This window comes from Streptomyces sp. F001 (genome assembly GCF_004187715.1).
Taxonomy (GTDB): domain Bacteria; phylum Actinomycetota; class Actinomycetes; order Streptomycetales; family Streptomycetaceae; genus Streptomyces; species Streptomyces flavusporus.
In genome coordinates, this window is record NZ_QZWF01000001.1 from 1,480,056 (window position 1) to 1,536,592 (window position 56,537).

General features: G+C 71.1%; 43 protein-coding genes and 9 pseudogenes (2 of these 52 cut by a window edge). 21 read left to right on the top strand and 31 right to left on the bottom strand.

What is annotated here, in order from left to right; genetic code table 11:
* Positions 1-14 carry the end of a helix-turn-helix domain-containing protein gene (locus StrepF001_RS06845; RefSeq protein ID WP_129797342.1) on the top strand. 775 nt of this gene lie to the left of the window's left edge, so only the last 14 of its 789 coding nucleotides appear in the window; the start codon falls outside the window, past its left edge; it ends in the stop codon at positions 12-14.
* A gap of 10 nt (positions 15-24) precedes the next feature.
* Here the strand turns inward: StrepF001_RS06845 and pyk are convergent, their stop codons facing one another.
* Together pyk and StrepF001_RS06855 are read right to left on the bottom strand one after the other, a co-directional pair.
* Positions 25-1,455: a pyruvate kinase gene (gene pyk / locus StrepF001_RS06850; protein WP_129797343.1), complete on the bottom strand. Its 1,431-nt coding sequence runs from the start codon at positions 1,453-1,455 to the stop codon at positions 25-27.
* 181 nt (positions 1,456-1,636) lie between these two features.
* Positions 1,637-2,349: pseudogene (locus StrepF001_RS06855) on the bottom strand (SIMPL domain-containing protein).
* Positions 2,350-2,512: 163 nt separating this feature from the next.
* On the opposite strand from StrepF001_RS06855, the gene StrepF001_RS06860 reads away from it, so the two are divergent.
* A complete protein-coding gene (locus StrepF001_RS06860) occupies positions 2,513-4,318 on the top strand; it encodes a 5'-nucleotidase C-terminal domain-containing protein (RefSeq protein ID WP_129797344.1) in 1,806 nt (601 codons plus the stop codon).
* Positions 4,319-4,336: 18 nt separating this feature from the next.
* Here the strand turns inward: StrepF001_RS06860 and StrepF001_RS06865 are convergent.
* The 5 genes and pseudogenes from StrepF001_RS06865 to StrepF001_RS06885 form a co-directional block, all read right to left on the bottom strand.
* Positions 4,337-5,707, bottom strand: a pseudogene (locus StrepF001_RS06865) (SidA/IucD/PvdA family monooxygenase).
* A 52-nt stretch (positions 5,708-5,759) separates the two neighbouring features.
* Positions 5,760-7,115: pseudogene (locus StrepF001_RS06870) on the bottom strand (aminotransferase class V-fold PLP-dependent enzyme).
* Positions 7,116-7,529: 414 nt separating this feature from the next.
* Positions 7,530-10,016 carry an aminopeptidase N gene (pepN, locus tag StrepF001_RS06875; protein ID WP_165396164.1) on the bottom strand — a complete coding sequence of 829 codons (2,487 nt, stop codon included), beginning with the start codon at positions 10,014-10,016 and terminating at the stop codon, positions 7,530-7,532.
* A 217-nt stretch (positions 10,017-10,233) separates the two neighbouring features.
* On the bottom strand, positions 10,234-10,584 hold the full coding sequence (locus tag StrepF001_RS06880; RefSeq protein ID WP_129797346.1) for a chorismate mutase: 351 nt from the start codon (positions 10,582-10,584) through the stop codon (positions 10,234-10,236).
* A gap of 183 nt (positions 10,585-10,767) precedes the next feature.
* On the bottom strand, positions 10,768-11,562 hold the full coding sequence (locus StrepF001_RS06885; protein WP_240797294.1) for a serine protease: 795 nt from the start codon (positions 11,560-11,562) through the stop codon (positions 10,768-10,770).
* A 164-nt stretch (positions 11,563-11,726) separates the two neighbouring features.
* Between StrepF001_RS06885 and StrepF001_RS06890 the strand changes: the two genes are divergently transcribed.
* Positions 11,727-12,623, top strand: a complete 897-nt coding sequence (locus StrepF001_RS06890; protein WP_129797347.1) for a hypothetical protein — start codon at positions 11,727-11,729, stop codon at positions 12,621-12,623.
* A gap of 31 nt (positions 12,624-12,654) precedes the next feature.
* Here the strand turns inward: StrepF001_RS06890 and StrepF001_RS06895 are convergent.
* A pseudogene (locus StrepF001_RS06895) lies at positions 12,655-13,565 on the bottom strand (SDR family oxidoreductase).
* A gap of 1 nt (position 13,566) precedes the next feature.
* Positions 13,567-14,301 carry an SDR family oxidoreductase gene (locus tag StrepF001_RS06900; RefSeq protein ID WP_129797535.1) on the bottom strand — a complete coding sequence of 245 codons (735 nt, stop codon included), beginning with the start codon at positions 14,299-14,301 and terminating at the stop codon, positions 13,567-13,569.
* Between the two features lie 127 nt (positions 14,302-14,428).
* On the opposite strand from StrepF001_RS06900, the gene StrepF001_RS06905 reads away from it, so the two are divergent.
* From StrepF001_RS06905 to StrepF001_RS06920, 4 genes are read left to right on the top strand one after another with little or no spacing between them, the layout of a single operon-like run.
* On the top strand, positions 14,429-15,175 hold the full coding sequence (locus tag StrepF001_RS06905) for an enoyl-CoA hydratase family protein (protein WP_129797348.1): 747 nt from the start codon (positions 14,429-14,431) through the stop codon (positions 15,173-15,175).
* The gene (locus StrepF001_RS06910) at positions 15,172-16,020 is read left to right on the top strand and encodes a CoA-transferase (protein ID WP_129797349.1); all 849 of its coding nucleotides are present in this window, start codon (positions 15,172-15,174) and stop codon (positions 16,018-16,020) included. Before StrepF001_RS06905 ends, StrepF001_RS06910 begins: the two co-directional genes overlap by 4 nt.
* Positions 16,017-16,760 (top strand): CoA-transferase, encoded by a 744-nt coding sequence (locus StrepF001_RS06915; RefSeq protein ID WP_129797350.1) that lies wholly within the window; start codon positions 16,017-16,019, stop codon positions 16,758-16,760. The genes StrepF001_RS06910 and StrepF001_RS06915 overlap by 4 nt, the downstream gene beginning before the upstream one ends.
* A complete protein-coding gene (locus tag StrepF001_RS06920) occupies positions 16,760-17,818 on the top strand; it encodes a nitronate monooxygenase (protein ID WP_129797351.1) in 1,059 nt (352 codons plus the stop codon). The genes StrepF001_RS06915 and StrepF001_RS06920 overlap by 1 nt, the downstream gene beginning before the upstream one ends.
* On the opposite strand, the gene StrepF001_RS06925 is transcribed toward StrepF001_RS06920, so the two are convergent.
* From StrepF001_RS06925 to StrepF001_RS06935, 3 genes are read right to left on the bottom strand one after another with little or no spacing between them, the layout of a single operon-like run.
* On the bottom strand, positions 17,802-18,959 hold the full coding sequence (locus StrepF001_RS06925; protein WP_129797352.1) for an acetyl-CoA C-acetyltransferase: 1,158 nt from the start codon (positions 18,957-18,959) through the stop codon (positions 17,802-17,804). The two genes, StrepF001_RS06920 and StrepF001_RS06925, sit on opposite strands and share 17 nt — an antisense overlap.
* A gap of 24 nt (positions 18,960-18,983) precedes the next feature.
* Positions 18,984-19,598, bottom strand: coding sequence for a TetR/AcrR family transcriptional regulator (locus StrepF001_RS06930; protein WP_129797353.1), 615 nt, complete (start codon positions 19,596-19,598; stop codon positions 18,984-18,986).
* Between the two features lie 27 nt (positions 19,599-19,625).
* Complete coding sequence (locus StrepF001_RS06935) at positions 19,626-20,411, bottom strand: SDR family oxidoreductase (RefSeq protein WP_129797354.1); 786 nt, start codon at positions 20,409-20,411, stop codon at positions 19,626-19,628.
* A gap of 50 nt (positions 20,412-20,461) precedes the next feature.
* Between StrepF001_RS06935 and StrepF001_RS06940 the strand changes: the two genes are divergently transcribed.
* The 4 genes and pseudogenes from StrepF001_RS06940 to StrepF001_RS06955 form a co-directional block, all read left to right on the top strand.
* Positions 20,462-21,649, top strand: coding sequence for an acyl-CoA dehydrogenase family protein (locus StrepF001_RS06940; protein ID WP_129797355.1), 1,188 nt, complete (start codon positions 20,462-20,464; stop codon positions 21,647-21,649).
* Complete coding sequence (locus tag StrepF001_RS06945) at positions 21,646-22,650, top strand: acyl-CoA dehydrogenase family protein (RefSeq protein WP_129797356.1); 1,005 nt, start codon at positions 21,646-21,648, stop codon at positions 22,648-22,650. Before StrepF001_RS06940 ends, StrepF001_RS06945 begins: the two co-directional genes overlap by 4 nt.
* A gap of 326 nt (positions 22,651-22,976) precedes the next feature.
* On the top strand, positions 22,977-23,861 hold the full coding sequence (locus StrepF001_RS06950) for a TIGR04222 domain-containing membrane protein (RefSeq protein WP_129797357.1): 885 nt from the start codon (positions 22,977-22,979) through the stop codon (positions 23,859-23,861).
* Between the two features lie 10 nt (positions 23,862-23,871).
* Positions 23,872-24,916 (top strand): annotated as a pseudogene (locus tag StrepF001_RS06955) (DUF692 domain-containing protein); the annotation flags it as partial.
* Positions 24,917-25,145: 229 nt separating this feature from the next.
* Here StrepF001_RS06955 and StrepF001_RS06960 read toward each other — a convergent pair.
* Positions 25,146-25,442 (bottom strand): annotated as a pseudogene (locus tag StrepF001_RS06960) (alpha/beta hydrolase); the annotation flags it as partial.
* Between StrepF001_RS06960 and StrepF001_RS06965 the strand changes: the two are divergent.
* Positions 25,434-26,207 (top strand): annotated as a pseudogene (locus tag StrepF001_RS06965) (acyl-CoA dehydrogenase family protein); the annotation flags it as partial. The pseudogenes StrepF001_RS06960 and StrepF001_RS06965 sit on opposite strands and share 9 nt — an antisense overlap.
* Here the strand turns inward: StrepF001_RS06965 and StrepF001_RS06970 are convergent.
* Positions 26,179-27,819 (bottom strand): cytochrome bc complex cytochrome b subunit, encoded by a 1,641-nt coding sequence (locus StrepF001_RS06970; protein WP_129797358.1) that lies wholly within the window; start codon positions 27,817-27,819, stop codon positions 26,179-26,181. The pseudogene StrepF001_RS06965 and the gene StrepF001_RS06970 overlap by 29 nt on opposite strands.
* A 77-nt stretch (positions 27,820-27,896) precedes the next feature.
* Positions 27,897-28,619 (bottom strand): VWA domain-containing protein, encoded by a 723-nt coding sequence (locus tag StrepF001_RS06975; RefSeq protein WP_129797359.1) that lies wholly within the window; start codon positions 28,617-28,619, stop codon positions 27,897-27,899.
* A 144-nt stretch (positions 28,620-28,763) separates the two neighbouring features.
* Between StrepF001_RS06975 and StrepF001_RS06980 the strand changes: the two genes are divergently transcribed.
* Entirely contained in the window at positions 28,764-29,669 is a 906-nt protein-coding gene (locus tag StrepF001_RS06980; protein WP_129797360.1) for a rhomboid family intramembrane serine protease, read from the top strand.
* A gap of 114 nt (positions 29,670-29,783) precedes the next feature.
* On the opposite strand, the gene StrepF001_RS06985 is transcribed toward StrepF001_RS06980, so the two are convergent.
* From StrepF001_RS06985 to StrepF001_RS06995, 3 genes are all read right to left on the bottom strand, one after another.
* Entirely contained in the window at positions 29,784-31,247 is a 1,464-nt protein-coding gene (locus StrepF001_RS06985) for a glutamate synthase subunit beta (protein WP_129797361.1), read from the bottom strand.
* Positions 31,240-35,835, bottom strand: a complete 4,596-nt coding sequence (gene gltB / locus StrepF001_RS06990; RefSeq protein ID WP_206306784.1) for a glutamate synthase large subunit — start codon at positions 35,833-35,835, stop codon at positions 31,240-31,242. The genes StrepF001_RS06985 and gltB overlap by 8 nt, the downstream gene beginning before the upstream one ends.
* 407 nt (positions 35,836-36,242) lie before the next feature.
* Positions 36,243-36,974, bottom strand: coding sequence for a VIT1/CCC1 transporter family protein (locus StrepF001_RS06995; protein WP_129797362.1), 732 nt, complete (start codon positions 36,972-36,974; stop codon positions 36,243-36,245).
* Positions 36,975-37,204: 230 nt separating this feature from the next.
* On the opposite strand from StrepF001_RS06995, the gene StrepF001_RS07000 reads away from it, so the two are divergent.
* From StrepF001_RS07000 to StrepF001_RS07025, 7 genes and pseudogenes are all read left to right on the top strand, one after another.
* The gene (locus StrepF001_RS07000; RefSeq protein WP_240797295.1) at positions 37,205-38,401 is read left to right on the top strand and encodes an ADP-ribosylglycohydrolase family protein; all 1,197 of its coding nucleotides are present in this window, start codon (positions 37,205-37,207) and stop codon (positions 38,399-38,401) included.
* A pseudogene (locus StrepF001_RS07005) lies at positions 38,355-39,468 on the top strand (ADP-ribosylglycohydrolase family protein). The gene StrepF001_RS07000 and the pseudogene StrepF001_RS07005 overlap by 47 nt, the downstream one beginning before the upstream one ends.
* 8 nt (positions 39,469-39,476) lie before the next feature.
* Positions 39,477-40,661, top strand: a complete 1,185-nt coding sequence (locus StrepF001_RS07010) for an ADP-ribosylglycohydrolase family protein (RefSeq protein ID WP_129797363.1) — start codon at positions 39,477-39,479, stop codon at positions 40,659-40,661.
* Positions 40,649-40,933 (top strand): annotated as a pseudogene (locus StrepF001_RS47315) (ADP-ribosylglycohydrolase family protein); the annotation flags it as partial. The gene StrepF001_RS07010 and the pseudogene StrepF001_RS47315, both read left to right, overlap by 13 nt.
* A gap of 131 nt (positions 40,934-41,064) precedes the next feature.
* Entirely contained in the window at positions 41,065-42,171 is a 1,107-nt protein-coding gene (locus StrepF001_RS07015; RefSeq protein WP_240797316.1) for an ADP-ribosylglycohydrolase family protein, read from the top strand.
* 4 nt (positions 42,172-42,175) lie between these two features.
* Positions 42,176-43,366, top strand: a complete 1,191-nt coding sequence (locus StrepF001_RS07020; protein ID WP_129797364.1) for a CoA transferase — start codon at positions 42,176-42,178, stop codon at positions 43,364-43,366.
* The gene (locus StrepF001_RS07025; RefSeq protein ID WP_129797365.1) at positions 43,363-44,181 is read left to right on the top strand and encodes a CoA ester lyase; all 819 of its coding nucleotides are present in this window, start codon (positions 43,363-43,365) and stop codon (positions 44,179-44,181) included. Before StrepF001_RS07020 ends, StrepF001_RS07025 begins: the two co-directional genes overlap by 4 nt.
* 79 nt (positions 44,182-44,260) lie before the next feature.
* Here the strand turns inward: StrepF001_RS07025 and lgt are convergent, their stop codons facing one another.
* The 10 genes from lgt to hisI form a co-directional block, all read right to left on the bottom strand.
* Positions 44,261-45,178, bottom strand: a complete 918-nt coding sequence (gene lgt / locus StrepF001_RS07030) for a prolipoprotein diacylglyceryl transferase (RefSeq protein WP_129797366.1) — start codon at positions 45,176-45,178, stop codon at positions 44,261-44,263.
* Between the two features lie 82 nt (positions 45,179-45,260).
* Complete coding sequence (locus tag StrepF001_RS07035; RefSeq protein ID WP_165396166.1) at positions 45,261-46,037, bottom strand: thioredoxin domain-containing protein; 777 nt, start codon at positions 46,035-46,037, stop codon at positions 45,261-45,263.
* Between the two features lie 86 nt (positions 46,038-46,123).
* Positions 46,124-46,951: a tryptophan synthase subunit alpha gene (gene trpA / locus StrepF001_RS07040; protein WP_129797368.1), complete on the bottom strand. Its 828-nt coding sequence runs from the start codon at positions 46,949-46,951 to the stop codon at positions 46,124-46,126.
* Positions 46,948-48,234: a tryptophan synthase subunit beta gene (gene trpB, locus StrepF001_RS07045; protein WP_129797369.1), complete on the bottom strand. Its 1,287-nt coding sequence runs from the start codon at positions 48,232-48,234 to the stop codon at positions 46,948-46,950. Before trpB ends, trpA begins: the two co-directional genes overlap by 4 nt.
* Positions 48,235-48,539: 305 nt before the next feature.
* Positions 48,540-49,349 carry an indole-3-glycerol phosphate synthase TrpC gene (gene trpC / locus StrepF001_RS07055; protein WP_129797371.1) on the bottom strand — a complete coding sequence of 270 codons (810 nt, stop codon included), beginning with the start codon at positions 49,347-49,349 and terminating at the stop codon, positions 48,540-48,542.
* 187 nt (positions 49,350-49,536) lie between these two features.
* Positions 49,537-49,980, bottom strand: a complete 444-nt coding sequence (locus StrepF001_RS07060; RefSeq protein ID WP_129797372.1) for a DUF2752 domain-containing protein — start codon at positions 49,978-49,980, stop codon at positions 49,537-49,539.
* 95 nt (positions 49,981-50,075) lie between these two features.
* Entirely contained in the window at positions 50,076-50,360 is a 285-nt protein-coding gene (locus StrepF001_RS07065; RefSeq protein WP_129797373.1) for an HGxxPAAW family protein, read from the bottom strand.
* A 143-nt stretch (positions 50,361-50,503) separates the two neighbouring features.
* On the bottom strand, positions 50,504-51,145 hold the full coding sequence (locus StrepF001_RS07070; RefSeq protein WP_129797374.1) for a TIGR02234 family membrane protein: 642 nt from the start codon (positions 51,143-51,145) through the stop codon (positions 50,504-50,506).
* 45 nt (positions 51,146-51,190) lie between these two features.
* On the bottom strand, positions 51,191-52,708 hold the full coding sequence (locus StrepF001_RS07075) for an anthranilate synthase component I (RefSeq protein ID WP_129797375.1): 1,518 nt from the start codon (positions 52,706-52,708) through the stop codon (positions 51,191-51,193).
* A gap of 11 nt (positions 52,709-52,719) precedes the next feature.
* Positions 52,720-53,124, bottom strand: coding sequence for a phosphoribosyl-AMP cyclohydrolase (gene hisI, locus StrepF001_RS07080; RefSeq protein ID WP_129797376.1), 405 nt, complete (start codon positions 53,122-53,124; stop codon positions 52,720-52,722).
* An 81-nt stretch (positions 53,125-53,205) separates the two neighbouring features.
* On the opposite strand from hisI, the gene StrepF001_RS07085 reads away from it, so the two are divergent.
* Positions 53,206-53,841, top strand: coding sequence for a TIGR03085 family metal-binding protein (locus tag StrepF001_RS07085; protein ID WP_129797377.1), 636 nt, complete (start codon positions 53,206-53,208; stop codon positions 53,839-53,841).
* A 10-nt stretch (positions 53,842-53,851) separates the two neighbouring features.
* Here the strand turns inward: StrepF001_RS07085 and StrepF001_RS07090 are convergent, their stop codons facing one another.
* From StrepF001_RS07090 to hisF, 3 genes are all read right to left on the bottom strand, one after another.
* Positions 53,852-55,141, bottom strand: a complete 1,290-nt coding sequence (locus StrepF001_RS07090; RefSeq protein ID WP_129797378.1) for an MFS transporter — start codon at positions 55,139-55,141, stop codon at positions 53,852-53,854.
* A gap of 14 nt (positions 55,142-55,155) precedes the next feature.
* Positions 55,156-55,743, bottom strand: coding sequence for a helix-turn-helix domain-containing protein (locus tag StrepF001_RS07095; protein WP_129797379.1), 588 nt, complete (start codon positions 55,741-55,743; stop codon positions 55,156-55,158).
* Positions 55,744-55,851: 108 nt separating this feature from the next.
* On the bottom strand, positions 55,852-56,537 hold the 3' portion of the coding sequence (gene hisF, locus StrepF001_RS07100; RefSeq protein WP_129797380.1) for an imidazole glycerol phosphate synthase subunit HisF. Its footprint extends 70 nt past the window's final position; only the last 686 of its 756 coding nucleotides appear in the window; its start codon lies beyond the right edge, outside the window; its stop codon occupies positions 55,852-55,854.

Consider the following 56,537-nt stretch of genomic DNA (forward strand, 5'->3'; position numbering starts at 1 on the left):
GCCCCAAACGCTGAAAACCGCTTCCTACCTGGTGCTCTCCCCAATGTGATGCACCCGCACCAGGTTCGTCGTCCCCGGCATCCCAGGCGGCGAGCCCGCGGTGATGATCACCGTGTCGCCCTTCTCGCAGCGGCCGTACCTCGTGAGGAGATCGTCGACCTGGGAGACCATCGCGTCGGTGGACTCCACGTGCGGCCCCAGGAACGTCTCCACGCCCCACGTCGCGCTGAGCTGGGAGCGTGTCGCCGGCTCCGGGGTGAAGGCCAGCAGTGGGATCGGCGAGCGGTAGCGGGAGAGGCGGCGGGCTGTGTCGCCGGACTGGGTGAAGGCGACCAGGAACTTGGCGCCGAGGAAGTCGCCCATTTCCGCGGCCGCGCGGGCGACGGCGCCGCCCTGGGTGCGGGGTTTGTTGCGTTCGGTCAGGGGCGGGAGGCCCTTGGCGAGGATGTCCTCCTCCGCCGCCTCGACGATCTTTGCCATCGTCCTGACTGTCTCCACGGGGTACTTGCCGACGCTTGTCTCGCCGGAGAGCATCACGGCGTCCGTGCCGTCGATGACGGCGTTGGCGACGTCGCTGGCCTCGGCGCGGGTCGGGCGGGAGTTTTCGATCATCGAGTCGAGCATCTGGGTGGCGACGATGACCGGCTTGGCGTTGCGTTTGGCGAGCTTGATCGCGCGCTTCTGGACGATGGGGACCTGTTCCAGGGGCATTTCGACGCCCAGGTCTCCGCGGGCCACCATGATGCCGTCGAACGCCGCCACGATGTCGTCGATGTTGTCGACGGCCTGTGGTTTCTCGATCTTGGCGATGACGGGGAGGCGGCGGCCTTCTTCGTCCATGATGCGGTGGACGTCCTTGATGTCGCGTCCGCTGCGGACGAAGGAGAGGGCGATGATGTCGAAGCCGGTGCGCAGGGCCCAGCGGAGGTCGGCTTCGTCCTTGTCGGAGAGGGCGGGGACGGAGACGGCGACGCCGGGGAGGTTGAGGCCTTTGTTGTCGGAGATGACGCCGCCTTCGATGACGGTCGTGTGGACGCGGGGGCCGTCGACCTTGGTGACTTCGAGGCATACCTTGCCGTCGTCGACGAGGATGCGTTCGCCGGTGGTGACGTCGCTCGCGAGTCCGGCGTAGGTGGTGCCGCAGGTTTCGCGGTCGCCGGGGGTGCCTTCTTCGACGGTGATGGTGAAGGTGTCGCCGCGTTCAAGGAGTACGGGGCCTTCGGTGAAGCGGCCGAGTCGGATCTTCGGGCCTTGAAGGTCGGCGAGGAGTCCGACGCTGCGGCCGGTTTCGTCGGAGGCCTTGCGTACGCGTTGGTAGCGCTCCTCGTGCTCGGCGTAGCCGCCGTGGCTGAGGTTGAATCGGGCGACGTCCATTCCGGCGTCGACCAGTGCCTTGATCTGGTCGTATGAGTCGGTGGCGGGGCCCAGTGTGCAGACGATCTTTGCTCGGCGCATGGTTTGAGCCTAGGCCTTACCGGCGGGTAGAGAATTGGTCGGGCGTGACTACTCAACAACCGTTGGGTGAAGCGGTGTTGACAACTGTTGAATTGTGCGGATGGCTGCTCTGATGAGCAATAGGACTCCTGTCACGCATTTGGAGTCGTGCATTCGCTCTGTCGGGTTTTTGAATGTGTGGTCAAAGGCGGGGTGGTGCCATGGTGAATCGGGCGTTGACCTGGGCGTGGACGTGTTGTCGTTGGGGTTCGAGGTCGAGGGGTGCGGCGGTGGTGTCCTCGGTGGAGGCTGCGTAGGCGGCTGAGCGCATGCGGCTTCCGGGTGCTTGGGGGTAGGCGGGGGGTTCTCGGCGCCGATGTCGGAGTTCGACGAGGGCGGCGAGGGTGGTGCCGAGGGCGTCGGCGTATTCGCGGGCGCGTTGGACGGCTTCGTGGACGGCTTGTTGGCGGGCTTGGCGTGGGCGGGTGAGTCGGGGCGTAGGGTCCACCAGGGGCCGTCGACGCGGGTGAGGTCGAGGTCGGCCAGTCGGGTGGTGAGTTCGCCGAGGGCGGTGAAGTCGGTGAGTTCGGCGGTGATGTGGACGCGGCCGTGGTAGGTGCGGATGCGTTCGGCGCGGCCGTGTTTGGTGAGTTCGGGGGTGATGGAGAAGGCGCCGGTTTCGAGGTGTTCGACGGCGTCGCCGTAGGTTTTGATGAGGTCGAGGGCGGTGGTGTTGCGGCGGGTGAGGTCGTCGAGGGCGGTTCGGCGGTCGCGGCCGCGGGCGGTGACGGTGATGCCGATGCGGGCGATTTCGGGGTCGACTTCGAGGTGGGCTTGGCCGCGGACGGCGATGCGGGGGGCGTCGGGGGTGCCGTAGGGGAGGGCGGGTGGCTGGGGTTCGTGGGCGGTGGTCATATGGCCCACTGTGTCAGTTCGGTGTGCTGTCACTGGTTTGGTTGAGGGGTTGGGTCATCGGATCGAAACCTGGTGGGTCTGTTGCGGCCGGTCATGTCCGGGTCAGAATCTACGCGCGTTATCTACGCGCGTCGTCGAAGTCCGTGTGGCTGGAGGAGAGCACATGCCGTTGAACCGCCGGAAGTTTCTGAAGAAGTCCGCCGTGACCGGGGCGGGGGTGGCGCTGGCCGGTGCGGCGGCGGCTCCGGCGGCTCAGGCCGCGGAGGTGAGGAAGGGCCCGAGGCCGGCGAAGCGGTACTCGCTGACGGTGATGGGCACGACGGACCTGCACGGGCACATCTTCAACTGGGACTATTTCAAGAACGCGGAGTACACGGACGCCAAGGGCAACGCGCAGGGTCTGGCCCGTATCTCGACGCTGGTCGAGCAGGTCCGTGCGGAGAAGGGCCGCCGCAACACGCTGCTGCTGGATGCGGGCGACACGATTCAGGGCACCCCGTTGACGTACTACTACGCGAAGGTCGACCCGATCACGGCCGAGGGCGGGCCGGTGCACCCGATGGCGCAGGCGATGAACGAGATCGGGTACGACGCGGTGGCGCTGGGCAACCACGAGTTCAACTACGGCATCGAGACGCTGCGGAAGTTCGAGGAGCAGTGCGACTTCCCGCTGCTGGGTGCGAACGCGCTGGACGCGAAGACGCTGAAGCCCGCGTTCCCGCCGTACTTCTTCAAGAAGTTCCATGTGAAGGGCGCCCCGCCGGTCAAGGTCGCGGTTCTCGGTCTGACGAATCCCGGTATCGCGATCTGGGACAAGGCGTATGTGCAGGGGAAGATGACGTTCCCCGGTCTGGAGGAGCAGGCGGCGAAGTGGGTGCCCAGGCTGCGTTCGATGGGTGCGGACGTGGTGGTGGTGTCGGCGCACTCCGGGTCGTCCGGCACTTCCTCGTACGGTGACCAGCTGCCGTATATCGAGAACTCGGCGGCGCTGGTGGCGCAGCAGGTGCCGGGGATCGACGCGATTCTGGTGGGTCATGCGCACACGGAGATTGCCGAGTTGAAGGTGACGAACGAGAAGACCGGTAGGACGGTGGTGCTGTCGGAGCCGTTGGCCTATGCGGAGCGGTTGTCGCTGTTCGACTTCGAGTTGGTTTTCGCGAAGGGCCGGTGGACGGTGGAGTCGGTCGCGGCGACGGTGCGCGACTCGAGGACGGTCGCCGACGACCCGAAGATCACCAAGCTGCTGCAGGACGAGCACGACGTCGTCGTGGCGTATGTCAACCAGGTCGTCGGCACTGCGACGGAGACCCTGACGACCGTCGAGGCGCGTTACAAGGACGCTCCGATCATCGATCTGATCACCAAGGTGCAGGAGGACGTGGTCAGGGCGGCGCTGGTGGGCACGGAGTACGCGTCGTTGCCGGTGATCTCGCAGGCCTCGCCGTTCTCGCGGACCTCGGAGATCCCGGCGGGCGATGTGACCATCCGGGATCTGTCGAGTCTGTACGTGTACGACAACACGCTGGTCGCGAAGCTGATGACGGGCGCGCAGGTCAAGGCGTACCTGGAGTATTCGGCGGAGTATTTCGTGCAGACGGCGGCGGGTGCGGCGGTCGATGTGGAGAAGCTGACCAATGCGGGTGGTCGCCCGGATTACAACTACGACTATGTGTCGGGGTTGTCGTACGAGATCGACATTGCGCAGGCGGCGGGTTCGCGGATCAGGAACCTGACCTACAACGGGGCCGCGCTGGATGACGCGCAGCAGTTCGTGTTCGCGGTGAACAACTACCGGGCGAACGGTGGTGGCGCGTTTCCGCATGTGGCGTCGGCGCAGGAGTTGTGGTCGGAGTCGACGGAGATCCGGACCCGGATCGCGGAGTGGGCGACGGCGAAGGGTGTGCTGGATCCGAAGGATTTCGCGTCGGTGGGCTGGAAGCTGACACGGGAGGGCACGCCCGTCTTCTGACCGTCTGGTCTGGGGTCTTCAGTTCCCGTCCGTGAGGGGTGTGAGCGTCTTCGGGTGGCGCGCGGGCGGGAGCTGGGACTGGTGTGGTTGCAGGCCGAAGGTGGTGAATGCGGTGCGGTGGGGCAGGGGGTAGGGCTCCTTGCCGGTCAGGGAGTTGAGGATGGTGGCGCTGCGCCAGGCGGCGAGGCCGAGGTCGGGGGTGCCGACGCCGTGGGGTGGGGGGCGGCGTTCTGGATGTGGATCGCTCCGGTGATGGCGGGGTCGAGGAGGAGGCGGTATTCGTCGTCGATGCGGGGGCGGTTCTGGCTGTCGCGGCGTAGGTGGGGGTCGAGGCCGGCGAGGAGGCGGGTGAGGGGGCGTTCGCGGTAGCCGGTGGCGAGGACGACGGCGTCGGTGGTGAGCCGGGAGCGGGTGTTCTGCTGGGTGTGTTCCAGGTGGAGTTCGATTGTGCTGGTGGCGATACGGCCGGCGGTGCGGACGTGGACGCCGGGGGTGAGGACGGCGTCGGGCCAGCCGCCGTGCAGGGTGCGGCGGTAGAGCTCGTCGTGGATGGCGGCGATGGTGTGGGTGTCGATGCCTTTGTGGAGTTGCCATTGTGCGGCGATGAGGTTGTCGCGGACGGGTTCGGGCAGGGCGTGGAAGTAGCGGGTGTAGTCGGGGGTGAAGTGTTCCAGGCCGAGCTTGGAGTACTCCATGGGGGCGAAGGCTTCGGTGCGGCCGATCCAGTGCAGTTTTTCGCGGCCGGCGGGGCGGTGGCGCAGTAGGTCGAGGAAGACTTCGGCGCCGGACTGTCCGGAGCCGACGACGGTGATGTGGTCGGCGGTGAGGAGGGTGTCGCGGTGGTCGAGGTAGTCGGCGGCGTGGATGACGGGTACGCCGGGTGTGTCGACGAGGGGGGCGGAGCGGGTCGGGGATGTGGGGTTCGGTGCCGATGCCGAGGACGATGTTCCTGGTGTAGGTGCGGCCGAGGGATGGGGCTTGTGAGTCGGTGTCGAGCTGGGTGAAGTCGACTTCGAAGAGGTCGTGTTCGGGGTTCCAGCGGACGGCGTCGACCTGGTGGCGGAAGTGGAGTCCGGGGAGGTTGTCGGCGACCCAGCGGCAGTAGGCGTCGTATTCGGCGCGTTGGATGTGGAAGTGCTCGGCGAAGTAGAAGGGGAAGAGCCGGTCGCGGGTTTTGAGGTAGTTGAGGAAGGTCCAGGGGCTGGTGGGGTCGGCGAGGGTGACCAGGTCGGCGAGGAACGGTACTTGGATGGTGGCGCCGTCGATGAGCAGGCCGGGGTGCCAGTCGAAGGTGGGGCGTTGTTCGTAGAAGACGGCGTCGAGTTCGGCGAGGGGGTGGGCGAGGGCGGCGAGGGAGAGGTTGAAGGGGCCGATGCCGATGCCGACCAGGTCGCGGGGGGCTTGGGCTGCGTGGGCGGGGTGTGGGGGTTGGTGGGGCGGGTCATCGGGGGGTGTTTCCTTCCACCAGTGTGAGGAGGGCGGCCAGGTCCTGGGGGTGGTGTGGGGGTTGAGGAGGGTGGCTTTGAGCCAGAGGCGGTCGTCCAGCCGGGCTCGGCCGAGGACGGCGCGGCCGTCGGTGAGGAGTTGTCTGCGTACGGCGGCCACGGTGTCGTCGGTGGCGTGGGTGGGCCGGAACAGGACGGTGCTGATGGTGGGCCGGTCGTGGAGTTCGAGGGCGGGGTGGGTGTCGATGAGGTCGGCGAGGGCGTGGGCGTGGGCGCATACCTGGTCGATGAGTGCGCCGAGCCCGCTGCGGCCGAGGGTTCTGAGGGTGACGGCGATCTTGAGGATGTCGGGTCTGCGGGTGGTGCGCAGGGAGCGGCCGAGGAGGTCGGGGAGGCCGGCTTCGGTGTCGTCGTCGGCGTTGAGGTAGTCGGCGCGCTGGTGGAGGGCGGCGAGGTCGCGGGGGTCGGTGACGGTGAGGAGGCCGGCGGCGATGGGCTGCCAGCCGAGTTTGTGCAGGTCGAGGGTGATGGTGTCGGCGGCTTCGAGGCCGGCGAGTTTGGTGCGGTGGCGTTCGCTGAACAGGAGTGCGCCGCCGTATGCGGCGTCGATGTGCAGGCGGGCGCCGTGGGCGCGGCAGTGGGCGGCGATGTCGGGCAGCGGGTCGATGAGTCCGGCGTCGGTGGTGCCGGCGGTGGCTGCGACGAGGAGGGGGCCGCGCAGGTCGGTGAGGGCTTTGTCGAGGTGGCGGGGTCGAGGGTGCCGGTGGGGGCGGGCAGGACGACGGGGTCGGGCAGGCCCAGCAGCCAGGCGGCGCGGCCGAGGGAGTGGTGGGCGTTCGTGGCGTGGACGAGCTGGAGGCGGGGGCCGTGGTCTCGCGGGCGAGCAGCAGGGCGAGGTGGTTGGATTCGGTGCCGCCGGTGGTGACGAGGGCGTCGGCGGCGCCGACTTCGTGGGCGAGCGCCTGTGTGACGAGGGTTTCCAGGGTGGAGGCGGCCGGGGCCTGGTCCCAGGAGTCGAGGGAGGGGTTGAGGGCGCTGGCGGCGAGGTCTGCGGCGGTGGCGACGGCGAGGGGTGGGCAGTGCAGGTGGGCGGCGCACAGGGGGTGCGCCGGGTCGGCGGAGCCTGCGGCGAGGGTGTGTACGAGGACGTGCAGGGCGTCCGGGTGGCCTTCGTCGGGCAGTACGTCGCCCACCGCGGCGCGGACCTGCGCGGCGACGGCGTCCGGGCCGCCGGCGGGCAGTGGCCCGCCGCGCGCTCGGGTGCCGTCCTGGAGGGCGTGGAGCACGGTGTCGAGCAACGGCCGTAGCGCGCCCGGGCCTTCGGGGCCTGAGGCTAGGGGCGGCGTGGGCATGCTTCCAGCTTGTACGTGGATGGGGCTACGCGCCTGAAACGCCCAGGGATCGATACCCGAAAGGGGTACGGGTTGGCGGGCGCGGGCCCGCCAACCCGGTGCCGCGTTGCGCGCCCGCCGCCCGGTGCCGCGTTGCAGGCCTGCCAACCCGGTGCCGCGTTGCGGGCCCGCCAACCCGGTGCCGCGTTGCGGGCCCGCCGCCCGGTGCCGCGTTGCAGGCCTGCCAACCCGGTGCCGCGTTGCGGGCCCGCCACCCTATGCCGCGTTGCGGGAGCGTGCCGGGCCCCGCGTCTGCGGCGTGATCCGCCGGACGGGGCCCTACGCCTGCGGCATGATCCGCTGGACGGGCTCTACGCCTTCCGCGTGATCCGCCGGACGGGCTCTACGCCTTCCGCATGATCTGCCGGACGGGCTCTACGCCTGCCGTACTCGCAAGGCGCGGGCCAGATCGTCCAGTTGGTCGGCCAGCTTGCGGCGTAGGGCCGGGATGGGGTCGGCGTCGCGCAGGCACTCCTCGCCGAGGCGCAGGGTGTCGGTGTCGACGGCGTGGGTGGGGAAGGCCCAGCGGCCGGCGGCATCGGCGATGGCGGGGCCGCGGCGGGCGGCTACGGCGACGGCGTCCTCGTAGTAGCGCGGCACGTACTCCCGTACGAGGTCGGCCTGTTCGGGCTGCCAGAAGCCCTGGGCGGTGGCGGTGAACAGGTAGTTGGACAGGTCGTCCGTGGCGAACATGGCCTCCCAGGCGGTGTGCTTGGCGGCCGGGTCGGGCAGGGCGGCGCGGCAGCGGGCGGCGCCCTCCTGGCCGGTGGCGCTGGGGTCGCGGTCCAGCTCGGCCGCTATGGCCGTCTCGTCGGTGGCGCCGAGGACGGCGAGGCGGGCGAGGACGCGCCAGCGCAGCTCGGGGTCGAGTTCCGGTCCACCGGGGACGGTGCCGTCGGCGAGCCAGGCGGCGATGGTGTCGGGCTGGGCGGCGACGTCGATGAAGTGGCGTACGGCGAGCAGGCGCAGGCCGGGGTTGTCGCCGTCCTCCGTGCGGCGCAGCAGGTCGCGGCAGAGGGAGGAGATGGTGGTCAGGGCGGCGGGGCGGTCCTCGGGGGCGAGGTAGCGGTCGGTGATCTGGGTGGCGGCGAAGCCGAGGACGCCTTGGACGAGGGCGAGGTCGGTCTCGCGCGGGAGGTGGGCGCGGGCGGTGTCCAGGTAGGTGGTGGGCGGGAGTTCGCCGTCGCGGACGGCGTCCCTGAGGGCGTTCCACACCACCGCGCGGGTGAGGGGTTCGGGCAGGCCGGACAGTCCGTCACGCACGGCCCGGAAGGACTCCGGGTCGAAGCGGACCTTCGCGTAGGTGAGGTCGCTGTCGTTGAGCAGCAGCAGCGCGGGGCGCTTGCCGATGGGCCGGCCGTCGGTCTGCGGGATGTCGAGGTCGAGGCGTTCGCGCAGGGTGAGGCGGCCTTCGTCGGTGAGGTCGGGGTCGTAGAGGCCGACAGCGATGCGGTGCGGGCGGCTGCCGGTGCGTTCGACGGTGAGGGTGTAGGTGCCGTTGTCGCCGGTGACGCGTGGGGTGAGGGTGTCGACGCCGGTGGTGCGCAGCCAGGCGTCGGCCCAGGCGTGGACGTCGCGTTCGGTGGCGGCGGCGAGGGAGTCGATGAAGTCGGCGAGGGTGGCGTTGCCGAACCGGTGCCGGGTGAAGTGGGTGTTGATGCCGGCGAGGAAGTCCTTCTCGCCGAGCCAGGCCACCAACTGGCGTAGCGCGGAGGCGCCCTTGGCGTAGGAGATGCCGTCGAAGTTCAAGAGGGCGGAGGCGGTGTCGTTGACGGCTTCGGGGGCGACGGGGTGGGTGGAGGGGCGCTGGTCGGCGTCGTAGCCCCAGCCCTTGCGGACGACGCCGAAGTCGGTCCAGGTGTCGGTGAAGCGGGTGGCTTCGGTGAGGGTCTGGTAGCCCATGTACTCGGCGAAGGACTCGTTGAGCCAGATGTCGTCCCACCACTTGAGGGTGACGAGGTCGCCGAACCACATGTGGGCCATCTCGTGGGCGATGACCATGGCGCGGGTCTGCCGCTCGGTGTCGGTGACGGCGGAGCGGTAGACGAACTCGTCGCGGAAGGTGACCAGTCCGGGGTTCTCCATGGCGCCGGCGTTGAACTCGGGGACGAACGCCTGGTCGTAGGAGTCGAAGGGGTACGGTTCCTCGAACTTCTCGTGGTAGCGGTCGTAGCACGCGCGCGTGACGTCGAGGATTTCGTCGGCGTCGGCGTCCAGGTAGGGCGCGAGGGAGCGGCGGCAGTGGATGCCGAAGGGCAGGCCGCGGTGTTCGGTGCGCACGGAGTGCCAGGGGCCGGCGGCGACGGCGACGAGGTAGGTGGAGATCAGCGGGGTGGGCGCGGCCTTCCATACGCCGTCGGTGTGTTCGGTGATGCCGTTGGCGAGGACGGTCCAGCCGTCGGGTGCCTTCACCGACAGTTCGAAGACGGCCTTGAGGTCGGGCTGGTCGAAGGCGGCGAAGACCCGCTGGACGTCGTCCATGAACAGCTGGGTGTAGACGTAGGTCTCGCCGTCGGTGGGGTCGGTGAAGCGGTGCATGCCCTCGCCGGTGTGCGAGTAGCGCATGGCGGCGTCGACGCGCAGTTCGTGGTCGCCGGGGGTGAGGTTCTTCAGGGGCAGGCGGTTCTCGTCCAGGTTTTCCGGGTCGAGGGGCTGTCCGTCGAGGGTGACCGAGCGCAGCTCGGCGGGCCTGAGCTCGACGAAGGTGTCCGTGACGTCCTGGTCCGCGCGGACGGTGAACCTGATCACGGTACGGGAGTCGAAGGTCTCGTCCCCAGTGGTCAGATCGAGGTCGATCGTGTAGTGGCGGACGTCGAGGAGCTGGGCACGGGTCTGCGCTTCGTCGCGCGTGAGTACGGACATGGAGGACATGCTGCCTGATGGCACTGACAGGGGGACAGGGGCGGAGGGGTATACGGGCCTGCGTGGGGTCCCGCGCCGGTGGCGCAGGCCGGCCGGTGGCCTGGACGACCGGACCGCGCCCGGGCCACTGACGGGGAGTGCTCGTCGGCTGACGAGGAGTGCACGGCGCGCGATGCCCGCGTGGGTCCCTGGCCGTCCTGGGTGAGGTCGGCCGGGGTCAGTCGGGCGGGGACGCGGTGGCGTTCTCGGTGTCCTCGGCGATTCTCTCGTGGTGCCGGATGACCTCGGCGATGATGAAGTTGAGGAATTTCTCAGCAAAACCCGGGTCCAGCTTGGCGCTCTCCGCGAGGGCGCGCAGCCGGGCGATCTGCCGTCCCTCGCGGTCCGGGTCGGCGGGCGGCAGCCGGTGTACGGCCTTGAGGTGTCCGACCTGCTGGGTGCACTTGAAGCGCTCGGCGAGCATGTGGACGACGGCCGCGTCGATGTTGTCGATGCTGTCGCGCAGCCGGGCGAGCTCCTCGCGGACGGCCGGATCGACGTCACCGGTGGTGGTGTTGCTGGTGGTCATGGGCTCCCACCCTACGGGGCGGCGTCGCGAGCCGCGCCGATCACGTTGGGGAAGGCCATGTCCTCATGCCCGCCGGGCACGCCCGGCACGCGTTCCGTCTCACGGAAGCCGAGCCGAGGGGGAAGTCGGTTTTCCGGCGGAGCCGCACCCAGGGCGGGCGGCTCCGCCGTACGGTGGCTCGTCCTACAGCGCGGACGCCGCCCGGGCTATGTCCTTCGCGAAGTGGCTGACCTCGGTGTAGACACCGGGAACGCCGGTGCGGGCGCAGCCGTCACCCCAGCTGACGATGCCGACCTGGATCCACTTGCCCGCGTCGTCCTTGCGGAACATGGGGCCGCCGGAGTCGCCCTGGCAAGTGTCGATGCTGCCGCTCTGGTAGCCGGCACACAGTTCCTCCGCGGACACCAGGCGGTTGCCGTAGTGCCACTTGCACGCGCGGTCGCTGACGAACGGCACGGTGGCCTTCTGGAGCTTGGTCGTGCCGGTCCCCGCGCCCTCCTTCGTGTCGCCCCAGCCGGCGATGGTGAACATGCCGCGGTTGTAGCGGTTGGTGGTGGCGATCTTCAGCGTGGGCTTGTCGATGGGCCGGGCCAGCTTGATCAGCGCCCAGTCCTTGCCCGTGCCGTCGTAGCCCGGTGCCACCTTGACCTTGGTCGACTTGACCTTGATCGCGGCGGAGGAGTTGAGGTCGGCGACACCCGCGGTGACGGTGATGCGCGTGTTGTTGCCGGAGCCCTCCATGCAGTGGGCGGCGGTCAGAACGATGTCCTTCTTGTACAGCGCCCCGCCACAGCCCATGGAGAGGTGGACCATGAAGGGGAACTCGTTCTGTGCGGCGGGCTTTCCGCCGATGACGCGCGTGTCCGCGGCGTGCGCGCTGACCGGCTGGAGGCTGGCGACCGCGAGGGCGACGGCACCGGCTGCCGCGGCTCTCTTCGCCAGGGACAGGCCCGTTCTTCTCGTCGCGATATGGGTCAACGTACTTCCCTTCGTGGTGGATTGGGCGGCTCGCAAGTATGAAGATCGGATGGCGTGCATGACAAGGACAGATCTCACGCCCCGGCGGAGGAACCCGGCCGGCGAAAATCAGCTCTCACCCCCGTAGAGTGGAATCGGGTTCAAGGCGTCTTGGGGGTACGGGCGTGGCGAACGACGGACCGGTCGAGCACGGCTACCCACACCTTCAGACGGTGCGGGCCGCCATCACCGCGCTGTACAGGCGGCTGTCGTACGACACCGTCCAGACGTTCGCGACCAGCGTGGCCCCGGCCGACGTGGCCTTCTGCGACACCGACGACCTGTATCTGGGCGCCCAGCGGGTGGCCCGCGAGCTGGTGCGGCACTACCGGCTGCCGGACGCCCGCCTGATCGTCAGCTTCCGGGAGATGCAGCACGCGGCGAACGTCGAACTCGCCGCGGGCCCCGAGTACTTCGTGGAGTTGAACGACCGCTTCCGCACCCACCGCCGGGACATCGGCGCGGCGCTGGCGCACGAGGTGATGCATGTGTATCTGCACCGCCTGGGCCTGTCCTTCGACGGCACGCGGGACAACGAGATCCTCACGGACACGGCGACGACGTATCTGGGCGCCGGCTGGCTGCTGCTGGACGCGTACCGGGAGGACTCGGCGTCCAGTCAGAAGCTCGGCTATCTGACCCCGGAGGAGTTCGGGTACGTCCTCGCCAAACGCGCCATGGTGTTCGGGGAGGATCCGTCGACGTGGTTCACCAGCCCACAGGCGTACACGGCGTTCGTGGAGGGCAGGTCCCTGGCCCGCCGGGACGAGCAGCAGCCTCCGCTCACGGCGGCGGGCTGGGCGGGCCGCCGGCGCTACGCCCGCGACCGGCGGCACGCCCAGGACCGGCACGCCCTGGTCGCGGCGCCGGGCGCGCCGTACGCCTTCACGCCGGACGCGCGCGGGCCGCTGCGGGTGTCGTTTCCCTGCCCGACGTGTCACCAGCGGATCCGGGTGCCGGTGCGGGGGCGTGTGCGGGCGCGCTGTGCGCTGTGCAGGACTGTGCTGGAGTGCGATACGTAGGTGTGGCGGTGGTCGGATGTTGGTGCCGAGGTCAGTCCACTTGGCTCCCGTACACCGCCCCCGGAGCCTCCGCGGCGTCCAGCAGCCCGCGTACCGCCCCATCTACTTCGGCCACGTCCCACCGCGCCCCTTGTCGGTCTCGGCCCGCCGCCACCCCTCCATCACGGCGATCCGGCCCCCTTCCGCCTCGAAGATCCGCCCGGTGATCCCCGCGCTCGCGGCCGAGCCGAGCCAGACGACGAGCGGGGAGACGTTCTCCGGGGCCATGGCGTCGAATCCGCTGTCCGGCGCCGCCATGGCCGCCGCGAAGGTGCGGTCCGTCATCCGTGTGCGCGCTGCCGGGGCAATCGCGTTGACCTGTACGCCGTACCGCCCGAGCTCTGCCGCCGCGACCAGGGTCAGCCCGACGATCCCGGCCTTCGCGGCGCTGTAGTTTCCCTGTCCGACAGAGCCCAACAGACCTGCTCCGCTGCTGGTGTTGACGATCCGGGCCGCCGGTGTGCGGCCGGCCTTGGCCTCGGCCCGCCAGTGCGCTGCGGCATGTTTCAGCGGCAGGAAGTGGCCCTTGAGGTGGACGCGTACGACGGCGTCCCAGTCGTCCTCCCCGAGGTTGACCAGCATCCGGTCGCGCAGGAAGCCGGCGTTGTTGACGAGCGTGTCGAGCCGGCCGTACGTCCCCAGCGCGAGCTGGATCAGGGATGCCGCGCCGTCGGTCGTGGCGACGTCCCCGCCGTGCGCGACCGCTTCACCACCGCGTGCCCGGATCTCCGCGACCACCCGTGCGGCCGGACTGTCGGCTGCGGGTGCCCCGTCCAGCCCGACCCCGAGGTCGTTGACGACGACGCGTGCGCCCTCGGCGGCGAAAGCGAGCGCGTGGGCCCTGCCGAGCCCTCGCCCGGCCCCGGTGACGACGACGACCCGCCCGTCGCAGATTCGGCTCATCTCACCCCTCCTTGTGGGCGGTCGCGGCATCCAGGAACGCGGGCCGCTCCCCGCCCCCGTGCACGAGCAGGCTCGCCCCGCTGATGTACGAGGCGGCGTCGGAGGCGAGGAACACGGCGGCCGCACCGACGTCGGAGGGTTCCGCGAGCCGTCCGAGCGGAACCGTGCGCGACACCGCCGCGATCCCGTCCTTGCCCCCGTAGTGCAGGTGGGACAGCTCCGTTCGCACCATCCCGGCCACCAGCGTGTTGACCCGCACATCCGGCGCCCACTCGACGGCCATGGAGCGGGCGAGGCTCTCCAGTCCCGCCTTGGCGGCGCCGTATGCGGCCGAGCCGGGGGACGGGCGGCTGCCGCTGACGCTGCCGATCATCACCACACACCCCTTGGCCCGTGCGAGGTGCTCGTACGCGGCGAGCGAGGCGGTCAGCGGGGCGACGAGGTTCAGTTCGACGACGCGGGCATGCCGCTCGGCGTCGACGTCGGTCAGCAGCCGGTACGGAGTGCCGCCCGCGTTGTTGACGAGGACGTCGAGCCGGGGCAGCGCGGCGAAGAAGTCCCGTACGGCCCTCTGGTCGCGCAGGTCGACGGACACGAACCGGCAGCCCTCGAGCGGAGTGCCGGCCGGTCTGCGCGCACAGGTGACGACGTCGGCGCCCGCGTCGACGAAGGCCCGCGCGATCCCGGCGCCGACTCCTCGGGTGCCACCGGTGACGACGACGGTCCGGCCGGCCAGGCTCCGGCGCCGTGAGTTTTCCACAAGGGGTGCTTTGTCCACAGGGGCTCCCACTGCCGAACGGCGGCTGCTAGCTTCAAAGCCTCACACCTAACAAATGTTTGGTGGAAAGGTAGCTGATGTGCTCATGGGTGTCTCCACCTCGTCCCCGGGAAAGGGGATTTCCGTCGTCACGGTCGACCATCCGCCAGTGAACGCCCTGCCGGTGGCCGGCTGGTACGCCCTCGCGGACGCGGTGCGCGCGGCCGGCCGGGACACCGAGGTCCGCTGTGTCGTCCTGGCCGCCGAGGGGCGGGGCTTCAACGCGGGTGTGGACATCAAGGAGATACAGGCGCGGGGCGACAGCGCCCTGCTCGGCGCCAACTCCGGCTGCGCCGAGGCGTTCGCGGCGGTGTACGAGTGCGAGGTTCCCGTCGTGGCGGCGGTGCAGGGCTTCTGCCTGGGCGGCGGCGTCGGCCTGGTGGGGAACGCGGACGCGATCGTGGCGAGCGAGGACGCCGTCTTCGGCCTGCCCGAGCTGGACCGGGGCGCCCTCGGCGCGGCCACGCACCTGGCCCGCCTGGTCCCCCAGCACCTCATGCGCACGCTGTACTACACCTCGCGCACGGTGAGCGCGGCCGAGCTGCAGGCGCACGGCTCGGTGTGGCGGGTGGTGCGACGCGGGGAACTGCGGGCGGCGGCCCTGGAGTTGGCCCGCGAGATCGCTGCCAAGGACGGTCGGCTGCTGCGCCTGGCCAAGGCCGCCATCAACGGTATCGACCCGGTCGACGTGCGCCGCAGCTACCGCTTCGAGCAGGGCTTCACCTTCGAGGCGGGCCTGAGCGGGGTGGCCGACCGCGTCCGCAGCGGCTTCGGAAAGGACGTGCCCGAGTGACCGACAAGACGATGACCGCCGACGAGGCCGTCTCCCGGCTTCGGAGCGGTATGACCCTCGGCATCGGCGGCTGGGGCTCGCGCCGCAAGCCGATGACCCTGGTGAGAGCACTGCTCCGTACCGAGATCACCGATCTCACCGTCGTCTCGTACGGCGGTCCGGACGTCGGCATGCTGGCTGCCGCCGGCCGGATCCGGAAGCTGGTCGCCGCCTTCGCCACCCTCGACTCGATCCCGCTCGAACCGCACTACCGGGCGGCGCGCGAACGCGGGGCGTTCGAGCTGTTGGAGATCGACGAGGCGATGTTCCTGTGGGGGCTGCAGGCCGCCGCGAACAGACTGCCGTTTCTCCCGGTCCGGGCCGGCCTCGGTTCGGACGTGATGCGGGTGAGCCCCGCGCTGCGCACGGTGACGTCCCCCTACGAGGACGGCGAGACGTTGGTGGCCATGCCGGCCCTGCGCCTGGACGCGGCGCTGGTCCATGTGAACCGCGCGGACCGGCGGGGCAACGGGCAGTATCTGGGTCCCGACCCGTACTTCGACGACCTGTTCTGCGCGGCGGCCGAGCAGGCGTACGTCTCCTGCGAGCGGATCGTGGACACGGCCGAGCTGACGAAGGAGGCCGCACCGCAGACACTCCTCGTCCAGCGGCACACAGTGGCCGGCGTCGTCGAGGCCCCGAACGGCGCCCACTTCACCTCCTGTGCACCCGACTACGCCCGGGACGAGGCCTTCCAGAAGCACTACGCCGGCACGCCCTGGCCACAGTTCGCCGAGCGGTTCCTCGGCGGCGACGAGCCCGCCTACCGGTCCGCCGTCCAGGCCTGGCACAAGGAGCGGCCATGAGCGCAGAAGCGTCCGCACCCACCCGTGCCGAGTACTGCGTGATCGGCTGCGCCGAGGCCTGGCGCGGGGCCGGCGAGATCCTGGCGAGCCCCATGGGCCTGATCCCCTCCATCGGCGCCCGGCTCGCCCGCCGCACCTTCGCCCCCGACCTGCTGCTGACCGACGGCGAGGCGACGCTGGTGGACGTCGACGGCACACCTGAGGGCTGGCTGCCGTACCGCCGGCACCTCACCCTGGTCACCGGTGGCCGACGGCACGTGATGATGGGCGCGAGCCAGATCGACCGCTACGGCAACCAGAACATCTCCTGCATCGGCGACTGGACGAAACCCGCCCGGCAACTGCTCGGCGTACGCGGAGCGCCGGTCAACACGCTGAACAATCCGACGAGTTACTGGATCCCCCGTCATTCCCGGCGGGTGTTCGTCGAACGCGTCGACATGGTGTGCGGGGTCGGGTACGACCGCGCCGCCGCGCACCCGGAGACGGCACGCTTCCACCATCTGGCCCGGGTCGTCTCCGACCTCGGCGTCTTCGACTTCGCCACGCCGGACCACACGATGCGGGTGGCGTCACTGCACCCGGGGGTGAGCGTCGAGGAGGTGCGGGAAGCGACGGGCTTCGCGCTGACGGTCCCGCCCGAGGTGCCGCCGACCCGCGCGCCCACGACCGAGGAACTGCGCCTGATCCGTGAGGTGATCGACCCGGCGAACACCCGGGACCGGGAGGTGCGGACCTGATGGAGACGGCGCTCACCAGACTGGTCGGCGTACGGCACCCCGTCGTGCAGACCGCGATGGGCTGGGTGGCGGGCCCCCGCCTGGTCTCGGCGACGGCGAACGCGGGGGCGCTCGGCATCCTGGCATCGGCGACGATGACGCTCGACCAGCTGCGCGAGGCGATACGCGAGGTCGCATCGCGGACGACCGCACCCTTCGGCGTCAATCTGCGGGCCGACGCGGGCGACGCGGCCGACCGGATCCAGATCATGATCGACGAGGGTGTCCGGGTCGCCTCGTTCGCCCTCGCCCCCACCCCCGAACTGATCGGTGCCCTCAAGGAGTCGGGCACGGTGGTCATCCCGTCCGTCGGGGCGCGGCGCCATGCCGAGAAGGTCGCGGGGTGGGGCGCGGACGCGGTGATCGTGCAGGGCGGCGAGGGCGGCGGCCACACCGGCGAGGTGGCGACGACGGTGCTGCTGCCCCAGGTCGTGGACGCCGTGGACATCCCGGTCGTGGCGGCGGGCGGCTTCTTCGACGGGCGGGGCCTGGTCGCGGCGCTGGCGTACGGGGCGGCGGCCGTGGCCATGGGCACGCGGTTCCTGCTGACGTCGGACTCTGCGGTGCCGGACGCGGTGAAGGCGAGGTATCTGGCGGCGACGGTCAGGGACGTCACGGTCACGACGGCGATCGACGGCCTGCCGCACCGCATGCTGCGCACGGAACTGGTCGACGCGCTGGAGAGATCCGGCCGTACGACGACCCTGCTGCGGGCCATACGCAGGGCGGCCGGGTTCCGGAAGCTGTCCGGCCGCACCTGGCGCGGCATGATCCAGGACGGCCTCGCGATGAAGCACGGCAAGGACCTGACCTTCAGCCAGGTCCTGCTGGCCGCCAACACGCCGATGCTGCTGAAGGCGTCGATGGTGGACGGTCGTACGGACGTCGGGGTGATGGCGTCCGGGCAGGTCGCCGGGGTCATCGAGGACCTGCCGTCGTGCGCGGAGCTGGTGGAGCGGGTGATGGCGCAGGCCGAGGAGACGCTGAAGTCCTTGGAGCTGCTCAGATCCTCTCGATGATCGTCACGTTCGCCTGTCCCCCGCCCTCGCACATCGTCTGCAGCCCGAACCGCCCACCCGTGCGCTCCAGTTCGTGCAGCAGCGTCGTCATCAGCTTCGCGCCGGTCGCGCCGAGGGGATGGCCCAGTGCGATGGCACCGCCGTTGACATTGACCTTCCCGGGGTCGGCGCCGGTCTCCTTCAGCCAGGCCAGGACGACCGGCGCGAAGGCCTCGTTGATCTCGACGAGGTCGATGTCGTCGATGGTCAGGCCGGTCTTCTTCAGGGCGTGGGCAGTGGCGGGTATCGGGGCCGTGAGCATGCGGATCGGGTCCTCGCCGCGCACCGAGAGGTGGTGGACGCGGGCGCGCGGCGTCAGCCCGTGCTCGCGCACCGCCCGCTCGGAGGCCAGCAGCAGGGCCGCCGCGCCGTCGGAGACCTGTGAGGAGCAGGCGGCCGTGATCGTGCCGCCGTCGATGACTGGCTTCAGGGCGGCCATCTTCTCCAGGGAGGTGTCCCGCCGTGGCCCTTCGTCGGCGGCGACTTCCCCGTACGGCACGGTCTCCCGCGTGAACCGCCCCTCGTCGATCGCCTGCACCGCCCGCCGGTGCGAGCCGAGCGCGAACTCCTCCTGCTCCGGCCGGCCGATCCCCCACTTCGCGGCGATCATCTCGGCGCCGGCGAACTGGTTCACCGCCCGGTCCCCGTACCGCGCGCGCCATCCCTCGCTCCCGGCGAAGGGCCCCTGGGTGAAGCCCAGCGGCTCGGCGGCCTGCCGGGTCGCGTAGGCGATGGGGATCTGCGACATGTTCTGTACACCCCCGGCGACCACCAGGTCCTGCGTCCCGGACAGTACGCCCTGCGCCGCGAAGTGCACGGCCTGCTGCGAGGACCCGCACTGACGGTCCACGGTCACCCCGGGCACCTCCTCGGGCAGCCCGGCCGCCAGCCAGCAGGTCCGCGCGATATCCCCGGCCTGCGGCCCGACGGTGTCCAGGCATCCGAAGACGACGTCCTCGACGGCGGCCGGATCGACCCCGGCCCGCTGGATCAGCGCCTTGAGCACATGCGCACCCAGGTCGGCCGGGTGGACCCCGCTCAGTCCTCCTCCGCGCCGCCCCACGGGCGTGCGGACCGCTTCGACGATGTAGGCCTCGGCCATGTCAACTCCCTCACGAAAAAAGGGCTATTCACGTACGGCGATCCCGTCCAGCACCATCGACAGGTACTGCCGGGCGATCTCCTCCGGACTGTGCTGCCCGCCGGGCCGGTACCAGGACGCGGCGACCCACACCGTGTCCCGCACGAACCGGTAGGTGAGCCGGACATCGAGGTCGTCCCGGAAGACCCGGTCCGCGACGCCGCGCTCCAGCGTGGTCAGCCACGCCTTCTCGAACTTGCTCTGGGACTCGGCGAGGAAGGCGAACCGCTCCTGCGCCGCCAGCTGCCGGGACTCCTTCTGGTAGATCGCAACGGCGGCGCGGTGCCGGTCGATCTCCTTGAACGACTCGGTGACCAGGGCCTGGAGCGTCTCGCGCGGCCCGAGCCCGGCCTCCAGGACGGCGTCGTAGCCGTCCCAGAGCTCGTCCAGGAAGGTGTGCAGGATCTCCTCCAGCATCGACTCCTTGGAGTCGAAGTGGTAGTAGAGGCTGCCCGCGAGCATGCCCGCCTGGTCGGCGATGGTCCGTACGGTCGTTGCGTTGTAGCCCTGCTCGGCGAAGACCTCTGCGGCGGTGCGCAGGAGTTCGCGGCGGCGCGCCGGCGCGGCGCCGGTCACCTGGGGCTTCCTCTTGGTCGGCACGTGACCCATTGTGGTCTGCACCCGCGCTCAGGGATGCCGGCTGCTGACGGACACGACCTCTCCGGTCATGTACGAGGAGTAGCCGGACGCCAGGAACACGATCACGTTGGCCACCTCCCAGGGTTCGGCGTACCGCCCGAAGGCCTCGCGGGCGGTGAGCTCGGCAAGCAGTTCGGGCGTCGTCACCTTCGCCAGGTGCGGATGCATGGCGAGGCTCGGCGCGACGGCGTTGACCCGCACTCCGTGCGCGGCGGCTTCCAGCGCCGCGCACCGGGTCAGCGCCATCACGCCCGCCTTCGCCGCGGCGTAGTGCGCCTGGCCGGCCTGGGCGCGCCAGCCGACGACGGAGGCGTTGTTGACGATCACTCCGCCGCCGGTCGTGCGCATCGCCCGCAGGGCCGCCCGGGTGCACCGGAAGGTGCCGTTCAGCGTCACGTCCAGCACGCGGGACCACTGCTCGTCGCTCATGTCGACCAGGTCGGCCGTCCCGCCCAGGCCCGCATTGTTGACGACGATGTCCAGCCGCCCGTGCTCCCGTACGGCCGCCGCGAAGAGCGCCCGCACCTGGGCGTCGTCGGTGACGTCACAGGGGACGGCCGCCACCGCGCCCGCGAACTGACGCCCCAGCTCTGCCTCGTACTCCTTCAGCCGCCGCACATGTGCGTCGCTGATCAGCACGCGTGCGCCCTCCTCCAGGAACCGGCGGGCGGTGGCGCCGCCGATCCCCGCCCCGGCCGCCGCGGTGATGACGGCGGTGCGGCCGGCGAGCAGTCCGTGCCCGGGGACGTATGACGGAGCCTCGACGTCTGTCATGGCGCCACGCTAACCTACCAAACACTTGTTAGGGAAGGGAGCGGGGACCCATGGACCTGGACGAGTCGGCCGAGGAGCAGGTGTTCCGCGCACAGGCCCGGCAGTGGCTGCGGGCCCACGTGCCCGCCGAGCCGCCGGCCTCACTGGAGACGGAGGAGGGCTTCGCCGAGCACCGGGCGTGGGAGGCGCGGCTGTACGCGGACCGCTGGTCGGTGGTCTCCTGGCCCAAGGAGTACGGCGGCCGGGGCGTGGACCTCGTCAAGTGGCTGATCTTCGAGGAGGAGTACTACGCGGCGGGCGCTCCGGGCCGGGTCTCGCAGAACGGCATCAGTCTGCTGGCCCCCACCCTCTTCGACCACGGCAGCAGGGAGCAGCAGGCCCGGATTCTGCCGCCGACGGCGAGCGGCGAGGTGATCTGGGCGCAGGCGTGGTCGGAGCCGGAGGCGGGCTCGGACCTGGCGTCCCTGACCTCCCGGGCCGTCCGCACCGACGGTGGCTGGCTGCTGTCGGGACAGAAGACCTGGTCCTCCCGCGCAGCCTTCGCCGACCGCGCCTTCGGCCTGTTCCGCAGCGAGCCGGGCACCCCGAAACCCCACCACGGCCTGACGTACGTGATGTTCGACCTGCACGCCCCCGGCGTCACGGTCCGCCCCATCGCCCGGCTGGACGGCAAGCCCGCCTTCGCCGAACTGTTCCTGGACGATGTCTTCGTCCCGGACGAGGACGTCATCGGCGAGCCGGGGGAGGGCTGGCGGATCGCCATGTCGACGACCGGCAACGAGCGGGGCCTCACGCTGCGCTCCCCCGGCCGCTTCCTGGCCGCCGCCGACCGGCTGGTCCGGCGGTGGCGCGCCACCGCCGGCCCCTCCGACACGGCACTGCGCGACCGGGTGGCGGACGCCGTGCTCGGCGCCCGCGCCTACCACCTCTTCACCTGCGCCAACGCCTCGCGCTTCGCGGCGGGCGAGTCGATCGGCGCCGAGTCGAGCCTGAACAAGGTGTTCTGGTCCGAGTACGACATCGCGCTGCACGAGACGGCGCTGGACCTGCTGGGCCCGGAGGGGGAGGTGTCGGACGGCGACTGGCAGGAGGGGTACGTCTTCTCCCTCGCCGGTCCCATCTATGCGGGCACCAACGAGATCCAGCGGGACATCATCGCCGAGCGGCTGCTCGGCCTGCCGAAGGGACGCCTTCCCCAAGATCCCGGCCTCACGCGAGCAGGAAGGATCCCCGGATGAGGTTCCTCCTCGACGCCGAGCAGGCCGAGTTCGGACGGACACTGGACCGGATGCTGGCCGCGGCCGGCACGCCCGGTGTCGTACGGGCGTGGGCGGCCGGGGACCACGGGCCGGGGCGTGCGCTGTGGTCGCGGATCGCGGAGGCGGGGGTGTTCGCGCTCGCGGTGCCGGAGGCGTACGACGGGGTGGGCCCACTGCCCGTGGAACTGGCCGTGGCTTACGTGGAGTTGGGGCGACACGCGGTACCAGGCCCGGTGGTGGAGACGGCCGCGGCTGCGACACTGCTCGGTGAGCTTCCCTCCGTCGCCAAGGAGTGGCTGCCGCGGATCGCCTCCGGCGAGGCGGTGGTGTCGCTGCGGCTGGACGAGGCCGACGCCTTCTGTGGTCCGTACGCACTGGACGCGGACGCCGCCGACGCGGTGATCACGGTCAGCGGTGACGAGCTCAGGCTCGCTCCCGGTCACGGTCCGCTGCAGGCGTCCGCCGATCCGGCGCGGCGCCTGTTCCGCCCGCTGGACGGCGGCGAACTGCTGGCGAGCGGTCCCGCCGTACGCGAGGCGGCGGCGCAAGCGGCCGACCGGGCGGCGTTCCTCACGGCAGCGCAGTCCCTGGGAGTCGGCCTGGAGCTGCTGCACCGCACCGTCGAATACACCAAGCAGCGCATGCAGTTCGGCACGCCCATCGGTTCGTTCCAGGCGGTCAAGCACCGGCTCGCGGACACCCTGCTCGCCCTGGAGTTCGCGCGCCCGCTGCTGTTCGGCGCCGCGCTGTCGACGGCCCCGGCCGACATCGCCGCCGCCAAGGTCACCGCGGGAGAGGCCGCGTACACCGCCGCGCGCACGGCCCTCCAGCTCCACGGAGCGATCGGCTACACCGAGGAGCTCGACCTCTCCCTGTGGCTCCGCAAGGCGCGCCCGCTGCGTGACGCGTGGGGGACGCCGGGGGCATGCAGGGCCAGGGTGCTGGACGCGCAGGTGCCGGGCTTGCAGCACGCACCCTGAGCGCGATCCGGCCTGCCTCGTCGGTCAGGGCCGGAGCGCTGGTGGAGGCAACTGCCGAACATCGAGCCGTGAACGAAGCGGCCACGGGCGATGAGGAAAGCCGCTCCCGCTTACCCCAGTCCCCCGTGTCGGTCAAGCGACGAGAATCCGTGGCTCGTCGGCCCACGCGTGTCCGGAAATGCTGGTCTCGAAGAAGGTGACATGGCTGCCCGCCTCGGCCCAGGCCAGGGCGGCCTCTGGTCCAGCGAAGGAACGCCCATGGAGAGACGTCTCGCTCCCCCCTCCACCCGCCCATCCGCGCTCGTCGCCCTGGCTCCTCTACCGACATGAACAACGTCGAGCTGTGGCTCCTGGCCATCGGGTACCTTGCTGCCGCCGCAATGATGGCGCAGCTGGTCGTGGACGGACGGCGCGCCCGCCGTCCACGCCTGTCCGCAGTCTCCGCCAACAGAGCCTCCAGGGCCGCGGAGGCTCGTGGCAACGCGCTGCTCCATGCGGCCTTCCTCGCAGGCGGGCCGCGTCGGGTCGCGAACACGGTACTGGTCGCCATGCAGCGTGACGGCCGGCTGCACATCTCCCGGGGCGGCAGGGTCACCAGGGCGCCGGGAACGTCGTACAACGCGGTGGAAGGCCATGTCGTCGGAGCGCTCCGGGAGGGGGATGCGACGACTGCGGCGGCGCTGCGCGACCGTATGGTGCGCAGCGCCGCGATGCGCGACATCGGTACCGCGCTCGCGAGGGCCGGGCTGCTGGTCGAGCCAGCCCTGCGTAAGCGGATCATCCGTCGCAGGTGCATCCTGGTCGTCCTGCCGGCGGTCGTGTCGGTGGTCGGCTTCCTGTCGACGGGAGGCGACACCGCCGCAGTGGAGGCCATGACGGTTCTGCTGGTCCTCATGGTCGGCGGCCTAGCCGTGGCCCTCGTCCAGACGTCGAAGCGGCGGATGTGGCGCACCACCGCCGGAGAGGACCGTCTCGCGGCCATGCGCCGGGATCCCACGGCGGCGTTCCCCGGGATCGACCCAGTACTGGCCGGGGTGGCCCTGCTGGGTCTGGGGCAGCTGTCCGATCCGGAACTGCAGGCAGGCATTCTGGGCCACGGCCGGTCCGACAAGGACGGCCCGGGTGGCTCCTGCGGCTTTGGAGCGTCCTGCGAAAGCAGTGGCTGCGGAGGCAGTGGCTGCGGAGGCGGCTGTGGCGGCGGCGGCGACTGATCCCTCGGCGATGCGCCGACTGGGCTTCGGCATCGGCTGGCGGCCGGAGATCGACCTGACCATCGAACGACTGCCCAGGGCCGAGTTTTTCGAAGTCATCGCCGAGAGCCTCTGCCCCGGCCACCTGCCCGCTTCCCTGGCGGCCCTGCGGGCCCGGAACGTACCCGTGGTCCCGCACGGGGTGAGCTTGTCCCTCGGGGGTGCCGAACGCCCTGACGCACACCGGCTGCAGCATCTGGCCCAGTGCGCCGAGATCCTGGACGCCCCGCTGGTCAGCGAGCACCTGGCCTTCGTACGCGGCGGCGGCCTCGAGGCAGGACACATGCTGCCGGTGCCCCGCACATGGGAGGCGATGGAGGTGGTGAGCGAGAACATCCGGATCGCACAGGAATCCCTTCCGGTGCCGCTGGCGCTGGAGAACATCGCCGCTCTCTTCGCCTGGCCGGATGCGGAGCTCACGGAAGGGCACTTCCTCGCCGAACTCATCGACCGCACCGGAGTGCGGCTGCTGGTCGACGTGGCCAACCTGCACACCAACCACGTCAACCTCGGTCAGGACCCCGAGCAGGTACTGGACGAACTGCCGCTGGAGCAGCTGGCCTACGTCCATGTCGCCGGAGGCGTCCTGCGGGACGGCCTGTGGCACGACACCCACCGGCACCCGGTGACCGCCCCCATTCTGGACGTGCTGGCCTCGCTGGCCGAACGGACCGACGTCCCGGGCGTCCTGCTCGAGCGCGACGGCGACTATCCCACCGCAGCCGGCCTCGCAGAGGAACTGGCCGCGATCCGCACCACCGTGGAAGGCGCCCGTGCCCGGCACGCCGCATCCTGACGCGGCCCGCGCCCGGCTGGCCGCAGCCGAGGCCCAGCTCATTGCCGCGCTCGTGACCGGCGCCCCCGCACCTGCCGACTTCGACAGCGGGCGCCTGCGCGTCCAGAGGGCAGCACTGATCGCAAAACGACGCGACGGCGTGACCCGGGTTCGGCCCGAGCTGAGTCAGGTGCTGGGGCCGCGGTTCTCTGCCCTGTTCCACGCCTATGCCACCACACGTCCCAAGCCGGCCCACGGTGGCAGCACTGCGGACGGGCAGGCGTTCGTCCAGTACCTGGCCGCACACGGCCGGCTGCCCGAACAGATCATGTCGCCACGGCCGGGGACCCGGCTGCGCCGCCTGGTGCGCCACTTGTCATCCCGCCGGTGACCAGCCTCTTGACCAGGCCGCATGCGAATCAGGCACCGGGTCCGGGGGCGGGTTCCGTATCAGTGGGAAACAGGGGGACTCAGCTGCATCGTGTCCCATCCGCAGGTGAACGGCCCTCGATCAGGTAGGTGTCCACGGCGTTGACCACGCACGCGTTCTTGGTGCGGCGGGCATAGGCGCCGTGGCCGTCGCCGTCGTAGGTCAACAGCACCCCGGAGTCCAGCTGCTCGGCCAGCTCCTGGGCCCAGGCGTACGGGGTGACCGGATCCCGGGTGGTGCCCACCACCAGGATCGGCGCCGCCCCGCCGGCCTTGATCTCGCGCGGTTCGCTGACCGGCTCGACCGGCCAGTCCGCGCAGGACAGCCCGGCCCACGCCCCGTCGAAGTCGCCCTCGCTTTCGTGGAGTTGGGGCGGCATGCGGTGCCGGGGCCGTTGGCGGAGACGGTCGCGGCGGCCGTACTGCTCACCGAGCCGGACGCTCTCGCCGAGCGCTTCCTCCCCCGGCTGGCAGCAGGCGAGTCGATGGTGACGCTGGCGCCCGAAGGGTCGTACGCCCTCGACGGCGGCGCGGCGACCACCCGTCTCTCCCTCGCACCCGACGGCCTGCGTCTGGCCCCCGGCCATGCGCCTGCGCGCCCCTCCCTCGACCCCGCCCGCCGCCTCACCCCCCTCCTGACCGGCGGTGAACTCCTCTCCCCCGCCCCGCCGGCCGACCGCGCCCTCACCTGGGCCCGGCTCGCCACCGCCGCCCAGGCCCTCGGTGTGGGGCTCGCGCTGCTGGACCGGACGGTCGCCTACGTCAGGCAGCGCACACAGTTCGGGGCCCCCGTCGGCTCGTTCCAGGCGGTCAAGCACCGGCTGGCCGACGCGAAGATCGCCCTGGAGTTCGCGCGGCCGCTGGTCTTCGGCGCCGCGGTGACGATGAGCCCGGCCGACGTGGCCGCCGCGAAGACGGCGGCCTGCGAGGCGGCGTACACCACGGCCCGGACCGCCCTCCAACTGCACGGCGCGATCGGCTACACCGCGGAGTACGACCTGTCCCTCTGGCTCACCAAGGCCCGCGCCCTGCGCACCGCGTGGGGAAGCCCCGACGAGTGCCGGACCGTCGTCCTCAATGATCGTGCCCGCCCCTGCGGGTGATCTCCCGGTACTCCTCCCGGGTCGGCTTCGGTATGTGGCTGTCGGGCCCGAACATGGCCCGGGCCAGCCGGGCCCGCACCCGCTGGGAGACCGTGACGGGACGGGGCACGCCGTTTGTGTCGACGCGCGGGCCGATCTCGTACGGCGCCGGCTGCTCGTGCTGGGTGAGGGTGAACCGCTGGTCCTGGGCGAGGGGTTCGTGGACCTCGATGTACTCGCCGTGCGGCAGCCGCTTGATGGTGCCGGTCTCCCGGCCGTGCAGCACCTTCTCCCGGTCGCGGCGTTGCAGGCCCAGACAGATCCGCTTGGTGACGTAGAACGCCAGCACCGGGGCGACGAAGAACGCGATCCGCACGAACCAGGTGATGGCGTTGATCGACAGATGCAGATGCGTCGCGATGATGTCGTTGCCGCCGCCGATCAGGCACACCACGTACAGCGTGAGCCAGGCGACGCCGAGCCCCGTGCGGACGGGGGCGTTGCGCGGCCGGTCCAGGATGTGGTGCTCGCGTTTGTCGCCGGTGATCCACGCCTCGATGAAGGGGTAGACCCCGATGGCGGCCAGGATCAGCGGGAACAGCGAGAACGGGATGAAGACGCCCAGGACCAGGGTGTGGCCGAAGGCGCTGATCTCCCATCCCGGCATCACCCGGATCAGGCCCTCGGAGAAGCCGAGATACCAGTCGGGCTGGGCGCCGGTGGTGACGAGGTCGGGGCGGTAGGGGCCGAAGGCCCACACGGGGTTGATCTGCGCGAGGCCGCCCATGATCGTGAGCACGCCGAAGACCAGGAAGAAGAAGCCGCCCGCCTTGGCCATGTAGACCGGCATGAAGGGCATACCGACGACCGACTTCTGGTCGCGGCCGGGGCCGGGGTACTGGGTGTGCTTGTGGTAGAAGACCAGGATCAGATGGGCCACGACCAGGCCCAGCATGATCCCGGGCAGCAGCAGGATGTGGATCGGGTACAGCCGCGCGATGATGTCGGTGCCCGGGAACTCCCCGCCGAACAGGAAGAACGACAGATACGTCCCCACGATCGGGATCGACAGGATCGCGCCCTGGGCGAAGCGGATGCCGGTGCCGGACAGCAGGTCGTCGGGGAGCGAGTAGCCGGTGAGGCCGGTGATGATGCCGAGCATCAGCAGGGTCCAGCCGAACACCCAGTTGATCTCGCGCGGTTTGCGGTAGGCGCCGGTGAAGAACACCCGCATCATGTGCACGAGCATGCCGGTGACGAAGACCAGCGCCGCCCAGTGGTGGATCTGCCGGATCAGCAGCCCGCCGCGCACATCGAAGCTGATGTCGAGGGTGGACTCGAACGCCTTGGTCATCACGACGCCGTTGAGCGGTGTGTAGGACCCGTCGTAGACCACCTCGGCGCTGCTCGGCTCGAAGAACAGCGTGAGGTAGACGCCGGTCAGGATCAGTACGAGGAAGCTGTACAGGCAGACCTCGCCCAGCATGAACGACCAGTGGTCCGGAAACACCTTGCGCATATTGGCCTTGGCCAGCGCGTACAGGCCGAGCCGTCCGTCGGCCCAGTCGGCCACTCGCTCGCCGCGGCCGGGCGTGCCGGCCCGCGCGGTCCCCGATCGTGCGCCGTCACTCATGAGCTGCGTCGCCTCCCCGTCGGATCATCCTCAGGGTGACACGGCGTCCGGCTCAAGCCAACAGTGCTGCGGACGACTCAGGTTCGTACGATCCCCCGTGCCCGCGCGGCCGCCAGCCACTGGGGGAAGTCGCCCACCAGCCGGTCGTACAACTCGGCGTCGGACACCGCCCGCGGATCCGCACCGGCGTGGAAGAACCCCGCGTTGTCGACGACCCGCTTGTCCGGCACCGGCAGCTCGTCGAGCTTGCGCAGGAACTCGAACTGCCGGCTGTTCGGATCGCCGAAGCCGATGAACTGCCAGAACAGCGGCAGCCGAGCCGCCTTGCACAGATAGCGCTCCGCGGCGAGCTTGTTGATCGGCCCGCCGTCGGTCTGGAAGACGACCAGGGCGGGATCCGTGGAGCCGCTGTCCAGATAGTGGTCGATGACGGTGTCCATCGCCAGGTGGTAGCTGGTCTTGCCCATGTGCCCGAGTCCGGCCACGATCCGCTCGATGCGCCCGCGGTGGTCGGCGAGCGCGATGTCGGTCTCCGCGTCGACGTCCGTCGAGAAGAACACCACCGGCACCCGGCCGTCGTCGTCGAGGTGCGCGGACAGCCCCAGCACCCGGTCGGCCAGCGCCTGCACGCTGCCGTCCTTGTAATACGGCTTCATCGAACCCGAGTAGTCGACCACCAGGTAGACGGCGGCCCGCTGCCCGTCCAGCCCGTGCCTGGCGAGCGACACCCCGGCGCTCTTGTAGAGACTGACCAGTGCGGGTGCGGTTTCCTCGACCTTGCTGAGACTGATCGCCGCCATGCGGGCTCCCCCTTCGCTCACCTGGACCGACGCCGAGGCTACGGCACCGCGGCCCCACCTCTCCCCCTGTCCACAGGCGTTCGCTATTTTGATCGCCGCCGCCCCGCCGGCTCGCCGTCCGTTCACCCCCAAGAGGAGCCGGCTGTGGAACCCGAGTCCGCCGTCACCACCTGCTATCGCCACCCCAAGGTCGAGTGTCACGTCCGCTGCACCCGCTGCGACCGGTACATCTGTCCCGACTGCATGCGGGAGGCGGCCGTCGGCTTCCACTGCCCGGAGTGTGTGAAGGAGGGCACGCGCTCGGTACGTCAGGCGCGCACGGCCTTCGGCGGCCGGATCACGGCCGTGCCAGTGGTGACGTACGTCCTGATCGCACTCAACGTCCTCGCCTACCTGGGCGAGTTGGTGCGTCCGGAGATCGTGGACCGGTTCGGGATGCTGGGTGCCGGGCTGGCCGGGCCGGACGGTGGGCACTATGTGTGGCAGGAGGTGTACCCGCCGGGCTTCGCGGCCGAGGGCCTCGTCGACGGGGAGTGGTGGCGCCTGCTGACCGGCGCGTTCCTGCATCTGCCGCCCACCGAGGGCACGTTCGGGATCCTGCACATCGTGATGAACATGGCGGTGCTGTGGAACCTCGGCCGGACGGTGGAGCATCAGCTCGGCCGGGTCCGCTACCTCGCCCTCTATCTGCTGTCGGCGCTCGGCGGCTCGGTCCTGGTCCTGCTGCTCGCCCCCGACGTCCTCACGGTCGGCGCGTCCGGCGCGATCTTCGGCCTGGGCGCCGCGTACTACGTGATGTCCCGCCGCCTCGGCTACGACATGAACGCCGTCAACCGTTTCATGGCGGGCCTGCTGCTGTGGCTGGTGATCTCCGCGGCCTTCACCTCCTGGGAGGGGCACCTGGGCGGGCTGCTGGCGGGTGGGCTGGTGACGCTGGCGTTCGCGTACGCGCCGCGGGAACGGCGTTCGCTGGTGCAGGCGGGGGCGGGTGTGGCGCTGCTGGTGCTGCTGGCGGTCCTGGCGGTCGGGAAGGCCACCGCCCTGACGTGAGAAAAAGGCGACGGCGCCTGCCCAGTCGTCCGGTCGGGGACAAGAGGCAGGCGCCGTCTGTGTTCCGTACGCCTTTGTACGGGACGTCTTGTGAGGTGTCGTTCCCCGGAACCGTCAGACCATCAGCGCGCGGTCCGTCGGACGGATCGGCGCCGGCAGGTCGCTGGCGCCGGTCAGGAAGCGGTCGCAGCCGCGGGCGGCCGAGCGGCCCTCCGCGATCGCCCACACGATGAGCGACTGGCCGCGGCCGGCGTCACCGGCGACGAACACGCCCGGCACGTTCGTCTGGAAGTCGGCGTCGCGGGCGATGTTGCCGCGCTCGTCGAGGTCCAGGCCGAACTGGTCGACCAGCCCGTTCTCCCGGTCGGTGCCGGTGAAGCCCATGGCGAGGGTGACCAGCTGGGCGGGGATCTTGCGCTCCGTGCCCGGCTTCTGAGTCAGCTTGCCGTCGATGAACTCCACCTCGGTGAGGTGCAGCCACTGGACGTTGCCGTCCTCGTCGCCCTCGAAGTGGGTGGTGGAGACGGAGTAGACCCGCTCACCGCCCTCCTCGTGCGCCGAGGTGACCTTGTAGAGCATCGGGAAGGTCGGCCACGGCTGGGCGGCCGGGTTCCGCTCCTCGTTCGGGCGGGGCATGATCTCCAGCTGCGTCACGGAGGCCGCGCCCTGACGGTGGGCGGTGCCCACGCAGTCGGCGCCCGTGTCGCCGCCGCCGATGACGACGACGTGCTTGCCCTCGGCCGAGATCGGCGGGGCGACGTAGTCGCCCTCCTGGACCTTGTTGGCCAGGGGCAGGTACTCCATCGCCTGGTAGATGCCCTTGAGCTCGCGGCCGGGGACCGGGAGGTCACGCGCCGTGGTGGCACCGGCGGCGATGACGACCGCGTCGTAGCGCTTCTTCAGGTCCGTGGCCTTCAGGTCGCGGCCGATCTCGATGCCGGTGCGGAAGCGGGTGCCCTCCGCGCGCATCTGCTCGATACGGCGGTTGATGTGCCGCTTCTCCATCTTGAACTCGGGGATGCCGTACCGGAGGAGGCCTCCGATGCGGTCCGCGCGCTCGTAGACGGCGACCGTGTGGCCGGCCCGGGTGAGCTGCTGGGCGGCGGCCAGGCCCGCCGGGCCCGAGCCGATGACCGCGACCGTCTTGCCGGACAGGCGCTCGGGGATCTGCGGGGCGACGTCACCGGTCTCCCACGCCTTGTCGATGATCGAGACCTCGACGTTCTTGATGGTGACGGCCGGCTGGTTGATGCCGAGCACACACGCCGACTCGCAGGGAGCCGGGCACAGGCGGCCCGTGAACTCCGGGAAGTTGTTCGTGGCGTGCAGGCGCTCGGAGGCGGCCGCCCAGTCCTCGCGGTAGGCGTAGTCGTTCCACTCGGGGATCAGGTTCCCCAGCGGACAGCCGTTGTGGCAGAACGGGATGCCGCAGTCCATGCACCGGCTGGCCTGCTTGCTGATGATCGGCAGCAGCGAGCCGGGGACGTAGACCTCGTTCCAGTCCCTGACGCGCTCCTCGACGGGGCGGGACCTGGCGACCTCACGGCCGTGGTTCAGAAAGCCCTTCGGGTCAGCCATTGATCGCCGCCTCCATCATCTTCTCGGTGATCTCGGACTCGGAGAGACCGGCTCGCTCGGCGGCGTCCTTGGCGGCGAGCACTGCCTTGTACGTGCTGGGGATGATCTTGCTGAAGCGCTCCACGGACACGGACCACTCCGCGAGCAGCTTCTCGGCGACCGTGGAACCGGTCTCCTCCGCGTGCCGGCGCACCACGTCGTGCAGCCACTGCTTGTCGGTGTCGTCGAGCGCCTCGACCGACTCCACGTTGCCGACGTTGACGTTGTCGCGGTCGAGGTCGATGACGTACGCGATACCGCCGGACATACCGGCCGCGAAGTTGCGGCCCGTCTCGCCGAGCACCACCGCGTGACCGCCGGTCATGTACTCGCAGCCGTGGTCGCCCACGCCCTCGGAGACGACCAGTGCGCCGGAGTTGCGGACGCAGAAGCGCTCGCCGACCTTGCCGCGCAGGAACATCTCGCCGCCGGTCGCGCCGTACGCGAGGGTGTTGCCCGCGATGACGCTGTACTCGGCGAGATGGTCGGCGCCCCGGTCCGGGCGGACGATGATCCGGCCACCGGACAGGCCCTTGCCGACGTAGTCGTTGGCGTCGCCCTCCAGGCGCAGTGTGACACCGCGCGGGACGAAGGCGCCGAACGACTGGCCCGCGGACCCGGTGAAGGTGATGTCGATGGTGTCGTCGGGCAGACCTGCGCCGCCGAACTTCTTCGTCACCTCGTGGCCGAGCATGGTGCCGACCGTGCGGTTGATGTTGCGGATGGCGACCTGGGCGCGGACCGGCTGGGCGTCGTTCGCCGAGTCCACGGCGAGCGCGTCGGCGGCGAGCTTGATCAGCTCGTTGTCGAGCGCCTTCTCCAGGCCGTGGTCCTGCTCGATCAGCTGGTGGCGCACCGCACCCTCGGGCAGCTCGGGCACGTGGAACAGCGGAGCCAGGTCCAGGCCCTGCGCCTTCCAGTGGTCGACGGCCCGCGTGACGTCGAGGGCCTCGGCGTGGCCGACGGCCTCCTCGATGGAGCGGAAGCCCAGCTCGGCGAGGATCTCGCGGACCTCTTCGGCGATGTACTGGAAGAAGTTCACGACGTACTCGGCCTTGCCGGTGAAGCGCTCGCGCAGGGTCGGGTTCTGCGTGGCGATGCCGACCGGGCAGGTGTCCAGGTGGCAGACGCGCATCATGACGCAGCCGGAGACGACCAGCGGCGCGGTCGCGAAACCGAACTCCTCGGCGCCGAGCAGCGCGGCGATGACGACGTCACGGCCGGTCTTCAGCTGGCCGTCGGTCTGGACGACGATGCGGTCGCGCAGGCCGTTGAGCAGCAGCGTCTGCTGGGTCTCGGCAAGGCCGAGCTCCCAGGGGCCGCCCGCGTGCTTCAGCGACGTCAGCGGCGAGGCACCCGTACCACCGTCGTGACCGGAGATGAGCACCACGTCCGCGTGCGCCTTGGACACACCGGCGGCGACCGTGCCGACGCCGACCTCCGAGACCAGCTTCACGTGAATCCGCGCCTGCGGATTCGCGTTCTTCAGGTCGTGGATCAGCTGGGCCAGGTCCTCGATGGAGTAGATGTCGTGGTGCGGCGGCGGGGAGATGAGCCCCACACCCGGCGTCGAGTGCCGGGTCTTCGCCACCCACGGGTACACCTTGTGGCCGGGCAGCTGGCCGCCCTCGCCGGGCTTGGCGCCCTGGGCCATCTTGATCTGGATGTCGTCGGAGTTGACCAGGTACTCGGAGGTCACACCGAAGCGGCCCGACGCCACCTGCTTGATCGACGACCGGCGAGCGGCGTCGTACAGCCGCTCCGGGTCCTCGCCGCCCTCACCGGTGTTGGACTTGCCGCCCAGCTGGTTCATGGCGATGGCCAGGGTCTCGTGCGCCTCCTTGGAGATGGAGCCGTACGACATGGCGCCCGTCGAGAACCGCTTGACGATCTCGGAGACCGGCTCGACCTCGTCGATGGAGATCGGCTGCCGGTCCGACTTGAAGCCGAACAGACCGCGCAGCGTCATCAGCCGCTCGGACTGCTCGTTCACGCGCTCCGTGTACTTCTTGAAGATGTCGTAGCGGCCCGTACGGGTCGAGTGCTGGAGGCGGAAGACCGTCTCCGGGTCGAACAGGTGCGGCTCGCCCTCGCGGCGCCACTGGTACTCGCCGCCGATTTCGAGGGCCCGGTGCGCGGGCGCGATGCCACTGGCCGGGTACGCCTTGGCGTGCCGGGCGGCGACCTCCTTGGCGATGACGTCGATGCCGACGCCGCCGATCTTGGTGGCGGTGCCGTTGAAGTACTTCTCCACGAAGGCCTCGTCGAGACCGACGGCCTCGAAGACCTGGGCGCCGCGGTAGGAGGCGACGGTGGAGATGCCCATCTTGGACATGACCTTCAGCACGCCCTTGCCGAGGGCGTAGATCAGGTTGCGGATGGCCTTCTCAGGGTCGGTGCCGGGCAGGAAGGTGCCCGCGCGGACCAGGTCCTCCACGGACTCCATGGCCAGGTACGGGTTGACCGCGGCGGCGCCGTAGCCGATGAGCAGGGCGACGTGGTGGACCTCGCGGACGTCACCGGCCTCGACCAGCAGGCCCACCTGGGTGCGCTGCTTGGTGCGGATGAGGTGGTGGTGGACGGCCGCGGTGAGCAGCAGCGACGGGATCGGCGCGTGCTCGGCGTCCGAGTGCCGGTCGGAGAGGACGATCAGGCGGGCGCCGTTCTCTATCGCGGCGTCGGCCTCGGCGCAGATCTCCTCGATACGCGCGGCGAGGGCGTCGCCGCCGCCGCTGACCCGGTACAGGCCGGACAGGGTCGCGGCCTTCATGCCGGGCATGTCGCCGTCGGCGTTGATGTGGATGAGCTTGGCCAGCTCGTCGTTGTCGATCACCGGGAAGGGCAGCACGACGCTACGGCAGGAGGCGGCCGTCGGCTCCAGCAGGTTGCCCTGCGGGCCCAGCGACGAGCGCAGGGAGGTGACCAGCTCCTCGCGGATCGCGTCCAGCGGCGGGTTGGTGACCTGCGCGAACAGCTGAGTGAAGTAGTCGAACAGCAGCCGCGGGCGGTCGGAGAGGGCCGCGATCGGCGAGTCCGTACCCATCGAACCGATCGGCTCGGCACCGGCCTTGGCCATCGGGGCGAGGAGGACGCGCAGCTCCTCCTCGGTGTAGCCGAAGGTCTGCTGGCGGCGGGTGACCGAGGCGTGGGTGTGCACGATGTGCTCGCGCTCGGGCAGGTCGGAGAGCTCGATCTCGCCGGCCTCGAGCCACTCGGCGTACGGGTTCTCGGCGGCGAGCTCGGCCTTGATCTCGTCGTCCTCGATGATGCGGTGCTCGGCGGTGTCGACGAGGAACATGCGGCCCGGCTGCAGGCGGCCCTTGCGGACGACCTTGGCGGGGTCGATGTCGAGGACGCCGACCTCGGAGCCGAGGACGACGAGGCCGTCGTCGGTGACCCAGTAGCGGCCCGGGCGCAGACCGTTGCGGTCGAGAACCGCGCCGACCTGGGTGCCGTCGGTGAAGGTGACGCAGGCCGGGCCGTCCCAGGGCTCCATCATCGTGGAGTGGTACTCGTAGAAGGCGCGCCGGGCCGGGTCCATGGAGTCGTGGTTCTCCCACGCCTCCGGGATCATCATCAGCACCGAGTGCGGAAGCGAACGTCCGCCGAGGTGCAGCAGTTCGAGGACCTCGTCGAAGGACGCCGAGTCGGAGGCGTCGGGCGTGCAGATCGGGAAGACCCGCTCCAGCTTCTCCGGGGAGCCGAACAGCTCGGAGTACAGCTGGGACTCGCGGGCCCGCATCCAGTTGCGGTTGCCCTTGACGGTGTTGATCTCACCGTTGTGCGCGACGAAGCGGTACGGGTGGGCCAGCGGCCACGACGGGAACGTGTTCGTCGAGAACCGGGAGTGCACGAGCGCGATCGCGGAGGCGAACCGGCGGTCGGACAGGTCCGGGAAGAAGGGCTCCAGCTGGCCGGTGGTCAGCATGCCCTTGTAGACGATGGTCCGCGCGGACAGTGACGGGAAGTAGACGCCGGCCTCGCGCTCGGCGCGCTTGCGCAGCACGAAGGCCTTGCGGTCGAGCGCGATGCCCTCCGAGACGCCGTCGGTGACAAAGACCTGCCGGAAGGCGGGCATCGTCGAACGGGCGGTGGCACCGAGCAGTTCGGGGGCGACGGGGACCTCGCGCCAGCCGAGGACGGTCAGGCCCTCGTCGGCGGCGATCGTCTCGATCTGTGAGACGGCGTCGTCGGTCCCGTCCTCCGGCAGGAAGGCGATGCCTACGGCGTAGGCGCCGGCCTCGGGCAGCTGGAATCCGGCCACCTCGCGGAGGAAGGCGTCGGGCACCTGGGCGAGGATGCCGGCGCCGTCTCCGGAGTCCGGCTCGGAGCCGGTGGCCCCGCGGTGCTCGAGGTTGCGCAGAACCGTGAGCGCCTGCTCGACCAGCGCATGGCTCGCCTCGCCGGTGAGGGTGGCCACAAAGCCGACGCCACAGGCGTCGTGCTCGTTGCGGGGGTCGTACATACCCTGCGCAGCAGGGCGAGCATCCATGAAGGACCAGTTCTGGCCATTCGTGGACTGCTGGGACGGCTGGCGCGGCGTACGCATCGGCTCTCCCGTCGTCGTCATGTGGCTTGAGGTCCTCCCAGGCCTTCGGCTCTGGGGGAAAGGGTGCCGAGGGACGACGCTGGCCCTCTGCGTGAGATCTCCGATGAGACCAAAATTTCGTGCAGGTTACATGATGGAGCGGTTCTCGGGAACCGGATACTCCGTTCCAACATGCGGACGCCGCGGGTGGCGGCGGGGTGCCGCACACAGGCGGCAGAGGTATGGGGGCCAAAGCGGACAGATCGGTGTCCGACGACCCGAAAGATCAGGGAAGCAGCGTCGCCGCCCCGAGGGTGCGCCGCAGGCCTCATTGCCCACAGCGCTTACGGCTCATGCCCCGCGGTTAAGCATTCGAAACCAGCAAGTAACGGCTACTTATGCGGCCCGACGCATAAGTCCGAGCAGCTTTATCCTACGGCCGTTCCGAACAGACTGCCCAGGGCGTACGTCACACCGGCCGCCGCGCCACCCAGGGCGAGCTGCCTGAGCCCGCTGTACCACCAGGTCCGCGCGGTCACCTTGGCCACTACGGCACCGCACCCGAAGAGCCCGAGCAACGCGAGCAGCACGGCGGGCCACAGCGCGGTCGCTCCCAGCAGATACGGCAGTACGGGGAGCAGGGCGCCCAGCGCGAAGGAGCCGAAGCTCGACACGGCGGCGACCAGCGGCGACGGCAAGTCCCCGGGATCGATGCCGAGTTCCTCGCGGGCGTGGATCTCCAGCGCCTGCTCGGGATCCTTCGACAACTGCCGGGCGACCTCCCGGGCCAGTCCCGGCTGGACGCCTCTCGCCTCGTAGAGCGCCGCGAGCTCGGCCTCCTCGTCCTTCGGGTGCTTGCGCAGCTCGCGCCGCTCCACGTCCAGTTCGGCCTCGACGAGCTCGCGCTGCGAGGCGACGGAGGTGTACTCACCGGCGGCCATCGAGAAGGCGCCGGCAGCGAGGCCCGCGAGTCCGGTCAGGACGATGGTCTGCTGACTCACCGCGCTGCCCGCGACGCCGGTCATCAGGGCGAGGTTGGAGACCAGGCCGTCCATCGCGCCGAAGACGGCGGGGCGCAGCCAGCCGCCGTTCACGTCCCGGTGCGTGTGGTTGTCGCGGTGCGCCTCGTGCAGCGCCGCCTCTGTCTCGATGATGGCCATACCAGTCCCCCTGGAAGTCAATTTGGACGAGATCTACTTTTCGACAACGCCCAGACTACGTCGCGAATTTCCCGCCCGCCAGCAAGGAAAGGCTGGGCTAACCTGCGGTTTTACCGTTTCTTGCTCATCCGTTCGAAGCTCCGCTCAGATGTCGACCGGGTGACGCTGAGGCCCATGAGGCTGCGCCGCACACCGCACCGGGGACAGATCCGCAAAGAGAGGAGGCCGCGATGGCATCGATCGCCTGCATTCCCTCGGTCCCGGCTCGCGAGGACACCGCCGGACTCCGCGACCGGGCCCGCGGCGCCCTGCTCGGCCTCGCCGTCGGCGACGCCCTCGGCGCACCCGCGGAGAACCTGAAGCCCTCCGAGATCCGCGCCCGCTGGGGCCGCATCACCGGTTACGTCGCCGACCAGCCGTCGGGCACGGACGACACCGAGTACGCGATCTTCTCCGGCCTGCTGCTCGCCCGGCACGGCTCCGCCCTCACCCCCGCCCACGCCGAGGCGGCCTGGCACGCCTGGATCGCCGACCGCGCCGAGGGGCCCTTCCGCGGCGCCGGCTTCAGCGAACGCGGCACGCTGGAGAACCTCCGCCGCGGCCTCGCCGCGCCCATCTCCGCCCAGCACCGGCACGCCTGGAGCGACGGCCTCGCCATGCGGGCGGCACCCTTCGGGGTGTTCGCCGCGGGCCGCCCCGCCGAGGCGGCCCGGCTGGTCGCGATCGACGGCTCGGTCAGCCATGACGGCGAGGGCATCTACGGCGGGCAGGCGGTCGCGGCCGGGGTCGCGGCGGCGATGGCGGGCGCCCCGACGGTCGCCGTCGTGGCCGCGGCCCTGGCCGTCGTCCCGGACGACTCCTGGACGGCCCGCTCACTGCGCCGGGCCGTGGCCGTCGCCCACCGCGGCGAACGTGCGGTCCGCTCCGCCGTCGTGATCGGCGGCTACCCCTGGACCGACCTCGCGCCCGAGGCGGTCGCCCTGGCCTTCGGCGCGTACGCCGCGGCCGACGGCGACTTCAAGGGGGCCGTCCTCACCGCCGTCAACATGGGGCGCGACGCCGACACCACCGCCGCGGTCGCCGGCGCCCTGGCCGGTGCGACGCAGGGCGCCGGCGCCGTCCCGGCCGAGTGGGCGGCGGCCATCGGCCCGGCCCGGGGCACCTGTCTGCCGTCGATGGCGGGCCACCACGTGCTGGACGTGGCGGATCTGCTGACGCCTCCAGAGGCGGACGTCGGGGGGAACGGGGACCCCCTACCGCACGGTGATCCCGCGGAAGACCCCGATCTCGTACGGGACACCGCCCCCCTGCGCGCCGACGCCGCCCCGCCCTCCGACCCCGCCGCCTACGTCCTCGCCGCCGACGAGGACGAGTGCGGCCATGAGCCGCCGGGTCGAGGGGATGCTGCTGGGCCTCGCCGCCGGTGACCCGCCGGCTGGCCGGCCGCCCGGCACCGGCCGCCCCGGATGCCGAGTGGACCCGGCGCCTCACCCGCGAGCTGGACACCTTCGCCGAGAACAATGCGACCACCACCCTCCCCGTCCCCATCGCCCTCAACCAGCCCCCGGAGCCGCTGCGCCTCGGCCCCTCCGACGACGCGGAGTGGGCGGTGTTCGCGGCGGAGGTGGTACTGCGGGCCGGCGACGACAGCACCCTCGGCGATCTCAGCCGGGACCGCCGGATACGCGCCGCCATCGACCTGACCTGGAGCGCCGTCGCGAGCGAAGTGGCGGCGGCCGCCGAACGCGCCCCAGAGATCGAGTCCGCCGTACTGCCGCTGCGCGCCCGTATCTCCGTCCGGGCCGGCCTCGGCAACCTCGCCGCCGGCCTGCGCCCGCCCGCCACCGGCCACGACAACCCGCACTACTTCGACGACGCGGCCTGCGTCCGGGCCTGCGTCCTCGCCGTGGCCCACCCCGGCGACCCCGTACTCGCCGCCTCCCTCGCCGAGTTCGACGCCCGCTACACCCAGGACGGCGACGGTGTGCACGGCGCCCGCGCGATGGCCGCCGCGGTGGCGCTCGCCCTGACCGGTGCGGAACCGGCCGCGTGCGTGAGCGCCGCGCTCGCCGAACTGCCCGAGGAGACGGAGATCGGCCGCAACACCCGCCACGCGCTGAAGCTGGCGGCGGACACCGAGAGCGCCTTCGCCCTGGTCCCCCTCCTGGAACACCAGATCGTCGACCACGTCTACAGCTACGGCATCGCCGCCGCCGAGACGGTCCCGGTCGCCCTCGCCCTCGCCGCCGCCTCCGCCGGCCGCATCCGGGATGCGGTGCCCGCGGCGGCCTGTCTGTCCCGGGTCGCGGACTCGGCCCCAGCCCTGGCGGGCGCCCTGACCGGCGCGCTGGGCGGCGGCGCGGCGATCCCGGCGTCCTGGCGCGACACCTGCCGCACCCTGCCCGGCTGTGTCCTCCCTCGCCTCAACGGCACCGACCTGGTGGAACTCGCCGAACTCCTGGAAGCCGCACAACCGGCCCCACCGGGAGGATGATTCGGGGCATGACGCCCAAAGGAGAAGAAAGCCGAGCGCACAGTCCGCACTCTCTCGACGACCGGATCGCCGGCGCCCTGGTCGGCGCGGCCGTCGGCGACGCCCTCGGCGGCCCCGTCGAGGGCTACTCCCCCGACCGGATCGTCGAACGCCACGGCGGCCGCGTCCACGGCATCGTCGGCCCCTGGAACGGCGCCGACTGGCGCACCGCCCGCCCCATCGCCCCGTACCACAAGGGCGACGGCCACGTCACCGACGACACCCTGCTGACGCACGCGCTGGTACGGGTCTACGCGCAGGTCCGCGACCACCTCGACGCCTACGCGATCGCCGACCACCTGGTCCCCGACCTGATGACGACCCCGCGCTGGATCCCGGAGCTGGAGACGGAGGCACTCCCCCTGCACCGGATCTTCCTGGCGGAGAAGTGGCTGGTGGCGAGGCTCCACTACGGCCATGTGGACCCGCGGGAGGCGGGCGTCGGCAACATCGTCAACTGCGGTGCCGCGATGTACATGGCCCCGGTCGGCCTGGTCAACGCGGCCAACCCGGCGGGCGCCTACGCCGAGGCGCTCGACCTCGCCGGCGCCCACCAGTCGTCGTACGGCCGCGAGGCGGCGGGCGTCTTCGCGGCGGCGGTGGCCGCGGCGTGCACACCGGGGGCGACGCCGGACTCGGTGGTGACCACATGCCTGGAGCTGGCGAAGGACGGCACACGGGCGGCGATCGAGCAGGTCTGCGAAGTGGCGTCCCACCACAGGGGCTTCGAGTCGGCCCTGACACCGCTGCGCGACGCGGTGGCCCCGTACGACACCGTGGGCCCCGACTACCGCGCCCCGTCCCTGGGCGCCCGCCGCCCCTCGCGCCTCCACTCGATCGAGGAACTGCCCGTTGCCCTGGGCATGTTGGTCGTGGCGGGCGGCGACTACCGCCAGGCGGTTCTCGGCTCGGTGAACTACGGCCGCGACTGCGACTCGATCGCCACGATGGCCGGCGCTCTGGCCGGCGCCCTGGGCTCACCGGTCCCGGAGGACTGGTCGAAGACGGTCGCCGAGGCCAGCCGCCTCGACCTCTGGGAACCGGCCCGCACTCTGACCGAAGTCACCCGGGAGATCTTCAAACGGGACGTACGCCGGCGCCGTACCCACGAGCAGATGTTCACTGCGCTGGGAGGCACCGCATGCTCCGACTGACCTGGGTCCAACCGGAGGACCTGATCGGCCACGAGATCCGCCAGGCACACCAGGACGGCCGCGAACCCACAGCGATCGCAAAGCGCTGGGAGGCAGCGGGCGGCCCGAAGTCCCCCCACCGCGCAGGCGCCTCCCCCCAACCGGCCTCACGCTACCTGCGCCAACTGGCAGAAGACCTCCTGGACGAACTGGCCGACCTGCCCAGCAGCTTGACGGAAACCGAGCCAACGGACCTGTCGAAGATCAGGGCTCTGTGTCCCCACTGGCCGGCACATGCCGTCAGTCCGCGGGCATTCGTGCCTCCCCCAGTGCCTGAAGGGCCTGGGGGGACCCCCAGGGCGATGGGGGTCCCCCCGCTCGAGCGAAGCCGAGAGTGGGGAGGGTGGGCGCTGGGGTCCCCCCTCTGGGGAGGCACCCCGCCAGCGCCGGGCAGCGTACCCGCCCCGACCCCAGCCCCACCCAGGCCAGCCTGGAAGCCGCCTGGCTCGGCAGAGCCGTCGGCTGCCTCCTGGGCAAACCAGTCGAAAAACTCCCCCTCACCGCCATCCGTCAACTAGCCCAAGCAACCGGCAACTGGCCCCTCACCACCTACTTCACCGCCCAGGGGGTCCCCTCCGACCTCCTGTCCACGCACCCCTGGAACCGCCGCTCGGCCCACACCTCCCTCGCCGAGAACATCGACGGCATGCCCGAGGACGACGACCTCAACTACCCCCTCCTCAACCTCCTCCTGCTCCAACGCCACGGCAGAAACTTCACCACCACGGACGTAGCCACCCTCTGGCTGGACGAACTCCCCGCCGGCCGCACCTTCACCGCCGAACGCATCGCCTACCGCAACCTCCTCACCGGCATCGAACCCCCGCACACCGCCCGCCACCGCAACCCCTTCCGCGAATGGATCGGCGCCCTGATCCGCGCCGACATCCACGGCTGGACCAACCCCGGCGACCCGGCCGCCGCTGCCGAACAGGCCCACCGGGACGCCACCCTCACCCACACCGCCAACGGCGTCTACGCAGCGATGTTCACCGCCGCCACCATCGCCACCGCGGCCACCGGCACCACGGGCATCCACACCAGCCTGCGCACCGGCCTCTCCGTCGTCCCTCCGCACTCCCGCCTGGCCGACGCCGTCCACCACGCCATCCAACTGGCCGAATCCCACGAGGACTTCGACACGGTCGTGGACGAACTCCACGCCCGCCACGCCGACCACCACTGGGTTCACGCCATCCCCAACACCGCCCTGATCGCCGCCGCCCTCACCCACGCGGACGGCGACTTCACGGGCTCCATCTGCCGTGCGGTGTCCGGTGGTTGGGACACCGACTCGAACGGCGCGACGGCCGGCAGCATCGCCGCCCTCCTCGTCGGCACCCCCGCCGCTCTCCCCGACCGCTGGACCAGCCCGCTGAAGAACCGCCTGTCCACCACCGTCGGCGACTTCAACGGCACCGGCTTCGACACCCTGGCCCACCTGACCCACCTGGAGGCCCTCCGCCCATGACCCCATGAGCACCCCGCCCCTGACCGGTCTTCGCGTCCTCGACATGGCCACCCTCTTCGCCGGTCCCCTCGCCGCCACCATGCTCGGCGACTTCGGCGCGGAGGTCGTCAAGATCGAGCACCCCACCAGGCCCGACCCCTCCCGAGGCCACGGTCCGGCCAAGGACGACATCGGACTGTGGTGGAAAATCCTCGGCCGCAACAAGCGCACCATCACCCTCGACCTCTCCAAGCCCGGCGGCCGCGCCACCCTTCTCCGCCTCGCCGCCACCGCGGACGTCATCATCGAGAACTTCCGCCCCGGCACCCTGGAGAAGTGGGACCTCGGCTGGCCGGAACTGTCGGACGCCAACCCCCGCCTGGTACTCACCCGCGTCACCGGCTTCGGCCAGTTCGGCCCGTACGCGCACCGCCCCGGCTTCGGCACCCTCGCCGAGGCGATGAGCGGCTTCGCCGCGATCACCGGCGAACCGGACGCGCCGCCCACCCTCCCGCCCTTCGGCCTGGCCGACTCGATCGCGGGCCTGGCGACGGCGTACGCGGTGCTGACCGCCCTCGCCGCCCGCGACCGCACCGGCGAGGGCCAGGTCGTCGACATGGCGATCATCGAACCGATCCTGACGGTGCTGGGCCCCCAGCCGACCTGGTACGACCAGCTCGGCCACATCCAGCCCCGCACCGGCAACCGCTCCCAGAACAACGCTCCGCGCAACACCTACCGCACCGCCGACGGCACCTGGGTCGCCGTCTCGACCTCGGCCCAGTCGGTGGCGGAACGTGTGATGCGCCTGGTCGGCCGCCCCGACCTGATCGACGAACCATGGTTCGCCACGGGCGACGGACGGGCCCGCCACTGCGACGTCCTCGACAAGGCGGTGGGCGACTGGATCGCGCAACGCACCCGGACCGAGGTCCTGGCCGCCTTCGAGAAGGCGGAAGCGGCGGTGGCACCGATCCAGGACGTACGCGACGTGATGACGGACCCGCAGTACGCGGCCCTCGGCACGATCACCACGGTCGACGACCCCGATCTGGGCCCGCTGCGCATGCAGAACGTCCTCTTCCGTCTCTCCGCCACTCCCGGCGCGATCCGCTGGGCGGGCCGCCCGCACGGCGCGGACACGGACGCGGTCCTCACCGAACTGGGCCTGACCCCGGCCGAGTTGACGGCGCTGCGCACGGAGGGCGCGCTGTGATCTCGCTGACCTGGCTGTACGTTCCCGGTGACCGCCCGCGCATCGTCACGAAGGCCCTCGCCTGTGGCGCCGATGTCGTCGTGATCGACCTGGAGGACGCGGTCGCTCCGGACCGCAAGGACTACGCCCGCGCGGCCACCGCGGAGCTTCTCTCCGAGGCCCAGCCGGTGCCGGTGCACGTCCGTGTGAACGCCGTGGGCACACCCCTGGCGGCGGCCGACCTGAAAACGGTGGCCTCGCTCCCGGGGTTGTCGGGCCTGCGCCTGCCGAAGGTGACGTCGGCCCGGCAGGTCGTGCAGGTGGCCGAGTCCACGGCCGCCGACGCGGCACCTCCCCTGTACGCCCTCCTGGAAACGGCGCTGGGCATCGAGCACGCCCACGCCGTCGCCCGCGCGCACCCGTCCCTGCGCGGTATCGCTCTGGGCGAGGCGGACCTCAAAGCCGACCTGGGCGTACGCGCCGACAGCGGCCTGGACTGGTCCCGCTCCCGCGTCGTCGTCGCCGCACGCGCGGCGGGCCTGCCGCCCCCGTCCCAGTCCGTCCACCCCGACACCCGCGACCTCGACGGCCTGGCGGCGAGCTGCGCCCACGGCCGGGCCCTGGGCTTCCTGGGCCGCGCCGCCATCCACCCGCGCCAGCTTCCGGTCATCGAGCGGGCCTACCTCCCGACACAGGAGGAGATCGAGAAAGCCGAAACCATCGTCAAGGCAGCGGCCACCAACCGGGGCGCGCAGGCCCTGCCCGACGGAACGTTCATCGACGCGGCGGTCGTCACAGCGGCGAACCGAACCCTGTCCCTGGCCCACCGCCACTGAGTCCCGGTCCTCGGCACGAACGAGGGCGCCCGGAAAACTCCGAGCGCCCTCATCGACGTATGAGACGTACGACCGATCGTCACGTCTTCTTCGTGGACCCGGCCCCGTCCTCGACCTCGGACTTCGCATCGGCCCCGTCCTCGACCTCGGGCTCACCGTCGCCCTCGTTGCCCCCGTCGGCGGCAGCCGGCTCCACCACGGCCTCCCGGCCCGGCCGCTTCCTGGCCGACAGCACGATGTAGACCACGGCGAGCAGGAACACCAGCAGCGCGGTCCAGTTGTTCAGCCGCAGGCCCAGGATGTGGTGGGCGTCGTCGACGCGCATGTACTCGATCCAGAAGCGGCCGGCGCAGTACGAGGCGACGTACAGGGCGAACGCGCGGCCGTGGCCCAGCTTGAAGCGGCGGTCGGCCCAGATCACCAGCACCGTGACGCCGATGCACCACAAGGACTCGTACAGGAACGTCGGGTGGTAGTACCCCGGCACCCGGCCGTCCGCCGTGGACGTGATGTGCACCGCCCAGGGGAGGTCGGTCTCCCGCCCGTACAGCTCCTGGTTGAACCAGTTGCCCCAGCGCCCGATCGCCTGCGCGAGGGCGATACCGGGGGCGACGGCATCGGCGTACGCGGGCAGCGGGATACCGCGACGGCGACAGCCGATCCATGCGCCCAGCGCACCGAATGCGATCGCACCCCAGATGCCCAGGCCGCCCTCCCAGATCTTGAAGGCGTCCACCCAGTCACGGCCCTCGCTGAAGTACAGCTGGTAGTCCGTGACCACGTGGTAGAGCCGGCCGCCGATCAGGCCGAACGGAACGGCCCAGACCGCGATGTCGGCAACCGTTCCGGGCCGTCCGCCGCGGGCGATCCAGCGCCTGTTGCCGAGCCACACGGCCACGAAGACACCGATGATGATGCAGAACGCGTAGCCGCGCAGCGGAATGGGGCCGAGGTACAGCACTCCGCGCGACGGGCTGGGAATGTAGGCAAGTTCCATGGCAGGGTCGACGCTACCCTGCCGGACACACCCGACGGCGGGCGGCCCGGCTACGGCTCCATAACGAGCAGCGGCCCGCGTCTCACCCCTGCGCGGCCTCCTGCACCTGCTGCTTCAGCTTCGCGGGCGTCATCGACTGGTCCTCGAAGATGTTCTTGCCGTTGAGCAGCACGGTCGGCGTGCCCGAGAAGCCGCCCTTGGTGAAGGCCTCGGCGGACTTGTCGACCCAGCTGTTGTGGGTGCCGTCCTCCACACACCTGCGGAAGGCGGGGGTGTTCAGGCCCTGCACCTTGCCAGCCAGCTCGATGAGCCTGGCGTTGTCCCCGAAGGCGTCGTCGGTCTCCGGCGGCTGGTTGTCGTACAGCACGTCGTGGTACGCGACGAACTTGCCGACGTCCTGGGCGCAGGCCGCGGCGTTGGCCGCGTTGCGGGAGCCGCTGCCGCCCATGCCGCCGTCGATGATCGTGGCCAGCCGGTACTCCGCTCTCAGCTGCCCGGCGTCCGTCAGTTCGTGGATCGTCGAGCGGTACTTCGTCTCGAAGGACTTGCAGGCCGGGCAGCGGAAGTCCTCCCAGATCGTGAGCGTCGACTTCGCGTCCTCCCGGCCGACCGGGATGACGAGGTTGTCGTCGCCGTTCGCCCCCGAGGGGGCCACGACCGGGCCCGCGCTGTCGTCGCCTTCGTCCTTGCCGGCGTTCGCGGCGATCACGCCGATCACCGCCGCAAGGCCCAGGACGCAGACGACTGCCGCGCCCACGATCAGCGTCCGCCTTCGCTTCTCCGCGGCCTTCTGCTTCTCACGCTCGACCGCCAGCCGCTCCCGGGCGGTGCGCTTTCCGTCACGGTTCTTCTCGCTCACACCCCGCAGAACGAACCGGGGAGGCGCACCGCGCCTCCCCGGCCCCAGGTCCACTCGTTCGAGTGACCGATTTTCTGATACGCCTGTCAGCTTTCCGTAAGCACCTGTCCGCGTACGCCCTTGGCCAGCTCACCCGCGAGCCCGCGGACGGCCTCGATGGCGGCCGCGTGGTCCGGGGCGTCCAGCATCCGCTTGACGAAGGCGGAGCCGACGATCACGCCGTCGGCGAAGCCGGCGACCTCGGCGGCCTGGGCGGCGTTGGAGACGCCGAGGCCGACGCAGACGGGCAGGTCGGTGGTGGCGCGGGTGCGCTGCACCAGATCCTGGGCCTGCGCGCCCACGGTCTCCCGGGTGCCGGTGACGCCCATCAGGGAGGCGGCGTAGACGAAGCCGCTGCCCGCCCTGGTGATCTCGGCGAGCCGCTTGTCCTTGCTGCTGGGCGCCACGACGAAGACCGTCGCGAGGCCGTGCTTCTCGGCGTGCTCCCGCCACAGCGCCGACTCCTGCACGGGCAGGTCGGGCAGGATGCATCCGGCCCCGCCCGCCTCGGCGAGCTCGGCGGTGAAGCGCTCGACGCCGTAGCGGTCGATGGGGTTCCAGTACGTCATGACGAGGATCGGCTTGCCGGTGGCCTCGTGGGCCTCGCGGACCGTCCGCATCACGTCGGCGATCCTGACTCCGCCGCGCAGGGCGATGTCGTCGGCGGTCTGGATGACGGGGCCGTCGAGGACGGGGTCGCTGTGCGGCAGACCGACCTCCACGATGTCGGCGCCGCCGTCGAGGACGGCCCTGACCGCCTCGATGCCGCCGTCCACGGTCGGGAAGCCGGCCGGGAGGTAGGCGATGAGGGCGGAGCGGCCCTCGGCCCTGGCGGCGGCGAGGGTGTCCGTCAACAGCTGGATGTTGCCGCTCACTTGGCGTCCCCCTGGATCTCGGCGGCGCCGCCGCCTGCATCGGCGGCGACCTCGGCGTCGGTGTCGTACAGGCCGAAGTAACGGGCGGCCGTGTCCATGTCCTTGTCGCCGCGCCCGGACAGGTTGACCACGATCAGCCCGTCCTTGCCCAGCTCCCTGCCGACCTCCAGGGCACCGGCCAGCGCGTGGGCGCTCTCGATCGCCGGGATGATCCCCTCGGTCTGCGACAGCAGGCGCAGCGCCTGCATCGCCGCGTCGTCGGTGACGGCGCGGTACTCGGCGCGGCCGATGTCCTTGAGGTAGGAGTGCTCGGGGCCGATACCGGGGTAGTCCAGTCCGGCCGAGATCGAGTACGGCTCGGTGATCTGGCCCTCGTCGTCCTGGAGGACGTACGACCGTGAACCGTGCAGGATGCCGGGCTCTCCCGCGGTCAGGGTGGCCGCGTGTTCGCCGGTCTCGACGCCGTGTCCGGCGGGCTCGCAGCCGATGAGGCGGACGTCGGTGTCCGGGATGAAGGCGTGGAAGAGACCGATGGCGTTGGAGCCGCCGCCGACGCAGGCGATGGCGGCGTCGGGGAGCCGGCCGGCCCGCTGAAGGAGCTGGCGCCGGGCCTCCACGCCGATGACGCGGTGGAAGTCGCGGACCATGGCCGGGAAGGGGTGGGGCCCGGCGACGGTGCCGAACAGGTAGTGGGTGTGGTCGACGTTGGCGACCCAGTCGCGGAACGCCTCGTTGATGGCGTCCTTGAGCGTCCGGCTGCCGGACTTCACGGCGATGACCTCGGCGCCGAGCATGCGCATCCGGGCCACGTTGAGGGCCTGACGGCGGGTGTCGATCTCACCCATGTAGATGGTGCACTCGAGCCCGAACAGCGCGCAGGCCGTCGCCGTCGCCACGCCGTGCTGGCCGGCGCCGGTCTCGGCGATGACGCGGGTCTTGCCCATGCGCTTGGTCAGCAGGGCCTGCCCGAGCACGTTGTTGATCTTGTGGGAGCCGGTGTGGTTGAGGTCCTCGCGCTTGAGGAACACCCGGGCACCACCCGCTTCCGCGGCAAAACGAGGGACCTCGGTGAGCGCCGACGGGCGGCCCGTGTAGTTGACGAGCAGGTCGTCGAGCTCGCGGGCGAACTCGGGGTCGTGCTTGGCCTTGTCGTACTCGACGGCCACCTCGTCCACGGCGGCGACGAGGGCCTCCGGGATGAACTTGCCGCCGAACGCGCCGAAGTAGCCTTCGGCGCTGGGGGTTTGACCCTCCGGGTCGGGGATGAAGAAGTCGCTGGGCATACGGAAACCTCACGGTGAGTGTGTTGTTTGCACTAATCGCCGTGGGGGCGGGGCTTTGTCAGGCGGCCGCAGGCCGACTGTGGCTTGTCGCGCAGTTCCCCGCGCCCCTGAAGGTTGGCTGCTGCCATCGCATGCCGTTGACTTGCCCCGGCTCATCACCGATCACGTAACGCACCCGGCGTCCGTGCACCCTGCGCGCGGGCGCGCGGCAGCCACGGGGACGGCAGCCGCGCGCGAGGCGGGCGTACGGGTCCCTCGTCGCCAGGGTGATCGGGAGAGTCATCGGGCCCAAGCCTAGCGGGAGATCAGCCTCGGCCGTGCCGCAGCGCAGGGTGCTCGCCGGCCGCCACCAGGTCGGAGACGGCCGTCTTGGGGTCGCGGCCGGTGACCAGGGACTCGCCGACCAGGACCGCGTCGGCGCCGGCGTTGGCGTAGGCGATGAGGTCGTGCGGGCCGCGGACGCCGGACTCGGCCACCTTGACGATGCCGACCGGGATGTCCGGGGCGAGCCGCTCGAACGTGCCGCGGTCGACCTCCAGCGTCTTCAGGTTGCGCGCGTTGACGCCGATGAGCTTGGCGCCGGCGTCCACCGCGCGGTCGACCTCGTCCTCGTCGTGCACCTCGACGAGCGGCGTGAGCCCGATGGACACCGCCCGCTCGATGAGGGACTCCAGCGCGGGCTGGTCGAGGGCCGCGACGATCAGCAGCGCGAGGTCGGCGCCGTAGGCCCGGGCCTCCCACAGCTGGTAGGAGGTGACGATGAAGTCCTTGCGCAGGACGGGGATGTCCACGCGCGCGCGGACCGCCTCCAGGTCCGCCAGGGAACCGCCGAAGCGGCGCTGTTCGGTGAGGACGGAGATGACGGCCGCGCCGCCCGCCTCGTAGTCCGCCGCGAGGCCGGCCGGGTCGGCGATCGCCGCCAGCGCACCCTTGGAGGGGCTGGAGCGCTTGACCTCGCAGATCACCTTGACGCCGTCGCCGCGCAGGGCGGCCAGACCGTCCTTGGCGGCGGGCGCCTTCGCCGCGCGCTCCTTGAGCTCGTCGAGGCTCACGCGCGCCTGCCGCTCCGCGAGGTCGGCCCGCACTCCGTCGATGATCTCGTCGAGCACACTCACGCGAGCGGCCCCCTTCCAGACGGTTGACTGATAAAGCGCTTGGGCCTCTGCCCGCGGCTGCCTCATCAGCCGAGCCGGAGGCGGTACCGAAGGCGAAACCGGTGGTCACTGCGATGGTATCCGGAGGAAGGCGTAGTCCTCGCATCCGGTTGACGGCGGTCCCACTACCTGGACGTTTACCCGTCGATCAAGGGTGCAGCCAGCCGCCGAAGGGCAGGTTCCGGACAACCGTGAAGACCAGCAGCAGGGCTCCCACGGTCCACGCCTGCGCCGGTCGGAGATCGATCCGCAGGGGACGGCCCCGCGCCGCCCGGACCGTCCAGAGGGTCCACCCCAGGGCGAAGAGCAGACAGCCGGCCACGGCCAGGGCGTTGGCCTGGAGCGCCGCCGCGATGTCCCCGTGCACGACGGCGTGCGCGCTGCGCAGGCCGCCGCAGCCGGGGCAGTAGAGGCCGGTGTACTGCAGGAGCGGGCAGACGGGGTAGTGACCGGGCTCGTTGGGGTCCACGGCCCCCACGTACGCGAACGCCCCGGCGACGGCCGCCAGGACTCCTGCGGGCGCGGCCAGGCGCCCGAATACGGGTGCGGAGGGCGTCGGCATGCGCCGGCTGTCGGCGTTCACGCCTCGCATTGTGCCCCGCGCGGGCCCCGAACACGCGTCAGGGGCGGCCCGGCGGGAATGCCGGGCCGCCCCTCGACGAGGTCGCACGGGACAGCCGTACGGGCTCAGCTCTCGGCGGCCACCGGCTCACGCGTCGCCCTGGGCGCCGCCGTCGCCGTCGTCGCGGACTGGACCATCCTGAGGGGCTTCGCCTTCGGCTGGCCGAGGCCCATCGCACTCATGATCGCGCCGATGACACCTCCCAGCGCCACGATCGCCATGCCGCCCCAGAAGCCGAGCGGGTTGTCCCCCACCATGAAGACGCCCGCGACGCAGAAACCGATGAAGATGATGATGGAACCGGTCCAGGCGGCCGGGGTGTGTCCGTGACCGTGGCTGCTGCCCGCCATTGCTTGCTCCTCGTTGCGGTGTGGGTGTGTGAGCCTGATGTCTGTCGCCCATTGTCCCGTACGCGCGCGGGTGACGTGCGCGGGGGTCGCCCCGCCGGGACGTCTGTTTCGCCACATCGGGACCGGTGGCCGGGGCCCGCCCGCTACGCCGGTTCGGTGCCGGTCGGGTCCTCGCCCCGGTCGAGCGCCTTCCACACGTCCTCGGGCCGGTCGGGGTCGACGACGGGGGCCGTACGGCGTGGCCGGGGGGCGCCGCTGCGCTCGTAGCGGCCGGACATCGCGGGCCACAGCCGGCCGTAGCGCAGGGCGAGCAGCCCGGCGAGGAGGATCAGGGCGCCGCCCACGGCTGCGGCGTACGGCCACGCGGTGTGGGTGAGCGCTTCCACGGTGGCGGCCGTGTCGCCGGAGGCCTGCGCGGCCTTCTCGTCCAGTGCGGAGCTGTCGGAGGCGCCGGACAGGGCTGCGGCGACGGTGCCGACGCCGCACAGCGTGAGCAGCGCGGACACGGCGAGGCGACCGGCGCGGCGGACGGCGAAGACGGCGACGAGCGCGGCGAGGCCCACTATGGCGAGGGCCGCGGGGACGCCCGTGACCTCGCTGCCCTTGGCGGTCAGCGGGAAGGGGCCGCCGGCCACCGTGGCGGTGCCCTCCGACCATTGCTGCCGGGTCGCCAGCAACGCCACGGCCGCGCCGAGCGCACCGGCCAGCAGTGCCACGGCGAGACTCATGCGGCCGGACCGGACGGAACCCGCGGCTTCGGAACGGGGGTGAGGAACAGCAGTCACGTACCCAACTATCGCCTGAACCGCGGGCGAACCGTCACCCGGGGTTCAGTGAGAAGCGCCCCATTGCGCCGGAGGGTTCGCGTCCTGCCGGCCCAGCCGGTTCGCCGTGTGCACCGCGCGCAGTACTGCCGCCGCCTTGTTGCGGCACTCGGTGTCCTCGGCGACCGGGTCGGAGTCGGCGACGATGCCCGCGCCGGCCTGGACGTAGGCCGTGCCGTCGCGCAGCAGGGCCGTACGGATGGCGATGGCGGTGTCGGAGTCGCCGGCGAAGTCGAGGTAGCCGACACAGCCGCCGTACAGGCCCCGGCGGGACGGCTCCAGTTCGTCGATGATCTGCATGGCGCGCGGCTTGGGCGCCCCGGAGAGGGTGCCGGCCGGGAAGCAGGCCGTGAGCACGTCGAAGGCGGTGCGGTCGGCCGCGACGCGTCCGGTCACCGTCGAGACGATGTGCATGACGTGCGAGTACCGCTCGACGGACATGAAGTCGACGACCTCCACCGAGCCGGGCTCGCAGACCCGCCCGAGGTCGTTGCGGCCGAGGTCGACGAGCATCAGGTGCTCGGCGCGCTCCTTGGGGTCGGCGAGCAGTTCGTCGGCGAGGGCCTGGTCCTCCTGCGGGGTGGCGCCGCGGTGCCGGGTGCCGGCGATGGGGTGGACCATGGCCTGCCCGCCCTCGACCTTGACCAGCGCCTCGGGGGACGAGCCGACGACGTCGAAGCCCTCGAAGCGGAGCAGGTACATGTACGGCGACGGGTTGGTCGCCCTCAGTACCCGGTACACGTCCAGCGCGCTCGCCGTGCACGGTGTCTCGAACCGCTGCGAGGGGACGACCTGGAACGCCTCGCCGGCCCGGATGCGCTCCTTGATGTCCTCGACGGCCTCCTGGAAGTCGGGGCCGCCCCACAGCGCGCTGTACTCGGGCAGTTCGGACGGCGGGAGCGCGGCCGGGGGCTGGGCGACCGCGCGTGACAGGTCCGCCTCCATGGCGTCCAGGCGGGCCACGGCGTCCTCGTACGCCTCGTCCACGCCCGTGTCGAGGGCGTTGTGGTTGATCGCGTTGGCGATCAGCAGGACCGAGCCCTCCCAGTGGTCCATCACCGCGAGGTCGCTGGTCAGGAGCATGGTCAGCTCGGGCAGTTTCAGGTCGTCCCGCTCGCCGGGGCCGATCTTCTCCAGGCGGCGCACGATGTCGTATCCGAGGTAGCCGACCATGCCTCCGGTGAAGGGCGGCATGCCGTCCTGGTGCGGTGTGTGCAGGGCCTCGATCGTGGCGCGCAGGGTGGCGAGCGGATCGCCCTCGGCCGGGACGCCGACCGGCGGGGTGCCGAGCCAGTGGGTCTGACCGTCGCGCTCGGTGAGGGTGGCGGCGGAGCGCACGCCGATGAAGGAGTAGCGGGACCAGGCGCGGCCGTTCTCCGCGGACTCCAGGAGGAAGGTGCCGGGGCGCTCGGCGGCGAGCTTGCGGTAGAGCGCGACCGGGGTGTCGCCGTCGGCGAGGAGTTTGCGCGTGACGGGGATGACACGGCGGTCGGTGGCCAGCTTGCGGAAGGTCTCGAGATCCATGGCGGCCGACCCTACTGATCCTGGAGTTCCGAGCGCGCCGGTACGCCGAGTTCCGCTTCCTTCAGCAGCACGTCGGCGTCGAAGCAGGTGCGGGCCCCGGTGTGGCAGGCGGCACCGACCTGGTCGACCTTGACCAGCACGGTGTCGGCGTCGCAGTCGAGGGCGACGGACTTCACCCACTGGACGTGGCCGGAGGTGTCGCCCTTGACCCAGTACTCCCGGCGGCTGCGTGACCAGTAGGTGCAGCGGCCGGTCGTGAGCGTGCGGTGCAGTGCCTCGTCGTCCATCCAGCCGAGCATCAGTACCTCTCCGGTGTCGTACTGCTGGGCGATGGCGGGCAGGAGCCCGTCGGCGCTGCGCTTGAGGCGCGCGGCGATCTCGGGGGCGAGGCTGCTGGGCGGAGGCGAGCTGGTCATGGGGCCATTGTGCCGCGCGGCACCGACAAGCCCGGGCGGCGTCCACTGTCCGGACCCGCTACCCGGTCGTAGGCTGACTGCATGTCGACCTTTGCCAAGCGTGAACGGCTCCTTCTCGCCGACCTCTTGGAGACCGCAGGTCCGGATGCCCCCACCCTGTGCGAGGGCTGGCAGACCCGTGATCTGGCCGCGCACGTGGTCGTGCGCGAGCGCCGCCCCGACGCCGCCGGGGGCATGCTGATCAAGCAGCTCGCGCCCCGCTTGGAGAAGGCGATGGAGGAGTTCACGGCGAAGCCGTACGAGGAGCTGATCCAGCTCATCCGCATCGGCCCGCCGCGCTTCTCCCCCTTCCAGCTCAAGCAGATCGACGAGATGTCGAACACGGTCGAGTTCTACGTCCACACCGAGGACGTCCGCCGTGCCCAGCCGGACTGGACGGCCCGCGAGCTCGACCCGGTCTTCCAGGACGCCCTGTGGTCCCGTCTGGAACGCACCGCCCGCCTGATGGGCCGCAAGGCCCCCACGGGCCTGGTGCTGCGCCGCCCCGACGGCCAGACCGCCGTCGCCCACCGCGGCGCGCCGGTCGTCACGGTGACCGGCGAGCCGTCGGAACTGCTGCTGTTCGTCTACGGCCGCCAGAGCGCCGCCAAGGTGGATGTCGTCGGCGACCAGGACGCGATCACCAAGCTGCAGGAGTCGAAGCAACTCGGCATCTGAGGGCCGCCGCTCAGCCGGGCAGCCCGGCCCGGCGCAGATCCCGGGCGCACAGGACGACGACCCCGCCGAGCCCGCAGACCGCCGCGCTGACGACGAACACCGGCCCGGTGCCCCAGACTCCGATGGCGGCCGCCGACAGCGGCATGCTCAACGGGGCGAAGCCGAGGCTGACCAGGCCGGCGACGGCGGTGACCCGGCCCAGGTAGGCGGGGTCGGCCTGGGTCTGCAGCAGGGCGCCGCACAGGGTGCCGCTGAGCCCGGCGAGCAGACCGATCAGCAGTGCAGTGCCGACGGCCACGGCAACACCGGGGGCGTAGGCGAGCGCCCCGATGGCCACCGAGCCGGCGAGGATCGCGTACGCTGCGGTCCGCCCGGCGTGCGGTAGCCGCCCCCGTACCGTGAGCAGCAGCGCGGCGGCGCCCGCGCCGGTGCCGAACCCGGCGAGTACCCAGCCCATCCCGGCCGCGCCCCAGTCCCGCTCGTCGGCCAGCAGGGTGAGGCCGACGTTGAGCGGGCCGACGAAGCCCAGGTCACCGAGGGCGATGGCCACCATCAGCGGGGCGAGCACCCGGTGACCGCGGATATAGCGCAGCCCCGCGACCAGGTCACTCCCCCACGCTCGGCTTCGCTCGCGCGGAGGGACCCCCATGGCGGTGGTACGTCCGTCGGCGGGCGCGTCGTCCGCCGGCAGGTCCCGGACGCGCACGGAGACCAGCAGCGGCACCGACACGGCGATCAGCAGTCCGGCGAGCGCGAACGCGGCCGCCGCGCCGCCCACCGCCACACCGAGACCGCCGAGCGGGGCACCGACGACGCTCGCGAACCTGATCGCGAGGCTTCGCATGCCCTGCACGCGCGCGAGCTGACCTCGACCGGTCACGCGCGCGGGGAGGGCGCCCACAGCGGGCATGAACACGGCGTCGACGGTGCCGAAGACGAACGCGAGCAGGGCCAGGGGCCACAGGCCCGGGCTGGTGAGGAACAGCAGCCCGGCCACCGCGAGCACGGCCACGCAGCGCACCGCGTCACTGCCTATGGCGACCCTGTGCGGCCCGAGCCGGTCGGCGATCACTCCGCCGCCCAGCATCAGCACGGCTCGCGGCAGCGCGCTGACCGACATCACGACACCGGCCTGCGCGGGCGTACCGGACTGGACGGCGGCCCAGGACAGGGCGATGTAGTAGACGCTGTCGCCGACCATCGAGGAGGTGTAGGCGGCGAGCCAGCGCAGAACGTTGCCGTCGCGGTGGGCAGGGCGTTCGGCGTGCTGCTCGGGTATGACGGGCGCGGTGACGGTCACGGAGGCGGCCTCTCTCAGACGCGGAACGGAAACCCGTACACATGCAGCGCGACACTCTCGCGCCCTTCGGTGTCGCCGGCGGCTTCGGCGGCCCGGCCCTTCGCCTCGTACTTCCTGGCGAGCGCCTCCAGCTCCTGACGGAGTCCGTCCAGCTCGGCAGGGGTCAGCCGCAGCAGGGACTCGCTGTCGGGGGCTGCGGAGTTCCACTCGGGGCCCCAGGTCGGCCGCTCGTCGAGATAGCGGCGGTACATGTCGGCGCGCTGCTCGTGGAAGAGCCGGGTGGCCGCCAGGTGCGCGGCCGCCCGCTCGGGTGCGTCCCGGAAGTCCTTGTCCCGGATGCTCACGCCCTCCGAGGAGGGCTGCCACCAGCGCTCCCGGCCGTCCGCGCGCTGCGGTTCGGCCTCTTCGATGAGCCCGTGCTCGGCGAGTTTCCGCAGGTGATAGCTGACCAGCGAGACAGCCTCGTCGACCTGGTCGGCAAGGTGCGAGGCGGTCGCCGTGCGGGCCACGCACAGCCCCCGGTACAGCTGCATCCGCAGCGGGTGGGCCAGGGCCTTGAGCGTGCCCAGGTCGGTGATGGGGCGGTTCTCCTCGCGTGCCATGACGCCACCGTAGATACGAAAGGAAAGTTGCACAATATATTTTGCGCAATTTTCCTTGTGTACCTGCCCATGGGAAAGCCCCGGCCGTCGGCCGGGGCTCAGCTCCGCCTACCTGACGAGATGCCCCGCCCCCCGCAACGTCGCCTTCACCTCGCCGATGCGCAGATCGCCGAAGTGGAAGACCGACGCCGCCAGTACGGCGTCCGCGCCCGCGGCGATCGCCGGCGGGAAGTCGGCCAGTTTGCCCGCGCCGCCGGAGGCGATCACCGGCACGGTGACGTGCTTGCGTACCGCGGCGATCATCTCGAGGTCGTAGCCGTCCTTCGTGCCGTCCGCGTCCATCGAGTTGAGCAGGATCTCCCCCGCGCCCAGCTCGGCGGCCCGGTGCGCCCACTCGACGGCGTCGATGCCGGTGCCGCGGCGGCCGCCGTGGGTCGTGACCTCGAAGGAGCCCGACTCGGTGCGCCGGGCGTCCACGGACAGAACCAGGACCTGGCGGCCGAAGCGCTCTGCGATCTCGCGGATGAGGTCGGGGCGGGCGATCGCAGCCGTGTTCACGCCCACCTTGTCGGCGCCCGCCCGCAGCAGCTTGTCCACGTCCTCCGCCGTGCGCACGCCACCGCCGACGGTGAGCGGGATGAACACCTGCTCGGCGGTGCGGCGCACCACGTCGTACGTCGTCTCGCGGTTGCCGGACGACGCCGTGATGTCCAGGAAGGTCAGCTCGTCGGCGCCCTCCGCGTCGTACACCTTGGCCATCTCGACGGGGTCGCCCGCGTCGCGCAGGTTCTGGA

What these genes read in the sequence shown, in the direction of transcription:
- StrepF001_RS06915 (WP_129797350.1), top strand. Translation starts at nt 16,017, where the DNA reads ATGAGCGCAGAAGCGTCCGCACCCACCCGTGCCGAGTACTGCGTGATC.
- StrepF001_RS06945 (WP_129797356.1), top strand. Translation starts at nt 21,646, where the DNA reads ATGAGGTTCCTCCTCGACGCCGAGCAGGCCGAGTTCGGACGGACACTG.
- gltB (WP_206306784.1), bottom strand. Translation starts at nt 35,835, where the DNA reads ATGCGTACGCCGCGCCAGCCGTCCCAGCAGTCCACGAATGGCCAGAAC.
- StrepF001_RS07020 (WP_129797364.1), top strand. Translation starts at nt 42,176, where the DNA reads ATGAGCACCCCGCCCCTGACCGGTCTTCGCGTCCTCGACATGGCCACC.
- StrepF001_RS06880 (WP_129797346.1), bottom strand. Translation starts at nt 10,584, where the DNA reads ATGACCACCAGCAACACCACCACCGGTGACGTCGATCCGGCCGTCCGC.
- StrepF001_RS06905 (WP_129797348.1), top strand. Translation starts at nt 14,429, where the DNA reads ATGGGTGTCTCCACCTCGTCCCCGGGAAAGGGGATTTCCGTCGTCACG.
- StrepF001_RS06970 (WP_129797358.1), bottom strand. Translation starts at nt 27,819, where the DNA reads ATGAGTGACGGCGCACGATCGGGGACCGCGCGGGCCGGCACGCCCGGC.
- StrepF001_RS06860 (WP_129797344.1), top strand. Translation starts at nt 2,513, where the DNA reads ATGCCGTTGAACCGCCGGAAGTTTCTGAAGAAGTCCGCCGTGACCGGG.
- pepN (WP_165396164.1), bottom strand. Translation starts at nt 10,016, where the DNA reads ATGTCCGTACTCACGCGCGACGAAGCGCAGACCCGTGCCCAGCTCCTC.
- StrepF001_RS06985 (WP_129797361.1), bottom strand. Translation starts at nt 31,247, where the DNA reads ATGGCTGACCCGAAGGGCTTTCTGAACCACGGCCGTGAGGTCGCCAGG.
- StrepF001_RS07065 (WP_129797373.1), bottom strand. Translation starts at nt 50,360, where the DNA reads ATGGCGGGCAGCAGCCACGGTCACGGACACACCCCGGCCGCCTGGACC.
- StrepF001_RS06995 (WP_129797362.1), bottom strand. Translation starts at nt 36,974, where the DNA reads ATGGCCATCATCGAGACAGAGGCGGCGCTGCACGAGGCGCACCGCGAC.
- StrepF001_RS07060 (WP_129797372.1), bottom strand. Translation starts at nt 49,980, where the DNA reads ATGCGAGGCGTGAACGCCGACAGCCGGCGCATGCCGACGCCCTCCGCA.
- StrepF001_RS06940 (WP_129797355.1), top strand. Translation starts at nt 20,462, where the DNA reads ATGGACCTGGACGAGTCGGCCGAGGAGCAGGTGTTCCGCGCACAGGCC.
- StrepF001_RS07000 (WP_240797295.1), top strand. Translation starts at nt 37,205, where the DNA reads ATGGCATCGATCGCCTGCATTCCCTCGGTCCCGGCTCGCGAGGACACC.
- StrepF001_RS07085 (WP_129797377.1), top strand. Translation starts at nt 53,206, where the DNA reads ATGTCGACCTTTGCCAAGCGTGAACGGCTCCTTCTCGCCGACCTCTTG.
- StrepF001_RS06975 (WP_129797359.1), bottom strand. Translation starts at nt 28,619, where the DNA reads ATGGCGGCGATCAGTCTCAGCAAGGTCGAGGAAACCGCACCCGCACTG.
- StrepF001_RS06920 (WP_129797351.1), top strand. Translation starts at nt 16,760, where the DNA reads ATGGAGACGGCGCTCACCAGACTGGTCGGCGTACGGCACCCCGTCGTG.
- lgt (WP_129797366.1), bottom strand. Translation starts at nt 45,178, where the DNA reads ATGGAACTTGCCTACATTCCCAGCCCGTCGCGCGGAGTGCTGTACCTC.
- trpB (WP_129797369.1), bottom strand. Translation starts at nt 48,234, where the DNA reads ATGCCCAGCGACTTCTTCATCCCCGACCCGGAGGGTCAAACCCCCAGC.
- StrepF001_RS07075 (WP_129797375.1), bottom strand. Translation starts at nt 52,708, where the DNA reads ATGGATCTCGAGACCTTCCGCAAGCTGGCCACCGACCGCCGTGTCATC.
- pyk (WP_129797343.1), bottom strand. Translation starts at nt 1,455, where the DNA reads ATGCGCCGAGCAAAGATCGTCTGCACACTGGGCCCCGCCACCGACTCA.
- StrepF001_RS07010 (WP_129797363.1), top strand. Translation starts at nt 39,477, where the DNA reads ATGACGCCCAAAGGAGAAGAAAGCCGAGCGCACAGTCCGCACTCTCTC.
- hisI (WP_129797376.1), bottom strand. Translation starts at nt 53,124, where the DNA reads ATGACCAGCTCGCCTCCGCCCAGCAGCCTCGCCCCCGAGATCGCCGCG.
- StrepF001_RS06950 (WP_129797357.1), top strand. Translation starts at nt 22,977, where the DNA reads ATGAACAACGTCGAGCTGTGGCTCCTGGCCATCGGGTACCTTGCTGCC.
- StrepF001_RS06935 (WP_129797354.1), bottom strand. Translation starts at nt 20,411, where the DNA reads ATGACAGACGTCGAGGCTCCGTCATACGTCCCCGGGCACGGACTGCTC.
- StrepF001_RS07095 (WP_129797379.1), bottom strand. Translation starts at nt 55,743, where the DNA reads ATGGCACGCGAGGAGAACCGCCCCATCACCGACCTGGGCACGCTCAAG.
- StrepF001_RS06925 (WP_129797352.1), bottom strand. Translation starts at nt 18,959, where the DNA reads ATGGCCGAGGCCTACATCGTCGAAGCGGTCCGCACGCCCGTGGGGCGG.